Consider the following 50,237-nt stretch of genomic DNA (forward strand, 5'->3'; position numbering starts at 1 on the left):
GACTCCATTCCGAACTCAGACGTGAAACGCTTCAGCGCCGATGGTAGTGTGGGGTCTCCCCATGTGAGAGTAGGACACCGCCAGGCTTCAAATAAACAAACCTCAGCCCAATGGGCTGGGGTTTTTTTATGTGCGCTGCGCGCACACGCTACTAGCTATTAGTTACTCGCAAAGCCAAAACCAAAACCCGAATAACGAATAACGAAGAACGAATAACGAAGAACGCTAACCCGCCGCTAATAGCCAATAGCTAGTAACTAATAGCTAATAACCAGTCGCGCTTTTAGCTTGTTGTTCACTATTTCTCAAAAGTGTAGAAGATATCTCCACCCTGAGCGATGCTGCTTGCTGTCGATTCCAGCAGTAGACTCTCAGTGAGTTTGTAGCGGACAAAGAACGTATTCGTATTCTCGAATAGCCCTACACCATACTTGACGTATAACCGCGGTGATAAGTACTTGCCGATGTAAAACGAGGTTTCAGTTGGGTCGCTGCTGGAATCAAGTCCAAACTCGTCCAAACCGAATACATTTTGAAGTTGTGAGCCAATTGCATCCGTACCTTGTGAACCCAAGAGTAAGAGCGCTTGTAGTTGCATGTTTTCGTTGCCGCTACCCGCGCCTGGACCACGTCCTAAGACTAAGTAGGAAAGGATTGAGCTTTCTGGCATCGTTGGGTTCGAAAAGAGACGAAAATCAGGTTGAATTAAGGTTCCGCCCACTTGTGCGCCAACGGTTACCTCTTCTCCAGGTGTCATGCTGGCTGAAGTGCGTACTACGCGTAGGTCGAGCCCCGGATTATCAATAGGTCCACCGTTATAGATGAGACGACCTCGCTGTATATCGAGTTCCTGCCCATAGAGGACATATTGTCCTTGTGGCACTTGAATAGTGCCTGAGGCTGTCAATGCTCGTCCGGGCTCTTCGATGAGTCGAAGATTTCCATCCAGTCGGCCTTCAAAGCCAAATGCGCTGACTTTTACATCTTCACCGAGTGTCACTCGGACATCGGCAAAAACGTCGTAGAGTTGCTCTTCGGTACTTTCGACACGTTCACCATCTTGATACACCACCACATCACGCGATGGCGAGACCGAAGTGCTAATATCGGTCTCTTCTAAATATGCATATGGAATATTGACACTACCACTGATTCGAATACTGGAGTCAGCCGCTTGAATCGTCAAATCTGGATCGATATCTACCGTGGCGTGCGGTAGCTGGACGATTCTAAAATCATCGCCTTTAATCGTCATATTCAAGACTTTTTCTAACGGATTCATTGTGCCACCGATAGCAATCCAGCCTTGCCCGGACTCCGCTTGTCCGTCTAGTTCCAGAGTACTTTGATCTGCGCCGTCATCAGCGACAAGCACTTTAACATTGGTTAAGACAAGCCCACTCTCTGCGAAACCGATCTCTTTGGCAGCAACCTCCAGTGAACCCTCAACTTTGGGTGCCGTTGCGGAGCCCGTAATTGAGATACTGCCAAGCGCGAAGGGCTCACGATAACGTAAATCAGGGAGCCACCATTGTAGTAGTGACAGATCTCGAAGTGACATATCAACGGAACCCGAGAGTTGTGGGTCATCGACGATGTCGCGAATGGATAAGTCACCAATCAGCTGACCGAGATCGTCTTCCAACTTGATGATGTAGTCTGTCCGAATTTCCGACGCTGAACCTTCCCAATCCAAGTCCCAAATTTCTAAACGAGTGCTAAGTTCATCGTCTAAGGCAACAAAGAAGGTTGAATCACTGTAGATAGACCCTGACGTTTTGATGATCTTAAAGTTTTCGGTTGCCAATTCGAAGTTCGCTTCCACATTTGCACGTCCGACAATTCTCTCACTGACATCTCGCTCGCGAAGCCGATTGAGCAGGAACAGGGGTAAGTCACGAGCATTAATACTAAGCTGGTAGTTACCATCGCTCAACTGCAGTTCGGTGCACAAGCTCGCAGGTTCGCTTTCCGCTCGACGTCGAGGGTTGGTGCGATTCAAACAGATGGGTGCGCTAGTCGATAGTAGGTAGCTATCGAGCTCGACAGCGAACGTAGCCTCTTTGCCGAGTAGCCACTCCCCAATATCTGGATTGGTAAATATCAGTGTCTGAACAGTAATGGGAAGACTGCCATTTTGCGGTTGTTGAACTGCCACGGCAAGCTCCAATGAGCCTTCTATGGGTATTGTCGACTGCGGTTGTAATACGTTTTGAACCCGAGCGAAATCAGCGATACGAAGCTCTAACTTAAGCGGCGAAGTAATTGGCGTGGCCGTTGTGGAGAGTGGGACCTTGCCATTGGCATTAAACTCGATACCAGCCCAAGTTCCCCGAGTGTCACGGATCTCTACAGTGCTACCGTCAAAAAGTAAGTAACCGTTGGCGTCTACATCTTGTTGTTGTAATGACCCCCTCAGTTCAGTGAGTTCAGCCTCAATACGGAGTTCTGGCGACCACACAACTGTACTCGAACCTCGGGCCAAGAGCTGTGGATGTTCGATCGTGAAAGTTTCCAGTTGTGCGCTAACCAAATCACCCTTGCCGCGCAGGACCAGTTGCGCGGCTTCATTATTAACCTCGGTCAGCGTGGATGAAACGTCGAACTGGTAGTGGGTTTCTTCACTGCCGGTCGCAAGATCAAGTTGTCCCTCTAAAGTACCTGCAAGCTCAGCTAGTTTAGGATCAGCAAGCTGCTCATTCGCAATAGTGATGTCGCGGCCAGTCAAGGTGACTGAGAACGGTTTTATTGAAGATGAGGATGAGTCAAAAATCGAATCGATATGAGCATTTAACTGCAATGTGCCTTGAGTTGGAGAAATACCTGTGAGCTCGCCATCTTGTAATCGAATACCATCGGCATAAGTTTCGAGCACACCACTGAGTCGAGACTGACTCAAGTAATAGTCGGCTTGTTCTCGATATGCGTCTGGAACAAATGCGAGGATAGGTGATGTTTGAAACGCAACTAGATTCAAACGTGCTGACCAAGTTAGATCACTGAGAGGATTATTGAGTTCAAGACTAAAATTCTGTTCCGGCTCTTCATTTGCGGTGACAAAGTTTCCAGTTACTTGAGTCTTATTTATAGTGCCTTCAACGTTAACATCGCCGGTTACTTGACCGTAATAAGCGAGCTCGGAGCGCAATTGCTCTGCAGTGAGAGCCCAGCTTAAATCTACTTGGTGTTGGAGTGCTGCTGTGGTAGTTAGTGTGGCTTGTCCAGTCACCCGGCCTTGTGGCACGACCACTTCGAGTTGTCGCAAATCTAAGTCAGTTCCTTGCCAGTTAATTTGCGCAGCCAAGCTCTTCACGGTCATGTCCGGATTGCTAAGGACGATATCATTAACACTAAATTGTCGAACCGAAAGTGTTAGTGGCATGTCGATGGTCGGAATGACAACGGCCTCACTCGTATTCGAATTGTCAGCTGTAGACGTTTGACGATCGATAAACACACCGGTGGCCGTAAATGTATCGACGGTCAATTTATTCTCGAAAAGATCCCACGGTTGCCATGCGAAGGTAACCTCAGCAATCCGTATCTGCTGCGTTTCGGCACTAATTTTGAGATGCGTAAACGACAAACCAGTAGCCAGATTACCGTCGATTGTTTCGAAAGTGACCGGTGCGTTGAGGTAGTCCAATCCTCGTTGAACAAGCCAACGACTACCCGTTTCAGTGTAGATTAAGAATCCTGCAGTGCTGGGCAATAAGATGAATAAGGCGACAATGAGCCATGCGAGCCATTTAATAAGTCTCATAAGTCTGGCCCCAGTGTGAAATGAATGCGCCACGGATTACCGGGCTCATTAATAGCCTGAGCAACATCAAAACGTACAGGTCCTATCGGTGATAACCAGCGAATACCGACGCCCACGCTTTGCTTCAAAGCTGTGTCCCACTCCATCATCGCATTACCGATATCGGTAAAAGCGGCAACACGCCATGCATCATTAATTTGATAATCGACCTCTACGCTCGATGTAATCAGGTAACGACCACCAACAACAACATCCTCTTCATTACGAGGGCCTAGGTCTTGGAATGCATAACCGCGAACACTGTAATCGCCGCCAGCGAAGAATCGCAAAGTCGGCGATAGTAATGCAAAATCGTCGGTTTTTATGGCTCCGATTTCGCCACGTGTCAGAACCCGCCACTTTTCATTGAGACGATGCACCCACTTGGCTGACAGTTTTGCCGATAGAAACGTGGTGTCAGCAAGGATATCTGCACTTGCGCCTTGGAGTGAGAGTGATACCCGGTATCCATCGTCGATGAGGTTGCGGTTGTCACCATTATTAGTACTCCGAATGAGACTAAACTCGGCAGCAGGGATCAAAAATTGGGATGAGCGTCGCGGTTGATCGCCAAAGGCGAAACTTTCCCGCTGCCAACTCAGTTGCCAAGTGCGCTGCCAGTCATCAAAATGCCGGATATCACGTGCTGCTAGTTTGTAGAGCGTTGAGCGTTGTTCCAGATAGGAGCGATCGGTCACTTCACCGGTAATATCATATTGGTCGGTGGGTGGATAAAATCCAGGAATAATGTAACTCACCGAGCCTGTATTCTGAACTTCGGAAAGTCGCAGAATTGAGTTGATTCGATGTCCGCGGTCATTGACCCAACGCCGATCAAACCCAAGCGTGACGCGAGCACCGGTATCGGTACCATAACCAAGCCCCGTCTGATAATAGTCGCGTTGATTAGGAGTCATAGTCACTACAACGGGCACTGTTGCATCTTTGCGTTCAGACCAGTTTGGAGCAATTTCAATCGTTTCAAAATAATTGCTGCTAGAGAGACCTAATTGCAGATTCAGTAGCTCGGTGGTTGAAAACGGATCGCCAGATTCAAATTGAACGTAACGTTGCAGTAGTTCGTCACCAATATGGGCGCAACAAAATTCAATATTACCGTAGTGATAACGTGGTCCAGAATCGAGAACTAACTCAATGTGAGCGGTTCGGTCAGCGAGCTCAACCGCGACTTTATTAGTCAGTAGTTTTGCATCGTAATAGCCGCGCTCGGCAGCGAGGTTTCGTAACAGACCTTTCGAGCGTTCGTAGTTTTGATGACGAAACACTGTTCCCTGACGTATCGGCAGTTTCTGCCGTAACTCGATAAATTTTTCATCGGTTTGCGCTATGCCGGTGATTTTGATATCGACCGTTGCAACCATGACAGGCTGGCCTGCATCGACTGTAAACTGAATAGTCCATGCGGCCGCTGTTTCTTCTAGCGTACTCTCGATAGTGGGTTGATAGTATCCGAATGGCATGAGTGCTTCACGAATTTCGGCTTCGGCTCGACGCTGTAAAAAGCGTAATCTGAAAGATGCCGGCGCAGGTTCACCATCCAAGCTAAACAATGTTGTACGGGCTCGCACATTGCGCGCTAATTCATCACTCAATCCAGTGAGATTAACGCGCACAACTCGTCTGTCGTCATCAGAACCTGACGACTCACTGGATTGAGCAGATGCCGTTGGAATCGCAAGCAGGATCATTAATACGAGCGAAAAGCGGTAAAATGTAGCGGATAATCGTGACAACAATCTCTTCCTTTCTGAGAACAACCGATCTCTTATCAATGTAGAGACTTTGAGTATAACATCGACAGAAAGGTTCAGCGGTGAAAAAAGGAGCAACTGATTGCGCATTCAGCATAATTTGCTTGCCACGCACTTGCGAGCCAGTATAATTCCGTTCTCGTTTGCAGGGGTGTAGTTCCAATTGGTAGAACAGCGGTCTCCAAAACCGACGGTTGGGGGTTCGAATCCCTCCACCCCTGCCACGACCTTTCCGAAGTCCTTTTCTGTTCAGGATGTTTCAAGTAAGCTTGAGCCTATGAACTCGAAACCGCATCATCAATTAACCCACGCACAACGCCAGCTCCTCGGCGCCCTGGGTATTCCCGAATGGCGAGCTCGAACCAGTGAACCAGTGTCTACTAAAACTACAATGAGCTATTTGCGGATTGGGCAATGGCTGATTGCGGCACCTGAGTTCCCGATCCCAAGTCCTGCTTGGTTTACTGATTTTTGTCAAACACTTGCACTCATGCAAACTGAAGAGGTCAGTGCTGCTCCAGTGGAAGTGAGTGCTTCGATTGCCCAGAGGTGGCAGCGAGAAAAACTGATTGAGTTCCAAGAACCGCTCCCAACCGTCCCCTCATACGACCACAAAAGAGCCTGGTGGAAGCATCTGTGCCAGCCGCGTTAATCAAACCCCTCGAGTGGCAGCAAGCAATTGTCGAAATAGAGCAACAAGGTCAGGACTACCCATGGACCGAAGCTGTACTCCGAAGTTGTTTTGATGATGCGCACTATGAGAGTTGGGGAATATACGTACCACAGCTCTGTGGTTTCGTGATCACGCACAGCATTTTGGATGAACGCACTATTATGAATATTGTGGTTCATCCAAATGAGCGTGGCAAAGGATATGGGCGTGAGTTGGTCAGTGTCGTAAAAGCCATTGCTCAAGAGCAGCAGCAAAGTTTGTGGCTAGAGGTTCGTAGCAGCAATACTGTCGCACAATCGCTTTACCAAGCCATGGGGTTCAGCGTAGTTGGGCAGCGCCCCAATTATTATCAAACTGCAGACGGTTCAGAAACGGCAATTATTATGCAATGGATGGCGGGTCATTAACCGAATTCAATTAGAATTGCGGACAGAATTTCGCTTTTAAAAGTTGCATGAAGCGCATCGTATCTGGATCTTGAATCGAATAGTAAATGGTTTGCGCCTCTTTTCTAAACTTTACCAGACCTTGTTGACGCAACACTGATAGGTGTTGTGAGAACGCAGAAGCACTCAGCGGAAAATACTGATTCAAGTCACCCACACTCTTTTCACCAGCGGCCAAATGACAAAGTATTTGTAGGCGGTGCTCGTTGGCAAGTGAACGCAAGAATGTCGCTGCCGCTGCAGCTTCTTCTTGGAGTAATTCCGTAATTTCAGGTGCTTCTGTCATGCTATCGCTCGAACCTACTGTTTAGAGGCTAATTCACATTCTGTTTTCATACCCAGCACTCGTCTCATAAACAAGGTTGCCGGACAAAACCCAGTAAAAGATTGTTGGAATAGATTAGCGCCAACAAACACGGTTAGCCAAATGAAATTTGGATGAACCCAATAGGTTAAGGCTACAGATAATAACACCATAAATCCTGCAAAGGCAGTCAAAGCTCGTTCAACACTCATGATTTTATCCTTTTGAATGACCTAATTTAGAATATTGCGAAATATAGATCGTTTTCATGCTTTCCTCAATCTTTATTTCGTATAAATACGAAATAGGTTTCAGCATGGCATTTGGCCTAAAAAAGCGCTAAGCTGTTCGCCCATAAATTAGGCAGAAAACAACTATGAGTAAGCAGTCCTCCGCGGTATCTCAAGCCGCACTAGAACAGGCTCACGGCCAAGCTAGACAGGCCGCAGCGCGTGCTCACGCGCCATACAGTAAGTTCCCAGTAGGCGCAGTTTTACAATTCTCAACAGGTGACCTGGTACTCGGCTGCAATGTCGAAAATGCGTCCTATGGTTTAACTAATTGTGCGGAACGCACTGCGGTTTATAGCGCACTGGCCCAAGGAAAGTCGCTTGCAGATGTTGAAAATATCGTCATTTATACACCGGGTAAGACGGTTTATTCACCTTGTGGTGCCTGTCGCCAAGTACTGGCAGAATTTTTTAGTCTAGATACCCCATTTATCTCGACTTGTGATGTTGGCGAAAAAACATGGACATTAGGTGAGCTTCTTCCCGCAGCCTTTTCGACATTTGAAGCCACCGCTGATCAGGTCAGTAGCTAGTTTCTATGTACTCACCTCAGGCATCTGCGCTCCTAGCATTACAATGTATGGATCTGACTTCGTTGCAGAACAGCGATACGCCAGCGCAGATCAAAGCGCTATGCGATAAGGCAGCGTCGGAATTTGGCAGTCCCGCAGCATTGTGTGTTTATCCAGAATTGGTCGCTACTGCGCGACAACGTCTTGATTCTCTGAATCTACAGCAGGTTCAAGTCGCGACGGTTGTAAATTTTCCAGTAGGCGAGGATTCGACCGCATCCGTCGTTGCCGCAACCGAACGTGCGCTGGCGGTTGGAGCAAGTGAAATTGATGTGGTGATGCCATACCTGCGCTTTAACGCTGGTGATGTGCAGCATTGTTGGCAATTGCTCTCGGCTGTGCGAACCGCAACGCGCGATCGAGCTGTATTAAAAGTTATTATTGAAAGTGGCGAGTTAGCATCAGCAACGGCAATTCGTGCCGCAAGTAACTTAGTCCTTGAAGTGGGTGCCGACTTTATAAAGACGTCTACTGGAAAAGTTGCGGTCAATGCCACACTTGAAGCTGCTGAGGCAATCTTATCAACCATTCGAGATAGTGGCCGCGACATTGGTTTTAAGGTAGCAGGTGGGGTTCGCACGGTAGCTGAAGCGGAAGATTATTTTAAACTCGCCCGAGCGCTGATGGGGAACGATTGGGTTACTCCGGAACGATTTAGGATCGGTGCGAGTTCGTTGTTACAGGATGTTTTGCGGGTATTGGGCAATGTAAACGATCAAGCTGAGCTCGTAGCAGACGACAAAAAAGGATTGTATTGATGTATTTACCACAAGAAGTGATTCGCGATAAGCGCGATGGGCACGAGTTGAATGAAGAGCAAATTCGCTATTTCGTGAACGGCATTAAAACCGACACGATTTCTGAAAGTCAGATTTCAGCGTTAGCAATGGCTATTTTCTTCCAAGGTATGACAGCTGCAGAGCGAGTCGCGTTAACTCTCGCCATGCGTGACTCAGGAACGGTTCTCGACTGGTCGACATGGGATCTCGATGGGCCAGTGGTCGACAAGCACTCCACTGGCGGCGTCGGTGACGTGGTCAGTTTGATGCTAGGACCTATCATTGCCGCATGCGGTGGCTATGTACCGATGATTTCAGGCCGAGGACTCGGGCATACCGGTGGCACTTTCGATAAATTCGATGCGATACCGGGCTATCAAACCACGCCTGACTTGGCGACACTGCAGAAAGTGGTCAAAGAAGTTGGGGTCGCGATTATTGGTCAAACGGGCGAACTGGCTCCAGCAGACAAACGGTTTTATGCGACGCGTGATATCACCGCAACGGTTGAGTCCATTCCGCTGATTACGGCTTCTATTTTGTCGAAGAAGCTAGCGGCAGGGTTGAATGGCTTAGTGCTTGACGTCAAAACGGGCAACGGCGCCGTGATGAATCAGCATGAGCGCGCGGTTGAGTTAGCACAAAGTTTGGTTACTGTGGCGCAAGGTGCAGGCCTAGCCACCAGTGCTATTATTACCGATATGAATCAGCCATTGGCACGTTCAGCCGGGAATTCGATTGAAGTTCATGAGGCTATTCGTTATCTGCGTGGTGATTACCGAGCTCCACGGCTGCATGAAGTAACGATTGAGCTTGCTGCTGAAATGCTTCGTATTACTGGACTGGCGACGTCACTCGAGGATGGTCGTGAACAAGCACAACGCTCGCTGGATAGCGGTGCTGCAGCAGAACGGTTTGCTAAAATGGTGCGGACCTTGAACGGACCGGCAACCATTCTTGAAGACTTTGAGTCTTTGTTACCACTGGCGCCTATTGCTAAGCCTTTATTAGCTGAGCAATCTGGTTTTCTTGCAGGCTTAGATACTCGGCAGGTTGGTATGGCCGTAGTGGCATTAGGTGGCGGCCGTCAGCATAGCGATGACAAACTCGATTATGGCGTGGGTTTAGACCAAATTGTGACTGTTGGAACTGCGGTAACCGCGGACACCCCGTTGGCGATGATTTACGCTCGTACCCAGGACGACTGGGACGCAGCAGCTGCGCGCTTGCGTCGCGCAGTGACTATTGCAGATCAGCCGAATCCGGAAACGCCGCTCATCTATCAACGTATTGAATAGGTAAACGCATGGCACGTGCAATTATAGTGGTTCTCGATTCGTTTGGTATTGGCGCCGCAGCCGATGCCGAACGTTTTGGTGATGTTGGCGCGGATACCCTGGGTCATATTGCACAGTGGTGTGCTGAGGGACGCTGTGAAACAGGGCGTAGTGGACCATTACAATTGCCAAACTTGGCCACATTAGGATTGTTTCATGCGGCGCAAGGCGCCACAGGAGCCATCCCTGTTGGTTGCGAGTTACCAGGCCAAATACTTGGTTTGCACGGCTGGGCTCAAGAACTATCGTCAGGTAAGGATACACCTTCCGGACATTGGGAAATGGCTGGCGTGCCGGTGCTTTATGATTGGGGCTATTTTCTCGACAAAGAGCAGTCGTTTCCACAACCGCTCCTTGACGCGCTCATTCAAGAAGCTGGTCTGCCTGGCGTTTTAGGGAACTGTCATGCCTCGGGTACCACCATCATTCAAGAGCTCGGTGACGAGCACTGCCGCTCGGGTAAACCTATCGTTTACACCTCTGCAGATTCCGTTTTGCAAATTGCGGCGCATGAGGAAACCTTTGGTTTAGAGGCCTTATATACCCTGTGTAGAACAGCACGTAAATTAGTGGATCCTTACAATATTGGACGCGTGATCGCGCGTCCATTTACGGGTTCCGAAGCAGCCAACTATCGTCGTACCGGAAATCGTCAAGATTTCGCTGTACCACCGCCGGCTCCAACTATTCTGGATAAGCTGGTGGCGCAAGGTGGTCAGGTCATTAGCATCGGTAAGATTGCAGATATCTTTGCTCATCAAGGTATATCGAAAAAGCTGAAGGCGACCGGTTTACAGGCTTTGGTCGAAACTACACTGCAACAAATTGAAGACGCTCCGGATCAAAGTATTATCTTTACTAATCTTGTCGACTTTGATTCCGACTACGGGCATCGGCGTGATGTGTGTGGTTATGCAAAAGCCCTCGAGCAGTTCGATGGCATGTTACCGAACATCATGGCGGCTTTGCGGCCTGATGATTTGCTCATTCTGACAGCGGACCACGGTTGTGACCCAACTTGGCCTGGTACTGACCACACGCGAGAGTATATTCCTGTGCTGGCCTATGGTCCGAGCGTCGCTGCGGGCTCCATTGGGCGACGCGAGACGTTTGCCGATATTGCGCAGTCAGTTGCTACCTGGCTCGACGTCGACGCCATGGACTATGGGAAGTCGTTTATATAAAAAAGCGCAGCCTAAGGGCCGCGCTTTTGAACTTTTGGGACAATAATTACTGACTGATTCTTGGCAGTAATTGACTCAGTGAGCGAGCCAGTTCGGCGCGAGTAAAAGCTTTAGTCGGTCCAAATGTTGCAACAATGCGAGGTTCGAGATCGAAGGCCGACTGTTCAACTTCCAAGTATGGCTGCATCAATCCTGTATTAAGAGCAAGTTGCACATATCCGCGAAGCTCGGGAGCGATGGAGCTTGTGTCTGCGACATCAACGATTTGTCCAAAAGCTTCTACCTGAATGGTTGTATTTGGATCGAAGTCAAATGCAAGACTTTCCAGACCCAAGCTTTGTACAAGTGAGTAAGCTTGTTCCTCACGCGTCACCTCGTCTCGAACTCCGAAAAAGTCTGAACTCGAAGCGACAAGCACCGGGCGTGAATTTGTGTTGGTGTCTTTCAGAGCACCACCAGTCGCAGCCACTGCATTCAAAAAAGCAGAATTATTGATGTCGGAGTCGCGGAACGTTTCAACGTTACCGTTTTGTGACTGACGTATTGCACCGCTTAAGGTCAGGGCATCTGCAAAGTCTGCCTTCACAACCTTACGATCTGGTTTGAACCCAGTATCGAAAGCGTCCATCAAGCGCTCACTGATCGCCAACTCGATGAATGAGCGTCCAGGATGATTGATGGTATCGTCAATTCCTCTAAAGCCACTGGTTTCCAATAAGCGAATAGACACATCGATCGGACCGGGAAGACCAACGCCATTAGTCACGCCAAGTGGATCAAGAGTCAGTCCACTCACGCTGCCGATTCCTCTAGCATAAACTTTCCATGTGCCGGGCATGCCCGGTGCAGATACCCCGACACTTGATCCAAGAGCCGGGAGACCAATACCAGAACCATAACGATTTCCTGCGGGGTCTTCGAGAACAAAGGCAGTGCCGGTTTCGATCGTCGCACTAGCTAAAACTAAAGAGGTTGTTGGACTTACCTCAAATGTTTCGACACTCGTTTCACCTACTGGCAAGTACTCGACGGTTCGCGAAAAGCTAGCTGCTTCAGAGATTTCAGCATCACCGTTAAATTCTCGACTTAATTTTACAGTATCGCCATAGATGTCAGCGCTCTCAGCGGCAGCTTTGACGGCTGCATGCGCATTAACGTAGCCTGCGCCAGCCTCCCATGAATCGCGTCCTGGCATGTTGGTGGCAGTGTCTTGCAAGATGGTTTTAACTTCTTGCCAACCGAGATTTGGGTTTGCCTCGAGCATTAACGCGACAATTCCTGAAATATGCGGAGCCGCCATCGAGGTCCCGCTAGACACTGTGTAATAGGGCAGTTGGTCAACTGGGATCAGATCTGCATCTTGCTGAGCACTGAGTGCTCCAAGGCTCGATAATGACGCGCGCGCTGAGATAATATCAACCCCAGGAGCAGTAATGGTCGGACGGTCTACCCACTCAAACGTTTCGCCATCAATAGTTACGGTCGCTCCTTTGCCATCGACTCCGCGTGAACTGAAATCGGCCAGATTACCTGCTTTATCACCAGCGGCAACTGTTACTACCCAAGGTGCTTTCTTAAAATTACCCGTGATTGTTGATTCGCCGGGACCAGAATTACCTGCTGAAAAGACTGTGATGATGCCATTATCTGCTAACTTCTTAGTGGCAACGTTAGTTGGGTCATCAGGATTAAAGTCGGTACCAACATCACCAGTATTTCCGAATGAATTTGAGATAACTCGAATATTGTATTGGTACTGGTTTGTGAGAGCGTAATCAAAGCCACCTAATGTATCGAGTATGAATAAGCCTGCACCAGAACCATATCCGACAATGCTTGCACCCGGGGCTACCCCTGCTTGCTCACCTCCACTCATGGCTCCGTTACCGCCAACAGTGCCAGCAACATGGGTTCCGTGACCGCCTGCTATATCGGTATTCGCGACGTTCTCGCGGTAGGTAATGGGAAGCAAGGCACTGAAGCTGTTGAGGTTCGTTTGCGCTAGTACGTTTTGAACAACGTGTTGCGGATATAATAGGTCACTGTGGGTTCCGTCGACGCCTGAATCATTCACGACCACACCGATGCCGCGGCCGGAATAAGGTATCCCTTGATTGCGCAGATTTTGATCGTTGCGCAGTTTTTGCACACCGGTTAATCGGGTTGCTTCGTTATTTTCAAGCGATAATTCTTGATTTAACCAAACTGATCGCACGTCTGGACGCGCGTAAATCTGGTCGATTTGCTCAGCTGTTGCCAAAGCTCCGACAATCGGCAGGTTCTGTAAGTGAACGCCCACAATCCCCATCTGCTCGAGGAAGTTGAGTTGGTCTATAGTTGGAGCCGAGTTGTGGTCAAACGTGATGATCACTTGATGAAGTTCGGAAGCGGCAGATGTTTCGATGACTTGTTTCAAGTTAGCATCAAACGTTTTTGCTGACAGTGAGGAAAATGGTAACGCTAGTGCTACAGCTAGAGAAACCGCTGTTATAGTTTTATAGTGATAAGCCTGCATAGTTGAGTTCCCTTATTGAGATTACAATTAACATGACTAATCTGCACCGATGAAAGGGACAAATCTATGAGGGTTATCCCTCAGTTTGTTGCGGGAGAATGAATCACCCGAGTGGAGTTTTTGTCCGCGATCAGCGACAATGCGCGCGTCTGTAATTAAGGAAGGTTTTCATGTCAGCAACCGCTATCGCTAAAGAAGTCGCTAAGCGTCGAACTTTTGCCATCATTTCACACCCCGACGCGGGTAAAACCACGATCACTGAAAAAGTTTTGCTGCATGGTCAAAAGCTGCAAAAAGCTGGAACTGTGAAAGGGAAAAAATCGGGGCAGCACGCCAAATCCGATTGGATGGAAATGGAAAAGGAGCGTGGGATCTCGGTAACCACCTCGGTGATGCAGTTTCCGTATCGCTCTGCTTTAGTAAACTTGTTAGATACCCCAGGACACGAAGATTTCTCTGAGGATACCTATCGGACGCTGACTGCGGTTGACTCCTGTTTGATGGTGATTGATGGCGCAAAAGGGGTCGAGGATCGAACTATCAAGCTGATGGAAGTCACGCGTCTCCGTGATACTCCAATCATTACCTTCATGAACAAGCTAGATCGCGATATTCGCGACCCACTGGAATTGCTCGACGAAGTTGAGAATGTCCTCAAGATTATGTGTGCACCTATTACCTGGCCAATTGGTTCTGGTAAGAACTTTAAAGGTGTTTATCACCTTATAGAAGACCGAGTCATATTTTATAAAACTGGGCAGGGCCATCGTATTCAAGAGGTCGACTTTATTGAGGGTCTCAATAATCCTGAACTCGACAAGCGCTTGGGCGACTATGCAAAAGAGTTGCGTGAGCAAATTGAGCTGGTGAAGGGCGCTTCGAATGAATTTGACGAAGAATTGTTTTTAGCAGGTGAACTGACACCGGTGTATTTCGGAACCGCATTGGGTAACTTTGGTGTCGATCACATGCTCGATGGTTTGGTGGAATGGGCGCCAACTCCACTGGGGCGTGCAACCGATGACGGTCGTCAAATTACCGCGACCGATCCAGCATTTTCAGGTTTTATCTTTAAGATCCAAGCGAATATGGATCCACGCCATCGTGACCGCGTTGCTTTCATGCGAATTGTTTCTGGTAAATACCAACAGGGAATGAAAATGCATCAAGTGCGGTTGGGCAAAGAAGTTCGAATTGCCGATGCATTGACCTTTTTAGCCGGTGACCGTGAACACGTTGAGGAGGCTTACCCGGGCGATATCATCGGGTTGCATAATCACGGCACGATTCAAATTGGTGATACTTTCACAGGTGGCGAATCGTTCAAGTTTAGCGGAATTCCGAATTTTGCACCTGAGCTATTCCGGCGTATTCGACTCAAAGATCCACTGAAGCAAAAGCAATTGCTGAAAGGCTTGGTACAGCTCTCAGAAGAGGGCGCGGTGCAAGTTTTCCGTCCTCTGAGTAACAATGACTTGATAGTGGGTGCAGTGGGTGTGTTGCAGTTTGATGTAGTCGTGCATCGGTTAAAATCAGAATACAATGTCGACGCCATCTATGAAAATATCAACGTTTCGACGGCGCGCTGGGTGTCCTGCAAAGATGCGAAGAAGTTGGATGAATTCCGCCGTAAAGCGGAGAGCAACTTGGCGTTAGACGGCGGGGATAATCTTACTTATATTGCGCCGACTATGGTGAATTTAAGCCTCGCCACTGAGCGTTACCCAGACATCCAGTTCCAGCACACTCGCGAGCATTAAACCATGACTCCGCTATTCGATACCCATTGTCATCTTGATTTCGATGATTTTGCGGCAGATCGAGTAGCGGTGCTGGAGCGCGCCGAAGCTGCGGGGATTGCCCGGATCATGGTCCCCGGGACACAAGCTCAGACTGAAACTAAAATAGACTCAAATAGCGTGAGAGTGCAGCGAAGTTTTGGTCTTCATCCCTACTTTATCGAAGCCCATCAGCACGCCCATTTAGAGTGGTTAGAGGCGCAATTGGATCAGCATCCAACTGCTCCGGTTGGTGAAATTGGTCTCGATGCAACCTGTCCTGACTACCCACGCCAGTGCGAACTTTTCGAAGCGCAGTTGGTGCTCGCGGCACGTTACCACCGCTGCGTGATTTTGCACCATCGTAAAAGCCAACCAGACTTATTAACGCGTATTAAACAGGTGCGTGATCAACTCCCTGATTGCGGTGGTGTCCTGCATGCGTTCAGTGGTTCCTACGAACAAGCCAAGCAGTGGCAGGAATTGGGTTTCAAACTGGGGGTTGGCGGCACCATTACTTATGCTCGTGCACAGAAAACTCGAACGGCAATCGGCAGCATTGCCTTGCATGCATTGGTATTGGAAACGGATGCTCCAGATATGCCGGTTGCTGGTCAGCAAGGCCAGCGAAACGAGCCTGCACAAGTCGTTAGCGTGTTACAAAGTCTGTTAGAGTTACGGGAGGAAGATGAAGCGACTATTCGTCGGCAGTTGTGGCAGTCGAGTTGTCAGCTTTTCGGTAACGCCAACGATTAAAAGTAGACGTGACAAAAACTCCCGCAAAGATGGCCAGCACCAGCAAGAATTGTCCGTAATAAGTTAAGTAGGCATGGGTTTTTTCTGGCTGCGCCAACAGGGCTTGTCGATCAATCACCGCTTGGACATAGCCCAGGACTTGATTGGCTTCACTAATTTCCTCGACTAGCACCATGGTTTCATTCGCTTGGTCGGACTCCTCTATGCTGGTTGCAAAGGCAAGCTGCTCGCCGAAACGATTATAAATAGCAGCAGAAATGATTAAAGACTGTTGCTGTAACTGCTCAGCAAGGCTTTGCAAACGCTCGGGTTCGGGAGTGACGATCGATTGTGTGGCGGCAAAGGCGGTCTGTTCAACCGCCACTTGCATCAGCTGTTCACTGTGCTTCTGAAAGTCGACCATACTGGTGGCTTGCATGGAGCCCCAAAGTTGCTCAATCAAGATAATAAGCACGATGGCAAAGCCGAAGCGACGCAAGCGTCGATAGACAAGTTGTGTGATGCTGATAACATGTTGTGTGCGCGTCGTCATACTGGCAAATATACGCTGCTGGCGCTCCTGCTGTAAATAAGGAAACTGTAACCATGCTTGATTTTAGTCAGCCAGGGTTGGCTGTATTTGATATGGACTCGACGTTGATTACCATTGAGTGTATCGATGAGATAGCTGCGCTCGTTGGGCGCAAAGCTGAGGTCGCTGCAATCACTGAGGCGGCTATGCGTGGTGAGTTAGATTTCGCAGCGAGTCTACGTGAGCGGGTTGCCGTGTTGGCCGATCTCGAAGAGAGTCAGTTTAACCAGCTTTTTGACCCGATTCCGCTCACTCAGGGTGCGCGCGAGCTCTGCCAATGGTTACAACAGCAAAATTGGCGAATTCTCATCGCTTCGGGCGGCTTTACTTGGTTCGCTGAGCGCCTACAAGATCACTTAAGTGTTGATGCGATTTGCGCGAATGAATTGGAGTGGCGGCAGGGGCGTTTAACCGGTCGAGTGCGCGAGCCCATTGTCGATGCGCAACGCAAAGCCGAGGCATTGGTGGATTACGCAGCCAAATGGCAAATTCCCTTAACAAATACGCTGGCTGTAGGTGATGGTGCAAACGACCGATTGATGTTAGAAGCAGCAGCATGTGGTGTCGCATTTTGCGCAAAATCCAGTTTGAAGGCGGCAGCAGATATTATTGTAGATGAGGCCGATTTAGCGATACTCATTGAGGTTTTACAGACAGGAACAGCTGCACATGGCAAAAACTAAAACCGCGTACGTTTGCAACGATTGCGGCGCAGATTATGCTCGCTGGCTCGGGCAATGCGCGGAATGCAAAGCATGGAATACCATCACAGAAGTTCGTTTGAGTGCACCACAACGCTCTGGAAGCAGTGCTCGCGGGCAAGCCAATCGTTCTGGTTTTGCAGGTGCCATTCAAGCGCAAGTGCAAACCCTGCAAGACGTGAGTTTAGACGACTTACCACGGTTCAGTAGCAGCTACGCTGAGTTTGACCGTGTACTGGGTGGCGGTATCGTGCCGGGTTCTGCCATTCTCATCGGTGGTTCACCTGGCGCTGGTAAAAGTACCTTATTGCTGCAGACCATGTGCAAGCTCGCAGAGAGCATGAAGACATTGTATGTGACAGGCGAGGAGTCATTGCAACAAGTTGCCTTACGAGCGCAACGCTTGGGCTTGCCCACAGATCAACTGCGCATGCTCGCGGAAACATCGGTGGAGACCATTTGTCAGTTAGCCGACGTGGAAAAACCGCGGGTAATGGTGATTGACTCGATTCAAGTGATGCATTTGGATGATGTTGCATCAGCTCCAGGCAGTGTCTCGCAGGTACGAGAATCTGCGGCAGTATTGACTCGGTATGCCAAACAAAATGGCGTTGCCATTTTTATGGTTGGACATGTCACCAAAGACGGCAGCTTAGCGGGCCCGAAAGTTCTGGAACACTGCATCGACTGTTCGATTCTATTGGAAGGCTCGGCGGATTCTCGCTTTCGGACGCTGCGTGGCCACAAAAATCGATTCGGTCCGGCCAATGAGCTTGGTGTTTTTGCGATGACTGGGCAGGGCCTTCGCGAAGTCACAAACCCCTCTGCGATTTTCCTACAACGGGGCGAAGAACACGGCAGCGGCTCTGTTGTAATTGTTATTTGGGAAGGAACACGTCCGTTACTGGTTGAACTGCAAGCATTGGTCGACGGCAGTCAGCTAGCGAACCCACGTCGGGTCGCCGTCGGTCTCGATACGTCACGATTAGCGTTACTGTTGGCAGTGTTACACCGGCATGGTGGGCTCCACATGTCTGATCAAGATGTGTTTGTAAACATTGTTGGCGGCGTCAAAGTTTTAGAAACAGGAGCTGATCTAGCGCTATTGTTAGCGATTGTCAGCAGCTTTAAAGAGCAACCCTTGCCGCGTGATCTCGTGGTCTTCGGTGAGGTCGGTTTGGCCGGCGAGATTCGCCCCGTACAAAACGGACAAGCACGATTAAACGAAGCGGTTAAGCATGGCTTTACTCGAGCTATAGTGCCAGCCGGGAATAAACCGCAAAAAGCTATTCCTGGTATGCGAGTTACTGCGGTGAAAAATCTGCAAGAAGCTCTGGATGCTTTGTAATGACCGCTTGGCTAGTCAGAATTGCGTGGATAGCAGCCGTTCTGTCGTGGCCAGCAAGCACACTCAGTGCAGCCGAGCCACTTCGCGTACTCTCGCTAAACGCCTGTTATGACGATTGGTTGCCGCAACTTTTAGAGACGAAAGATACGGTCATTCCATCGGCTAATCACGGTAATAGATTGGAGTCTATTATTCGGGCTCAACCTGATGTGATTGTTCATAATAATTTTATCTCAGCGGTTTTGCTGCGCGCCTTACAGCGCTCTGCAACGGATTTCGGATTTCGTTTAGTGGCTGTAAAACACCCACAATCTTGGCAGGAATGGCAAGAGCAAGGCGATGCTGTCGGTCTAGCATTGCAGCGTGAAACAACGGTTCAGCGATGGTTTGCTCTGCAGCAAGAACAACTGACTCAAGCAGGAAAGCGACTCCCTCGATCGGTCACTATCTTGATGCCGAATTACTATATGTGGGCGGCAGATAGTTGGGTCGCAGATTTGCTAGCGCAGGTGAATGTTGAACTTGTCACACCCATTCAAACTGGGCAGTTAGGACAAGTCGGGCTCGCCAGTTTGTTGCGTCTCAATACTGAGCATCTCGTATTGGAGGGTTTCTCCGAACATTACGCCCGTGGCCAAGACTGGATGCACCATCGAGCACTGCGGCAGTGGTCGTCAGAGAGACAAACGTCTTCGATTGCGGGCGACATTGCCGGTTGTCCAGCTACCCGAGCCATTCACTATTTAGAGGCCATGCAAAGTGACTAATCCGCGTGTAAACAAGTCGGCCGGTATATCGTGGTGGTGGGTGACACTATTCATTGTGTTAACCAGTTGCTTTGCCGTGCTTCACCTAGGGTCAGGTGATTCTACTTGGTGGCTGTGGCCGAGCACAGCGCTCGACGCACAAATACTGATGGATATTCGCTGGCCGCGATTGCTGTTGGTGTGTTTAAACGGAATTGCATTGGGCCTTGCTGGCGCAGTGATTCAAACAATTTTCCGCAACCCATTAGCTGAGCCCGGAATTATTGGCATTTCCAGTGGCGCGGCACTGGTTGTTGTAAGTGCTCTGTACTTTGGCTGGATTCTTCCCACAGCATGGTCTTTACCGGTGCTCGGGATGGCCGGCGCTTTAGGCGCATTCGGTTTGTTGTGGGTGTTAGCGGGACGGTCCTTGCAAACCATTCGACTGTTGCTGGCAGGTGTTGCTATTGCAGCGTTGGGAAGTGCGTTATTGGCGTTGATCCTCAGTCTGGCGCCAAACCCATTCGCATTCCAAGAATGGACACTTTGGCTGATGGGCTCGGTCGCGAACCGTGGTTGGGAACATGTACTGCTGATGTTGCCCAGTACCTGTATTGCCGTGAGCATTTTATTCTGGCAACGACATTTTATTAGTGCGCATGTGTTTGCCTCGTCACAATTTGCGGTGCTTGGCTTTAATCATCATCGAGCACAAGTTGCAGTTCTGTTTGGTTTAACGCTCTTAGTTGGAGCCTCTGTAGTTAGCGCTGGCATGATAGGATTTATTGGTTTAATTGCGCCACACTTAGTGCGCTTGGTCGGTATCCATCGGCCCCGTGCTTTGCTGTGGTGGAGCGCCGCAGTGGGTGGGAGTTGTCTAGTGGCGGTTGATACTATCGTGATGTGGCTTCCGACTCGTCAGGAACTGCCGTTAGGCGTTATTACGGCGCTCTTTGGTGCTCCAATCCTACTTTATTTACTGCATCGATTCGCGGCACGTGAGGCTGGACATGCTTAGTGTTGACCAAATTACTGTAGCGCAACGACTCGACCCGGTTTCATTCACCGCAGCTGAAGGTGAAGTGATCGGTATCATCGGACCAAATGGCGCTGGTAAAAGTAGCTTGTTAGAAGTATTGGTCGGTAGTGTGCTCCCACAGAGTGGCCAAGTGCTGTGGGGTGGCGAAAATATCATTGGTGCGCGGCCCATGCGGCGGCGCCATCTTGTCTCCTATATTCCACAACAGCCATCGGTATTCGCAGACATAACGGTAACTGAGTTGCTCTATGAAGCAACTGTCAACTTAGGTTGGTCAAGTGTTCAGCAGCACGACAAAATTGCGCAGGTTCTACGAGAGTTCGATTTGCAACCTTTTGCCTCGCGGTCGATTTTACGTTTATCCGGTGGCGAACAGCGTCGCGTTCACTGTGCCTGCTCACTATTGAATCAGGGTGCACTCGTGATTGCAGACGAGCCAACAGCTGGGCTCGACCTGTACCATCAATTGATGTTGCTGGAATTATTGGTGAAGCGTGCACGGGCTGGTGCTTTAGTCATGATTGCCCTGCATGATTTGTCTCATGCAAGTATGTTCTGCGACCGCTTGGCGTTATTGGACCGGGGCCAATTCATACAAATTGGCACTCCCAACGAAGTGCTGACTGCTACCAATTTGGAAAAAATTTACCGCGTCCAAGTCGACTGGTTTTGTGATGAACGCGGTGTGGCTATGCGACCACACCGCATCATCGACACGCCTTAAAACTCTTGTCGCCACTGGTCAATAATACGTGGACCGCGAGCCTCGAGTGCTTGTTGTTGCGCTTGTGCTTGTTGGCTCGAAGCAAGATTGGCCGGGCAAGCGCCATTAGTGATGTGGAAGCTCGCTGTTGCTAACAGCGGGTCAGCAGGATCTCCCCAGTCACCGACTAACGTGTCAGTCGCTGCACAATTCACCGGCAGGCCATCAAAATAGCGACCCTCGTTGTTCGCATTCACCGTCTCAAAATTCACGACGAAAGTGCGCTTATCGCAAATTTGCTCTGGAATTTGACCCACAGGCTTACCGCACGTTCTCGAACCAATCACCACCACATCCACAAACGGTTTTAGAGAGTTGATGATGAGCTCAGATGACGAGCAACTCGCTGCTGTGGTCAGCACATAGACACGATCTAAATTGAGCTGCCGAACCCCATCATAGAGTTGAAACAATTCGGTATTGTTTTGATTTTGATTCTGGCTGTTGAAGAGGTAGCGAACAAACGTCTCGCCAATCACGTTATTACCCGCCGCTTGTGCGCCCGCCTGATTTGCGTAACGGGTTAAACCGCCACCGTTATAGCGGACATCAATCACCAGTTCATCGACGCCGGTGAATTGATTGTAAGCTGAATTGAGGTCGTTTCCGGTTCGATTAATAAAGCTATTGAGGACGTAATACCCCACTTGCTTGTTGTCGACGGTTAGCACGTCACTCGCGAGTACGGTATTGGTTTCCACTTCTACTTTGGTCAAAACATCGGTGAACTCATCACCATTGGGTTTCCGCCAGGTCAACTCGCGTGCGATACCGACTTCAGGACCGCCCAAAGCATCATTGTACGTGCCATTTGCGAGCAATGTGGCGACACTGACGCCATCAATAGCCGTGATCTCATCCGCCCGACTAATGCCTGCATTCGCTGCTGGAGAGTCGTCAAATGTGTAATTCACAAACACGCGCGAATTATTGACGACCCGAGTACTAAAACCGAAGCCAGCGTACTGAGCATTTACATAGCGATCTTGATATTCTTGCTCGGTCAAAACGAAACTAAAACGATCGTCGCTACTGCGAATTCCCTCGAGGACTGCGTAGATATCGGCATAGTTCGCCAAATTGACATTAGATGGAATAGCCTCAACCCAAAAATAGTCGTCGCGCATGTAATCTAAGAAACGTTGTTTTTGATCGTTGACGGAACATTGTGCACCGAAGCCGCCATCGCCGCCCGAGTTCCCATTGTCATTGCTACTACTTCCGCCGCCGCAGCTTGCTACCAGCAGCGCCGATGCGCAGACAGTCATTAATTTGTTCATCACAACACCTCATACCTGCTTTGAGTACTATTTATATATACGATTTCAATTTATAAATAGATGCATTTTAGAAGTCTAGGTGATTTTCACTAGTGACGCTCACCGACATTTTTGGCACACTGCGCTCTCGTTGTAACGAAGGATTCATGTATGACTGCTGTAATGATTGATTTTGACGGGTACGAGCTAACAGCTGAAGACCGTGAGCTTCTCCAGCATCCTGCGGTGGGTGGTGTCATTTATTTTACGCGTAATTTTCACGACCAAGAGCAGTTACAAGAACTGGTTCGGCAAACTCGTGCTGCGGCTCGCAATCCATTGGTATTAGCTGTCGATCATGAAGGTGGGCGGGTCCAGCGTTTTCGTCAAGGCTTTTCTGCGATTCCGCCAATGGCGAGCTTGCTAGAGCGCGCAACGACGCTCGCACAAGCACAGCAAGCAGCACAAGAATTGGCTTGGCTAATGGCCGCAGAAGTGTTGGCCATGGATATCGATTTAAGCTTTGCCCCAGTATTAGATGTTCGTGGTATCAGCGAGGTTATTGGTGATCGCGCTTTCGCTGAGCAGGCCGATGCCATTATTCCGGTTGCTCGATCGTTTATCAAAGGTATGCACCAAGCTGGGATGAAAGCCACAGGGAAACACTTTCCTGGACACGGCTCGGTCGCAGCTGATTCGCATATTGCGATTCCTATTGATGAACGTCCATGGGATGAAATCGTCGCAGTCGATTTACCGCCATTCATCGAACTAGCCACATGTTTGGATGCGATTATGCCAGCTCATGTCATTTATCCTGATGTGTGCGAACATCCGGCCGGCTTTTCTCAGCGCTGGTTGAAGGAAATTCTGCGCGCTCAGCTTCATTTTACCGGTGTCATTTTCAGTGATGATCTGGCTATGGCTGGCGCCACGGTCGCTGGTTCGATGGCCGATCGTGCTCATGCTGCATTAGACGCAGGATGTGATATGGTGCTGGCGTGTAATGATCGGGCTGGCGCCATTGCAGTCATTGAAGCGGTTGCGGGTCGAATCAGTGAAAAAGGCCGACAATCAGCTCGGTGCTACGAATTACTCGCGAAGCCAGCATCGTTAAGTATGCAAACGTTACAAAACCATCCGCGTTGGCATCAAGCGCAGCAGTTACTAAAACAATTCAGTTAATGCTTATGACTGATAGGGTATCGGGTCGGCGACTTGGTTTTTGGTAAAAGCTTCCAGTCGCTCGACACAAGCACCACATTTTCCACAGGCTAACTCACGGCCTTCGTAGCAGGTCCAAGTGTCGGCATAATCCAGTCCCATACGGAGTCCATCGGCAAGGATCTCAATTTTATCGTTGTCTAAATAAGGGACCTCGATACGAACAGGTTCGTAGTTTGCAATCAAACTCACATCATTCATTTTGCGAACAAATTCTGGGCGACAGTCTGGATAGATTGCGTGGTCACCGGAGTGAGCGCCGTAATAGACAGCCTCGGCTTCGATAGAAACCGCATAACCTATGGCTAGCGATAAAAGAATCATATTCCGATTGGGCACGACCGTAGACTTCATCGACGCTTCTTCGTAATGACCTTGCGGAATGTCGATATCATCGGTTAATGAACTGCCAGCAAGGAGTTGATTAATCGCTCGAATATCGACCACTTTGTGAGGAATCGAGAGTTTGGTGCAGACCCTTGCTGCATAATCCAACTCTTTCGCATGCTTTTGCCCGTAGTGGAAAGACAACGCGTAAACATCGTGCCCGTCTCGCAGCGCGCGGTGGAGAACGGTATACGAATCCATTCCACCCGAATAGATAACGACTACTTTTGCCACGAAACATCCTCAATACGGCTAAATTAAGGTACAATTTTACCTAATTATTCTAGTGGCTGAAAGAACCGATAACGGTGACGCATTTGATGTACCCGATTAATGAAATATTTGAAACCATTCAAGGTGAAGGGATGTTCACCGGAGTTCCCGCTATTTTTGTGCGGTTACAAGGGTGCCCGGTCGGTTGTCCATGGTGCGATACGCAGCATACCTGGGATATGAAACCTGAGTTAAAAGTCAGCGCCGAGCAGTTGGCCAGTAAAACCGGTCCGACTGCAGAGTGGGCTGAATTATCTGCGAACGTTATTCTACAGCTGTTTCGAGAACGCAAATTTACTGCTCGCCATGTGGTCATTACCGGCGGTGAACCAGCGATGTATGATCTGCGTCCGTTAGCAGAGGTACTCGAGCAAGCAGGGTATCGCTTACAAATTGAAACCAGTGGTACGTTTGCGTTGCAAGTGTCAGCGCAGATGTGGGTCACGGTGTCGCCAAAACTGGATATGCCCGGTGGTTATTTAGTGCGCCCTGACTGTATGAAACGCGCCGACGAAATCAAGTATCCAGTGGCAATGCAAAAGCATATTGATGCACTCGATCTTCTCTTACAGCAATGTCCGCCGCGCTCGGATGCGGTGATTTCCCTGCAGCCTATTTCTCAGCGTCCACGCGCTACTGAGCTCGCTATTCAAACCTGCATTGAACGCAACTGGCGTTTATCCGTGCAGCTTCATAAGTATCTTCATATCGAGTAATCCATTCGAGGCTATTCATTAAGAGCCTCTGCAAGGCACCTATACTGAGTCCTGTTTCAGCTCAGGGAGGTGCGTCATGCCATATCATTCAGGTAACCGTCGAGTACAGCTTGGTCAGGGAATGACCGAATACATTATCATTGTGGCACTGATTGCCGTGGCCGCCATTGGTGTTTATTCACTACTCGGTAAGACCGTTCGCAGCCAGGTTTCTGGTATCGCACAAGAAATTTCAGGGCAAAGTGCGGGCAGCACCATCAATACTGCTCGAGCCGCAGCTCGGCGTTCGGAGACCGTCGCCAAACAAGATATTTCGCTCGGTAATTATGATGAAAGCACCGAAAGCGATAGTGCTAACTGATGTCGTTTCGATACGCTCAACGCGGATCTCTCAGCATCTGGTTAGTACCGCTGATGTTAGCGTTGTTGATCATGTTGGTTGGTGTTTTACAGCATGGCCAGACTCAACGCCAATCATGGACTCGTCAGATCACCGTTGATCACTTGGCGCTGTCAGCAGGTGTTCTACTCGCGCGCGAAATGAATATTCTGGCCATGACCAACCGTGCATTACTGGCCAATCAACTCGTGGTGAGTCAGCTGATCGGCATCGCCAGTTGGTTCGAAATGTTGCGAACCAGCACAACGCGCACAGCAACCATCAGTGCTTAGGTACCAGGATTGAATGCCGTCACTCGTCAAATAGCTCTTATCGTGCGCCAATCTCAGCAACCCGTTGAGCATCTAGTTCGGGCTGGCATTATCATGCAAAAGGCCATCACCACTGCATTGAGTTCCATGCAAACCCTAGTCCGCGCCTCCTTTGCTGTCATGATTCCAGCAACACTCACCGACATTGCCAAATTACATACGTCAGAATCATTCGAATTCGACATCTTACACAGTCCGACACTGATACCTTTCCCGCTATTGTGGTGGAGCTTTATTCGACCGCGCCACACGGGCAATGATGAGGATGCACTCAGGACTCGAATGCAAGCAAGTTTGGATCCATTCAGTCAGCACCGAACTTATTCCTGGTTTGACTTCTTTGCATTGAAAATAATCAAAACGGGTGGAACTGAGATTAGGGTAGATCAGCGAGGACGTTGGCATTGGCAGGGCTTGGATACCTTATCTTTGCATCTGCGAGCATTCTGGTCTTGGCAGGAGTTGCCTTGGGGCGAAGGTGCGCGACAACAGCAGCGAATCAATGATATTTCCCGCGCTGCATTTGGGAAAAGTCAGCAGTTCAATCCGCGTGCGGTGAGCTGGGCGCTGAACACGCAACGGACGATTCAATCGGGACAGCGAATTTACTACTTTGATCGGCCCCAACTGGCGACCGAGAAATCACCGAGTGTGTTTGTTCGCAGTGGCAGTGCGGTAGCAAAAGCAGGCGTACGATTCTATCGACCACAGTCTCTTTTTGCTCGCGCTGATAATCGAGTTGAAAAGGCCAACTTATTTAACCCGTTCTGGGAGGGGCAACTGCAAGCATTAACGCAGTTGGACCGACAACTGTTGTTGCGGCAGGATGCGTTGGAGGACAACGAGTGATGAATTACGAGCAGAGTAGTCGAGCTCAGTGTGGCGCTGGATTGATGGAAACGATGCTGTTCCTAACCGTTTTTACTTGGTTGCTCAGTTCCGGGGTGGTCTGGCTTTGGGATACCGGTGAGCAGGAACTCACAAAAATCAACCACAGTCGTTCGGAGCTGTTGCAGCCACTGTGGGAGTCCCGCCACGGCAAGCTCAGTAACGAAGACCACTTTGCGAAAACCGTTAGCCCCATACTCAATCCATTGCGGCAATGGGGTGATATCAACCTGCCGTTGGCAACTTTGCGTGTTTTACCTGCAAGTAATGAGTCGATTGCGGTCGCTGTTCTTGAGAATAGTTGGTCGCCAACCTCATTCCATCAGTTATCTAAACGCCAACGAAATCTCACCAGCTTCGGACAATTACAACGGTCTGGATTGCATCGTATCGTGCATGGTTTTGGAATCTTACCGATTGCGCGAGAGTTCGCTCAGCAATCTTTTCGCTTCGGCTGGAGCAATCCTGACGCAACGCTATACGAGTTAAAGTGTGTTGAGGTGTCCTGTGATGACTGATCTGCCGTTGGATGACTGGCAAGCGATTCAAGTGAGTTCCGATCCCCGTTCTATCTGGCAACTCGAGTCCGCCCCGAGTCGTCAGGAGTGGGCTAGTCAAGAGTGCGCACAACAGCATATTCAACAGTATCTTTGGTTATGTTTAGACACTGACTATTTGTGGGTATACCAATACGTGTTGCAGCGCCATTGGTTAACGCGGCTGAGTCTGCACCACCCAACGCAACCGACCCAGCATTGGCTCGGTGATGCACTACTTACCGAGAATATAGCACCTTTGCGGTTAGAGCTGTTCCATACGCATTGGAGCGCGAGACAAATACTCTCGCAGATTCAATTTCGGTATCGACAGCGCATGCTCAGTCAGCCTTTTACTGGGTACCAACAGATGACTGTTGAGCTGCACCAGCCGAGTGAATACTGGTTTATTCAAGAGCAATCAATGGGATCTCATGTGCTTCGGGTGACCTATGCGAACTAAGGGCCATGCCTTAACGGAAATGCTCATTGTTGCCGTGACACTTGGCTTCGCCTTATCTGTGCCTGTCAACGACCATCATCAAACAATAGGTGAGTTGGTGGTTCAGCTTTGGCAACAGTGGCAGCAAGTCGCTCATTGGACTTGGTCGTATTTGTTACTTATGGGATGGGCGGCAGGATGACCGCGACTGACCAGGGTGTTCTTGCAGGCCTTTCTTGGCAGGTTCGATTTGTTCTCTTGCTAATCACAACCTGTGTACTGGGAAGCGCCGCTTATTTTTCAATTAATGCCTATGTGACTGCCACTAGTGCAGCTCAGCAAGCAGAGTTACGGGAACAAATGGTGGGAATCATTGTAATGGCTCGTGATTTAGATGCAGAGCAAGTGATAACCGCCAATGACCTGCAACAACGCATGTATCCGCCGGAATACGTGAATGATAGTTGGTTAGTCCCCGCTGATGCCGAAGCTATCATCGGACGGAGTCTGACAACATTCGTTGAACGCGGGCAACCACTCACGCTCGCTGATCTGGAACTGGATTATTCACAGTTCTTTAGTCAACAGCTCGCTGAAGATGAGATTGCCGTGACTGTGACGCTTGGACTTGAGCAAAGTCATCATGGCATGCTGAGCATCGGCGACCGAGTCACCCTAGTATTGCGAGATAGTCGCGATCAATTGCAACTTATTCAAAGGGTGCGGATTGCTGCCTTAGATCATTTTCAAAGCCATAACAATCATCATTTAACCTTGCCGACTACAGCGACGATAGCCATGAGTGCTGCACAAGCGAGCATGTTTGAGCAGTATCGTTTTCAATCGGTGAGTGTCTGGCTGCGGCATCCGCAAGCCTTACCCATTCGATCCATCTCACAGCAGTCGAGACTTCACTTCTTTCAGCAGGAGCGTGTGCAGTGATTAGCCCAACTCAGATACTCATGAGCCTCATATTCATTGGCGTCGCTGTATTGCCAATGAACGTCAGCGCCGACGGTCAATTGAACTCTGCAGCACAGGCTAAAGATTACGAAATTGAGATAGGGCAAACGTTCCTGATCCATGTTGAGGAAGGGAGTGACGTTGTGGTGGGCAGTGAACAACTGCTACAAGCTCAACTGATTCAGAATAATCAGCTCGTCATCAGTGGGCTGGCGCCTGGACACAGTGAAATTCTGATGCTAGCCCCCAATCGTGATCCGCAAACCATAAGGGTTCACATTAAAGCCCCCATAAATCGGCGTTTACATGCAGATCTAAAACAACTTCAAGCGATTTTACCGGAACTGATTGTTGATCAGGATGGCGATGTGATTCTATTGCGTGGCGTTCTAGATAGCGCTGCGCAGGAACATTTCGCGCATTTGGAAGAAGACTACCCCGAAGTGATGAATCGTATTCGTTGGCGCCAAGCAAAGCAGGTTCCTATGATTGAACTCGCAGTCCAAATTGCTGAGGTGAAGCGTCAGTATACGAGTCAGCTAGGTGTGCGCTGGCCACAACAAGTGATGGGACCTTTGGTGTCGAGCGACGCTGCACAAATCATTAGTATGCCGGTGGATATCCAAGCGGCTATCGATCTCTTAGAACGCGAAGGGCATGCTCGATTACTCGCCGAACCGCTACTATCCGCACGCAGCGGTGGTAGCGCCGAATTTCTTGTCGGTGGTGAGTTTCCGATACCTCAGGTGCTCGCGCAGGGACAACAGGATGTGACGTTTCGTGAGTATGGCATAGCACTCTCTATGGCTCCGGAATTACTCGGTGATGGCTCGATTAAAACGCTGGTAGGGGCTGAAATCAGTTCCATCGATCCTGCTACTACAGTCAATGGCATTCCTGGAATTCTCAGTCGCAAAGTTTCTTCGGTTATTGCGGGTCGCTCAGGTGAGTCGATTGTGTTGTCAGGATTAATCAGTCACGAGCAGTCGCTGCAGACCGATCAATTTCCTGGACTGCACCGAGTGCCGCTATTAGGGCGTCTATTCTTGTCGGAACAATTCCGTTCAGCTGCCACCGAGCTTATCGTGATTGTGACTCCGCAAGTTCGTGATGATTCGCAGATCGATCAAACCGCCGCCAAACGCGCGCAACGACAACGTGAGTTTTATCAAACAGCTGGGTGCACTGGGTTACGGGAGATTCACCATGCTCAGTAATCAACAGCGGCAACAGCTCGCAGGTGAGTTGAAACAGCGCCTACAACGTCTCCCTCAGTCAGCAAGCCCGTTGCACTCGGCACAGTTAAACACATCTGCGCTGTCTATCTTGGAGTCCGTAGTCAACGAATCCCGAGGTAGTCTGATAGCGAATGCAGAGGAGCTAACCGATATCGTTGAGGATTGTATTGGTTTTGGCTGCATTGCCAGATTATTGAATGATCCGACGATAACCGAGGTGATGGTGAATGACTATCGTTCTATTTTCATCGAACGTGATGGGAGACTGGAAAAGTCGTTGGTGAGCTTTGCGCAAGAGTCCGATCTTTTGCGTGTCATCGATCGAATAGTGATTCCATTGGGACGTCGCTTAGATAGCTCGCAGCCGATGGTTGATGCGCGCTTACCCGATGGTTCACGCGTGAACGCTGTGCTAGCGCCGCTGGCGATTCGAGGAGCCTGTCTCACCATTCGTAAGTTCAGTCCCAGTTTGTTAACTCTGAGTGATTTGATTAAGCAGGGTGCGCTGTCAAAATCCGCTGCCGACTATTTGCAAGCCGCGATATCGCAACGTAAGAACATGCTCATCTCGGGAGGGACGGGGAGCGGCAAGACGACACTGCTCAATATTCTCTCGGCAGAAATACCCTCGGAACAACGCATCGTCTCTATTGAGGATGCAGCAGAATTGAAGCTGCCGCACGATAATTTAGTCGCACTGGAAGCTCGGCCGAATAATAGCGAGGGTGTTGGCAGTATAAGTATTCGTGAGCTACTGATGAATGCACTCCGAATGCGGCCTGATCGCATTATTATTGGTGAGTGCCGCGGAGCAGAGGCTCTAGATATGCTGCAGGCCATGAATACCGGACATGATGGTTCGTTGACGACCTTACACGCCAATTCCCCGAGAGATGCTCTGCAGCGTTTAGAAGTGATGGTGTTGATGGCCGGATTAGATCTGCCACTGGCGGCAATTCGTCAGCAAATGAGCAGCGCGGTAGACGTCGTCATCCAAATAGCGCGCAGTGGTGGCGGTGCTCGGCAAGTTACTGCAATTACTGAATTAAGTGGTTTGGAGGGACAACAATTTCAGCTTACCCCAATTTTTCACCGCATCGATAAGGACTTGGTGACAACAGGCATTGGCTCTGAGTGGTATCGCTCATGTCCATGAATCAGTGGGGAATCATCAGCACTCTGGTTGCTCTTGCAGCAAGTGTAAGTATGGCACTGACACTTGCCTTGCTGCAAAAATCGCGATTGCATGCTTTGCAACAACAAGTCTTTGCCAGAACTGAGGCTAGCCTTGCTGAGTTTTTGATCTTTCTTCCGGCACTCCAGTTCTGGAGTTTGATTGGCATTGTTATTGGACCGACAGCGGTGCTCATACTGATTCAGTTTGGTTTGTTGTGGGCGTTTGCTGCGACGTTGGCTGCTTTTTTAATCCTCCCTTGGTTACGACGTTATTGGCACGGTCGTCGATGTACGAAGATATCTCGACAGTTGCCTGATGTCGTCCAAGCGCTCGCCAATGCACTTGCGGCTGGGTTGGCGTTAGCCCCCGCTTTTGAGGCGGTACATCCGCGGCTTCCCGAGCCGATCAAACAGGAATTTATTCTCCTTAACAGACGCTTGCAATTTGGTGATTCATTATCGTCGGGCTTGCAGGACTTCTATCGCAGGGTTCCGCGTGGCGGTGTCTATCAATTGTATTTAGCGCTGACGTTAGGCAGTCAGCACGGCTCGCAACAAGTGACAATCCTTCAGCGTTTGGCGAAATCGCTACGACAAAAAATCTACGCGGAAGAGCGATTGCGAAGTCTGTCTGCACAAGCTCGGCTGCAGGGGCGGGTGATGCTGTTCTTGCCAGTGGGTTTATATATCGTTTTGAACTGGGTACAGCCCACAGGTAATGAGCTACTGACGAATACCCGAATGGGGCAAATGATGTTGTTTGGGGCGGCATTATTGATGTTGCTTGGTCATCTGGTTGTGCGCCAACTGGTTCGGACGACGCCTGATGACTGAGGCTTTGTTACTGCTAGTGGCAGGGAGTTGTCTCATGGTGTCACTCTTCATTGTCTGGCGACTCATCGAACAGTGCATGGCGAGCGGATTTGCGGATCGCCTGATGACTAAGGTGCAGTCAGCGCTTCCACATTCGATAGCCAGTTATCTCGAGCAGCTTTGGTTGCGCTCTCAACAAAATGACTCAACCGGCAGTAACACGGTCAAGACACAGTCCCAGTGGTTACTGCAGCGAGTTCTCGTTGTCGTCGCTGTGTCCGTACTGGTGGTGATTCCACAACCCAATAATCAGCGTCTACTGGTGATCTTGGTGTTTGGTGTTTGGCTGCTGAAGCGACAGCAACAACGTCGGTTCTGGGCGGATCAAATTGAACGGCAGTGGCCAGCGACTCTGGATATCTATGCCATGCTGTTGCTCTCGGGACTTTCGCAGCGCGCTGCAATTTATTCTATGGCAGCTCTCCCAAACCCATCCAGAGCGACGTGGCTGTTGCAACGAGTGCAACGAGACATTCAAACGGGAACCGACTTGGAAGCGGCGCTGAAGCAGCTTAGCGAGTCGCAGCAAAGTGTGTGGATCCAGCATTTTGTAACGGCATCGATTCAGTCGTTGCGCTACGGCAGTCAGCTCGCTGAAACCCTATTTAATCAAGCTGACGAGGCTCGACAGAAGCAAATTATCGATGCTGAAAAACGTGCTCAAGAAGTCGGCGTAAAGCTCTTATTTCCGCTTTTATTTTGCTTTTTTCCAGTGACTTTTTTGATCATTCTCGGCCCACTAGTTTTGCGATTTCTACACGGAGGTTAGTCATGGCAACGGAAACTCTCGAGTTTGGACGGTTTTATGTTCACTCGTACAACTTGTGTCTATGGAAGCGCGTGAAGGTAATGCGCTATTTTCCGCAACGTTTGATGGGCATGCTGAAGCTGCGTGGATGTAACCGTCAGACTGCGTATTGGTTTCCATGCTGTCGCTCAATCCATACTTGGGGCATGCGTTTTGCAATCGATGTCGTTGCATTGGACCGCCAACAGAAAATTGTTGGTATTTATCGGAACATTCAGCCGGGTCAATTTCTGCGGTGTCCAGAAGCCTATTCAATTGTGGAATGCGAAGCAGGCTGTCAGCTGCCGCTCGAGATTTGGTTCGGCGAACAATTAAGGTTTGAACTGATGACTGAAACCGAGGGGGAGTTGTATGAATAGGTTAAGTCTACTCTGGGTGCTGATGTGTGTAGGTTGTGCGAGCACTAGTCAGCAAGAAGAACCTTTCGTTCAGCAACTACAAAAGACTGCGGCAGCGGCATATCACATCGGTGATTTACATCAAGCAGAGGGGCTTTGGCAGCAGGCGGTGGCAGCCAACCCTGGGGCTTATTCAAACTGGTGTTCATTAGGTCAAGTAAGGTTCCGATTGCATCAATACGATGCCTCCGCAGTTGGCTATCAACGTTGTTTAGAGGGAGATTCGGCACAACCATTGGTTTGGCATAACTTGGCGGCAGTGCGCCTGCGGCAGGCAACAGAAGCGCTACTGGAGGGGTCTATACATCTCGATGATAGACCCGAAAATGAGCACATTAAGCGCCAATATCAAGCGTTGCTTAATCAACTGTTAAAGCTCCAAAGAGCGACAGTTAAACCTTAGGGGTTCGGTATGAAGGTTAGACATAGCCGAGGCTATTTTCTGCCGCTCGCAGTTCTTATTGCGGGCATTTTAACCGCTACCTGGGTTAATCAGTTTAGACCCAGTGATGATGTGACGGATTGGCATGAGGCGAGTAGGGTTCTTGACGACATCTTATTTTGGCAGCAAGCAGCAGTTTATTTTCGAATTGATTCCGGAACCTGGCCAAGGTCACTGACTGATGTGGAGTCTCTTTATACGATTCCGTGGGCGCCAAGTTATTTATCTGGATTTCAACGATTGGGGACTTTTGTGATTCAGTTTCAATCTGCTAACGCGTCAGTCATCCAGAAGTTGCCTGAAGATCATTCTTTAGGTTTGCGGAAGGTGGGAGACCAAGTTTTTGAACTGGTCATGTCTGATTCGAAAATATTGCTACCGAGTCCGGATATTCTGCTGCGGGATGGAACGGAGCAACGAGTGGAGACGACAATTGATGCCGATCAACACAATCTCATCTCAATAGGGCAGTTAGATGGTGTGTTATTGACTACGTTGGATGGGAGTAGTTTAGCGGGGAGTTTTGTGACAGCAAACGCTACCACACTGCATTCAAATCGAATCACTGCAGACAATATCATTATTGCCGGCAGAGGTGTGAACGTGGACTTTCAGCAACTTGTCGCATTAAACACGGCTATCCGGAATTGTATCGAGGTTACTCGTTATTGTTTATGAGCGCGGCAGCGCGTCAGTCGGCACGCTCACTATCGCGCTCTTTCGCAGTATGTTGGCTCTTGTCACTGTAGTCTTCAGGATGTTCGCGCAAATCACGCGTGGAGCTAATCATTTTGTACTCTAAATGGAGACCCGCTTTCGCTAATAAATGGGCGCTAATGGGCGCTGTCATAAACAGGAAAATGGCAATAAGTAACTCATGCAGACTCAACGAATCAGACACCGAAAAGTACACGATAGAACCAAGAATAATGCCCCCCACACCCAAGGTGGTGTTTTTGGTTGGAGCATGAAGACGAGTCATAAAGTCTGGTAGTCGCAGCAGGCCATATGAACCGACCGCAGCAAAACTTGCACCAATAATGATGAAGAAGCTGGCTAAGTAATCGGCCCAAGTTGGAAGTTCTAACATGACAGGTTCCCTTATTCGATGATGTCGCCGCGCAACAAAAATTTCGTTGCGGCAATGGTGCCAATAAAACCTAGCATGGCGATCAGCACAGCGGCCTCAAAATAGGCAGTCGAGTTATGCCAGATGCCGAGTAAGATCAGCAACGCCAACGAATTAATATAAATGGTATCGAGTGCCAAGATGCGATCTGCCGCATCGGGGCCAAGAAACAACCGATAGATGTTCATCAGCAGTGCTATTGAGAACATCACGAAGGCAAATGGCACAGCAAAAGCTAACATTGGAATATCTCCTTCAATCGACGCTCATAGCGTTGTTTGATAGTCGCAATGAGAGCATCAACATCTTCAACATTCAACGCATGGATCAGCAAGGTGTTGCCATCTCGACTGAGTTCCGCAGAGACCGTCCCCGGTGTCAGCGTTATCGTACAAGCTAGTATAGTAATAGGTACCTGATTGGTTAAATCAAGAGGATACTCTATCAACGCTGGTTTAATTTTTTTGCGCGGTAATAAGATAATCTTCGCAATGTCGATATTCGAAACCACAATGTCGACCAGCAGCACAAGGAAATAAACAACAGCCGTACCCGGACGATGGATCGTAAGCGGGAAGTCGCGCGCGCGAAATGTATACAATGGAATGGCTGTGGCTAAGATAGCTCCTAATACAATTAACCCAACCGATACACTGTTTTGCAGCAGTAACCAGACGATTAGCAGAAATAGACTTAACCATGGAGCCGGTAGAATTCTACTCATGACTACCTCCGGGTTGTCCTAAGACAGCATCAATGTAGTAACTTGGGTTCATCAGGTCATAAGCAATTTGCTCGGTCAACTCCGCGAGCGGTTGCGCGAACAAGGTAAGAGCGATACTGCACCCCACCAGAAACACAATGGCGCTCAGTTGCGTCCACGGATGCTTCACGTCACCTGGCTTGCCTTCAAGTACATGCCAGAACATGCGACTACCCGCTCGTGACAGAGCAATCATAACGAGGAAGGTCGTCCCCAACACTATCGGCCAAAGCAATGCGACCTGTGCACCGGTTCTTGCTGCCTCTAATATAAACAGCTTACCGATAAAACCTGATAAGGGTGGCATTCCAATAACAGCGATAGCAGCTGCAAAGAATAAAATACCGAGCGTACTATGCTGCGCAAGCTGTCGGCCTTTGACGATACGCGTTGCGGTTTTACCCCGTTGTTCAGCAATCACATCGGCTAATAGGAATAGACACGCAGTAATAAACGTCGAATGCATCAAATAGTACATCACTGCACTAATTGCTCGTTCTGTATTCATGCTAAAGGTGGTTAGCATGGTTCCTACCGACATGACTACAAGGTAAGCAATGAGTAAGCGCAAATCGCGGCTACCCAGCACACCTATGCCACCAGCGGCCAGGGTCAGTAGTCCCAACCACCACAACCAATCATAGCCCAGCAACGCAACGGCACCGCCATCTTCACCAAACACTATAGTGAACACTCGCAAAATGGCATAAACACCGACTTTGGTCATGATTGCAAAGAGAGCGGCGACCGAACCAGTCGTATTGGCGTAGGCTTGCGGCAGCCAGAAATAGAGTGGCAACAGTGCGGCCTTCAAACCAAACACAATCAGTAATAGCATGCCGCCACCACGCAATATAAACGCGTCATCACCGGATAATAAGGCGACCTTTTGTGCCAGATCGGCAATGTTGAGCGTTCCGGTAATCCCGTAGATAACGCCAAGGCTGATCAAGAATAGGGCAGAGCCAGCTAGATTTAAAATTACATAATGCAGCGTGGCGCGTAGCTTCAGTTTACCGCCACCATGCATCAATAGTGCGTAGCTGGAGATCAACAGTACTTCAAAAAAGACGAATAAGTTAAAAAGGTCGCCAGTCAGAAACGCGCCAATGATGCCGAGGAGTTGGAATTGATACAGAGACTGGAAATGCGATCCCAGATTGTCCTCACCGTGGCTTGCAAAAATAAGTACCGGTAGAGCCAGCACTGTAGTCAGCAAGACCATAGTCGCCGCTAAGCGGTCAGCCACCAACACAATACCAAAAGGAGCTTGCCAACTGCCAAGAGCATAAACACTCGGGCCCGCAAAAGTTGAAACGAGCATTGCAATGGCAACGACAATCAACAATACACAAGACGTTAAGCCAATAATCCGGCGCGCTCGTTGTGGGTGTTCACCCCACGGGAGCAACTGCAGCAACGCTGCAAACAACGGAATAACGATGGGCAGGATAATCAAATGTTGAGACAGCATTAACGTTGCCCCTCATTTTCTTCATAGTTTGGATCGTTCACTTCATCTGATCCTAACTCACCGCGGACACGCACTGCTAAGATGATCGAGTAAGCGGTCATGGCAAACCCAATCACTATGGCAGTTAGCACGAGTGCTTGCGGCAATGGATCAGTAGGGTTCGAGCTGGCACCAATAATCGGCACTTCATTAATGACCAAGCGACCGGTCGAAAAGAGGAACAAATTCACCGCGTAAGACAACATGGTGATGCCAATGACAATGGGGAACGAACGTCCTCTGAGAATCAAAAACACGCTACTGGCAGTCAGCATACCCACGGTAATTGCATAGAGTAATTCCATTAGTATCCCTCCTGTCTTGGTCTATGGCGCGTCGTCATTTGGCCAAAATTCGCCAGTATCATTAGTGTGGCTCCAACAACGGTGAGGTAGACACCTAAATCAAATAAAATGGCTGTAGCAACTTCAAATTTACCCACTAATGGCCAATCCAAATAGGTGAATGAAGAGGTCAAGAAATTGGCCCCGAAGAACCAACTTCCAATACCAGTGAAGAGCGCAATCATGACGCCAACGGCAGTAAGTGACTGATAATTGTAATCAAACCGTTCTTTCAGCCATTCCACACCGTTAGAGATATACTGCAGAATCATTGCGGCAGCGGTGATGAGTCCAGCAATAAAACCGCCGCCCGGCAAATTGTGACCGCGCAGGAAAATGTAGGCAGAGACCATTAGTGCAAGGGGCAGCAACGCTTGCGATACCACTTGAACCAATAGCGGGTGCTTGATGGTATGCCAAGCGCGTCCGTCTACATCACTGGATGGCATAAATGGTCTTAAGTTATTCAGTAACTTGTGAATACCCGCGGCGGCAATTGCCAAGACTGTGATTTCACCCAAGGTATCAAAACCACGGAAGTCGACCAGAATGACATTCACCACATTGGTGCCACCGCCACCTGGTTTGGAGTTCAATAAGAAGAACTCTGAGATACTCGTGAATTCGCGGGTTAATAGAGCATAATTGAGCGTCCCGACGATCCCGCCAATCAAGCCTGCGAGCAAAACGTCACGTGCCACTCGGCGACCACTGGATGCTCTAGGAATGCGCTGTGGCATAAAGAATAGTGCCAGTATCATCAAAATAATACTGACCACTTCAACGACCAACTGCGTCATCGCCAGATCGGGCGCTGAAAAGTGAATAAATGCCATGGAAACCATCAAGCCAACCACTGAGAGCATCATCAATGAGGTCAGTCGTTGACGGTGTAAAATAGCGGTACCTAATGACGCCAGGATTAACACTATGGCACCAACCACACTGACTACGTCAATCGGCAATAATTCGCGTTCGCCCCTTAACGCCTCAATTTGTGCCAGTTCTGGGATAACGAAAATAAGCACCAGAACTAAAACCGCAGCGATGTAGCGTTGTAATGATCCGGTTTCGATTTTCTGCATGGTTTCATCGGACCAAGCAGTAATACCACTGACGATCGAGGCGAAGGTTTCTTTGGCGTCGCGATGGTCAAACTTGCGATTAAAAGTAAATAACTCATTACGACTCAGGTAAATGACGATACCACCAGCTACAGCGAGAGCGCTCATCAGTAATGGAATATTAAAACCATGCCAGAGGTAGATGGAAAACGGCTGAACGACACCTGCCACCACGTTGATTGCTGGCGTTAACAATGACTCCGTAAAGAACATTGGAGCTAGGCCCACGGCAATACAAAGCATCGCTAATAAAATGACCGGTGCGCGCATACCCAGTGGCGCTTCATGGGGTGTTCGGGGCAGATCTTTGCTGGGAGCACCAAAGAATACATCTTGAACAAATCGAATTGAGTACGCGACGGATAACATGGCACCTAAGGTTGCCAACACCGGCACCAACCAAGACAATCCACCAAACAAGTCTTGTTCATATGCTTCCGCAAAAAACATTTCTTTGGACAGGAAGCCGTTTAAGAAGGGTAGCCCGGCCATCGCTGCTGAAGCAATCAACGCCAGTATCATGGTATAGGGCATCGCTTTGCGCAAACCACTGAGTTTGCGGATGTCGCGGCTTCCAGTTTCGTGGTCGACAATACCCGCAACCATAAACAAGCCAGCTTTGAAGGTCGCGTGATTCAAAATATGGAACAAAGCAGCGAGTTGTGCGCCATGTGTACCGATGCCAAGCAGCATCGTAATCAAGCCGAGATGACTAATAGTAGAAAATGCTAGAAGCCCTTTTAAATCGGTTTTGAGCAACGCGAAATAAGCTCCGAATAGCATGGTTGCTAATCCAGTCAGGGTGACCAAGACGAACCATTCATTCGTTCCACCGAGCACGGGTGAGAAGCGGGCGAGCAGGAAAATGCCGGCTTTCACCATGGTGGCCGAGTGTAAGTAAGCACTGACGGGCGTTGGTGCAGACATAGCATGAGGAAGCCAGAACTGAAATGGGAACTGAGCTGACTTGGTAAAAGCACCGAGCAATACTAATAACAGTGCTGGAATATACCATGCGTGTTCGCGAATGGTATCCGCGGCCGCAAACACCGCGTCAATCTCGTAGCTTCCCGCAATATTACCGATTAAGAGCAAGCCAGCTAACAACGCGAGTCCACCAGCGCCCGTAACCGCTAATGCCATACGCGCACCGCGTCTTGCTTCGCTTTTGTGGAACCAATAACCAATTAATAAGAACGAAGAAATGCTGGTTAATTCCCAAAACAGCCACATGAGAATCATATTGTTCGCTGTGACGATACCCAGCATCGAGCCCATGAACAGCAATAGGCACGCATAAAAGCGACCGGCATCATCTTTCGCGCTTAAGTAATAATGTGCATAAAAAATAATGAGTAACCCGATTCCACTGATCAAAGTCACGAACAGTAAGGACAGTCCGTCTAGGCGGAATGATAGATTGAGACCCAGGTCGGGCAACCATGCATAGGTTGATAGCGGCACTTCTCCCGCCACGGTTTGTGGCAGCAAGGTCAGCATGAGAATGAAGCTGACTGCCGCAATCGCCAGAGTGATGCCGGTAAGCACCACCCGACTGTGCTGCCGCATCAGTAAAGGTAATATCGCTCCAGCGAATGGCAAAAGCACGAGCGTTGCAAGTGTCATGAGAACCCTTTTTGTGATTCAAAAACGATGTTCGATGGACTGATATTTCTCGTTAAGTACGATGGAATTTACCATTTTGCTCAAGCGCTTGCCAACTTATTCGACGTTGTCGTGCGGCGCTTGAACGCAGATTAAATCTATCGCTGACTTATAAATAAGTGGCGTTTTTCAGTCTATTTCGGGTATACTATCCACTCGTTTTCGAAGTCGGCAGGACCTGCCGTGAACGTCCTCAGAAAACAATCGAAATAATCTGCTCTCGCACTACCATCTGAATTTTTTATCTGTTACAATTCGCCGCCCTTTTTATAAGGGGAAGTCTCTTATTCTCTTTTTTCTGAGTTGAGAGAAACTCGACCCGAGAGGGTCTGTTTTATTACTTAAGCGGAGCACTGCAATGATCCAAATGCAAACTACACTGGACGTGGCCGATAACTCGGGCGCTCGCAGCGTACAATGTATTAAGGTTCTGGGTGGCTCGCACCGCCGGTACGCAAACATTGGCGATATCATCAAAGTTTCTATTAAAGAAGCGATTCCTCGCGGCAAAGTGAAGAAAGGTGATGTTGTTAATGCGGTGGTCGTTCGCACCAGAAAAGGCGTCCGTCGTCAAGACGGGTCAGTCATCCGTTTTGACCGCAACGCGGCTGTCTTGTTAAACAACAATATGCAGCCGATTGGCACGCGTATCTTTGGCCCAGTGACTCGTGAATTGCGTTCAGAGCAGTTCATGAAGATTGTCTCACTGGCACCAGAAGTACTGTAAGGAGTCAGACATGGCGGCAAAAATTAAACGTGATGACGAAGTAGTAGTCCTGGCGGGTAAAGACAAAGGTAAGCGCGGTAAAGTGCTGAAAGTCGATACCACGAAGAACCGAGTGTTCGTTGAAGGCGTGAACATCGTGAAGAAACATCAGAAGCCAAATCCGGCTTTAGGCGTTGCTGGCGGTGTGATTGAGCAAGAAGCTTCAATCGACGTTTCTAACGTTGCGGTTTATAACCCAGAGACTGGTAAAGCAGATCGTGTTGGTTTTCGAATTGAAGATGGCAAGAAAGTTCGCTTCTTCAAATCAAACGACGCAATCATTTAATTTAAATTTGGAGTTTTACGATGGCGAAACTGCATGATTTTTACAAAGAATCAGTAGTTCCTGAACTTGTTAAACAGTTCGGCTACAACAGCGTCATGCAAGTCCCTCGGATTGAAAAAATCACACTCAATATGGGTGTGGGTGAAGCTCTGGCAGACAAAAAGATTCTCGACAACGCGGCAGCAGACCTGGAAGCAATTTCTGGTCAGCGTCCAATCCGCACTGTTGCTCGTAAATCTGTCGCTGGCTTCAAAATCCGTGAAGGCTACCCGATTGGCTGTAAGGTGACTCTGCGTGGCGAACGTATGTGGGACTTTTTGCAACGCTTAATTGTGATTGCAATTCCACGTATTCGCGACTTCCGTGGTTTGAATCCGAAATCTTTCGACGGACGTGGAAATTACAGTATGGGTGTGCGTGAGCAAATCATTTTCCCTGAAATCGACTTTGATAAAGTCGACAAGGTGCGTGGTTTGGATATCACTATCACTACTACTGCAGGCACTGATGACGAAGCTCGCGCTTTGCTCGCTGCCTTCAACTTCCCGTTCAAGAAGTAAGGTGTAGAGTTATGGCAAAAGAGTCAATGAAAATGCGTGAAGTCAAGCGTGCAAAGCTTGTCGAAAAATACGCAGAGAAACGCATCGCATTAAAAGCTGTGATCAGCGATCCGAAAACTTCGGATGAGGAGCGTTGGGAAGCAGTGCTTAAATTGCAAAGCCTTCCGCGTGATTCAAGCCCTAGCCGTCAGCGTAACCGCTGTCGCGTAACGGGCCGCCCACACGGTTTCTTACGGAAATTCGGCATGAGCCGTATTAAAGTCCGTGAGAAAGCGATGCGCGGTGAAATTCCTGGCTTGAAAAAAGCTAGCTGGTAAGCCACGAGTCACGGGAGAAAGCAAATATGAGCATGCAAGATCCAATTGCGGATATGTTCACTCGCATCCGCAACGCTCAGGGTGCTAACAAAGTTGCCGTGCGCATGCCTGCTTCTAAACAGAAAGTGGCTATTGCCCAAGTTCTGAAAGAAGAAGGTTATATCGCGGATTTCAGTGTTTCAGGTGATGTGAAAGCAGAACTTGAAGTGACATTGAAATACTTTGAAGGTAGCCCTGTTATCGAATCAATTGAGCGCGTTAGTCGCCCAGGTTTACGTATCTACAAGAAACGTAATGAACTACCTAAAGTAATGGGTGGTTTGGGTGTCGCCGTAGTCTCAACTTCCAAGGGTCTGATGACCGACCGTGCCGCTCGTAAAGCGGGTTTAGGCGGCGAAGTTATCGGCTACGTTGCGTAACGAGGAGTTAGGAAATGTCACGTGTTGCTAAAGCACCTATTGCCATTCCTGCTGGCGTTGAAGTTACGCTGAACGGTCAGGAAGTCACAATTAAAGGTGCCAAAGGCTCATTGAGCCGTGTAGTTAATGACGCTGTAGAACTTGTACAAGAAGACAAAGTTTTACGCACCGTTGCTCGTGAAGGCGTTGCGAATGCAACTGCTCAAGCGGGTACCGCACGCGCGTTACTGCAAAATATGGTGGTTGGTGTTGCGCAAGGGTATGAGCGCAAGTTGCAATTGGTTGGTGTCGGTTACCGGGCAAATACTGCCGGTTCAAAACTGAACCTGACCTTGGGCTTCTCTCACCCTGTTGAGTTCGATATTCCGCAAGGAATTACTATCGAAGTCCCAACACAAACTGAAGTTGTCGTTAAAGGTGTTGACAAGCAATTAGTCGGCCAAGTTGCCGCTAATATTCGTGCTTACCGTAAGCCTGAGCCTTATAAAGGTAAAGGTGTACGTTATGCCGATGAGCAAGTGCGCCGTAAAGAAGCCAAGAAAAAGTAAGGTAAAACGATGGACAAGAAATCAGCTCGCTTACGTCGCGCCACTCGCGCTCGTAAGAAAATGCAAGAGTTGGGTGCTAACCGCCTGGTCGTTCACCGTACACCACGGCACATTTACGCTCAGCTAATTGCACCGAACGGTTCTGAAGTATTGGCAGCAGCTTCAACTGCAGAAAAGTCAGTTCGTGAGCAAGTCAAAGTGACTGGCAACATCGATGCGGCAAAAGCAGTTGGAAAACTGATTGCAGAACGGGCGATGGAAAAAGGCGTGAAAAACGTCGCTTTCGATCGCAGTGGTTTCCGTTATCACGGTCGTGTTGCAGCTTTAGCTGACGCCGCTCGTGAAGCCGGACTTCAGTTCTAGGAGACGAACATGGCAAATGCAAATGTAGAAGCTCAACAAAGTGACCTGCAAGAAAAGCTGATCACAGTAAATCGTGTAGCGAAGGTTGTTAAAGGTGGTCGCATCTTTAGCTTCACTGCACTGACTGTGGTTGGTGATGGTCAGGGTAAAGTGGGTTTCGGTTATGGTAAAGCACGCGAAGTTCCAGCTGCTATTCAAAAAGCAATGGAAAAAGCGCGTCGCAACATGGTAACCGTGCAGCTGAAAGGCGACACCCTACAGCACCCTGTTAAGGGCCGTCACTCAGGTTCACAGGTATTTATGCAGCCAGCTTCTGAAGGTACAGGTATCATCGCCGGTGGTGCGATGCGTGCAGTACTGGAAGTCGCAGGTGTACACAACGTGCTGTCAAAAGCATATGGTTCAACCAATCCAATCAACGTTGTTCGTGCCACTATCAAGGCACTCAATGACATGAAATCGCCGGAGCAAGTTGCGGCGAAGCGTGGATTGCGCGTTGACGAGATTTTGGGGTAGTGAACAATGGCGAATAAGACAATCAAAGTTACACAAACGCGTAGCTCAATCGGTCGCTTGCCGAAACACAAAGCTACCCTTCGTGGTCTTGGTCTACGCCGTATTAATCACACGGTAGAGCTGGAAGATACCCCAGCTGTGCGCGGTATGGTTAACCAAGTCTATTACATGGTAAAGGTGGAGGACTAAGACATGTTTCTAAATACTATCTCCCCTGCACCTGGTGCTAAAGCTAGCAAAAAACGTGTGGGCCGAGGAATCGGTTCAGGATTGGGTAAAACAGGTGGTCGTGGCCATAAAGGTCAAACTTCGCGTTCTGGTGGTACTGTTAAGCCAGGGTTTGAAGGCGGTCAAATGCCAATTCAGCGTCGCTTGCCTAAGTTTGGTTTCACTTCACGCAAGGCTATGACCACTGCTGAAGTAAACCTAGCTGAGATCGCAAAGCTTGCTGGTGACACCGTAACGTTGGCTGCATTGAAAGATGCAGGCTTGGTTCGCAAAGACGTGTTGAATGTAAAAGTCATCAAGTCTGGCGAAATCAAGCGTGCCGTTACTGTTCAAGGCATCAAGGTCACTAAAGGCGCCAAAGAAGCTATTGAAGCTGCTGGCGGCAAAATCGAAGGATAGGGCAAATGGCTAAACCAGGATTGGAATCTAACAGAGCTCAAGGCGGCACCTCGGAACTAAGACGTCGACTGCTGTTTGTACTCGGCGCGTTAATCGTGTTCCGTGCGGGCTCCTTTGTGCCGATTCCTGGTATAGATGCCGCTGTATTGGCGCAATTATTTGATCAGCAGAAAGACACCATCGTTGCCATGTTTAACATGTTCAGCGGCGGTGCTCTGGAACGCGCATCAATTTTTGCACTGGGAATTATGCCGTACATTTCCGCCTCAATCATTATGCAGCTAGCGTCGGTGGTTCACCCACGCTTAGCTGAGTTAAAGAAAGAAGGCGAATCTGGACGACGCAAGATCAGTCAATACACGCGTTGGGGTACATTGATACTCGCAACGTTCCAATCCATTGGTATCGCGACTGGCTTACCAAATATGATGCCGGGCTTGGTCATTGACCCAGGTCCAGCGTTCTATTTCACAGCTATCGTGAGTTTGGTTACCGGCACCATGTTCTTAATGTGGTTAGGTGAGCAAATTACCGAGCGTGGTATTGGTAACGGTATCTCTATTCTCATATTCACCGGTATTGTAGCGGGCCTCCCGTCTGCCATTGGGCAGACAGCAGAGCAAGCTCGTCAGGGTGATTTACATTTGTTGGTGTTGTTATTGATTGGCGTAATCGTCATCGCGGTAACAGCGTTTGTTGTGTTCGTAGAACGCGGCCAACGTCGTATCGTGGTGAACTATGCAAAACGTCAGCAGGGCCGTAAGGTCTTCGCTGCGCAAAGCACTCACTTGCCATTGAAAGTAAATATGGCTGGTGTTATTCCGCCAATCTTTGCATCGAGCATTATTTTGTTCCCAGGCACTATCGCAACTTGGTTCGGCCAAGGCGAAGGTATGGTAGCAAACTTCTTACAAGAGCTGTCGTTGACGTTGTCACCGGGTCAGCCTTTGTATGTCATGCTCTATGCAGCCGCGATCATCTTCTTCTGTTTCTTCTACACCGCGTTGGTATTCAATCCGCGCGAGACAGCGGATAACTTGAAGAAGTCAGGCGCGTTCATTCCGGGTATTCGCCCAGGTGAGCAAACCTCGCGTTACATCGATAAAGTAATGACCCGTTTGACGCTTGCAGGCGCCTTATACATTACTTTAGTCTGTCTGGTTCCTGAGTTCATGATGATTATTTGGAACGTGCAATTCTACTTCGGTGGAACGTCACTCCTGATTATCGTTGTGGTCATCATGGACTTTATGGCACAGGTCCAAACCCATCTGATGTCTCATCAGTATGATTCGGTCCTGAAGAAAGCTAATCTCAAGGGCTTCGGCCGTTAAGATTGGATAATTACGGAGTGTAGCAATGAAAGTTCGTGCTTCCGTGAAGAAAATCTGCCGTAACTGTAAAGTGATCAAGCGCAACGGTGTTGTGCGCGTCATTTGCAGTGATCCAAAGCATAAGCAACGGCAAGGTTAATTCGAAGAAGAAGACCGCGGCCAAGAGTTAGTTTTGGCTGCGGCTCTTGATATGTTTGCAATCTGGCGACCGGTTGAGTATCCTAACGGGCTTTTCAACTGGTCACCCATTAATTATAGGAGACGTGTTAGTGGCCCGTATCGCTGGCATTAACGTTCCTGACAACAAGCATGCAGTCATTGCCTTGACTGCGATCTACGGAATCGGCCGTACTCGCTCTAAGCACATCTTAGAAGCAGTCGGTATCGCCGAGGACACAAAGATCGGCTCATTGTCAGAAGAAAAACTGGACTTGCTTCGTGAAGCAGTAGGTAAATTTGCTGTTGAAGGTGATCTTCGTCGCGAAGTTTCAATGAATATCAAACGTCTGATGGATCTCGGTTGTTTCCGTGGTCTCCGTCATCGTCGTGGCTTGCCTCTACGTGGACAGCGCACTAAAACCAATGCGCGCACCCGTAAAGGTCCGCGTAAACCAATCAAGAAGTAGGGAGTTGAGAAATGGCTAAGCAACCAACTCGTACTCGTAAGCGCGTTAAAAAGCAAGTCGCTGACGGCATGGCTCATATCCATGCATCTTTTAATAACACCATTGTGACTATCACCGATCGTCAGGGTAATGCCCTGTCATGGGCGACAGCAGGTGGGTCTGGTTTCCGTGGTTCACGTAAATCAACCCCGTTCGCAGCACAGGTTGCAGCTGAGCGCGCTGGTGAAATGGCAAAGGAATACGGTTTGAAAAACCTAGAAGTGTTCGTCAAGGGCCCAGGTCCTGGTCGCGAGTCATCGATTCGTGCACTGAACGCGGTAGGTTATCGCATCACGAATATTACCGATGTGACACCGATTCCTCACAACGGATGTCGTCCGCCTAAGAAACGTCGCGTTTAATAGGCGCCATACGATAGTTGGAGAAAGATCATGGCAAGATATTTGGGTCCTAAACTCAAACTGAGTCGTCGCGAAGGAACAGATTTGTTCCTGAAAAGCGGCGTCCGCGCAATCGATACGAAATGTAAACTCGAAAGCGCACCTGGTCAGCATGGCGCCCGTCGTGGCCGTCTGTCTGATTACGGTTTACAGTTACGTGAAAAGCAAAAAGTTCGTCGTATGTACGGCATCTTAGAGCGTCAATTCCGTAACTATTATAAAGAAGCTGCTCGTATAAAAGGCAACACCGGTGAAAACCTGTTGCAACTGCTTGAGTCGCGCTTGGACAACGTGGTGTACCGTATGGGCTTCGCGTCTACTCGTGCGGAAGCGCGTCAGCTGGTGAGCCATAAAGGTGTTGTTGTTAACGGTACTGTTGTTAACATCCCATCGTTCAAGGTTCGTCCAGAAGATGTCGTGTCTGTTCGCGAAAAAGCGAAAAAGCAAGCACGTATCGCAGCTGCATTGGAACTCGCAGACCAGCGTGAAAAACCAGTGTGGTTGGAAGTAGACAACAGCAAATTGGAAGGTCAGTTTAAACGTCTTCCAGAGCGTTCAGATTTGTCTGCGGAAATTAACGAACAGTTGATCGTAGAGCTTTACTCTAAGTAAAGCTTAAGCATAAGAGAGGACACAATGCAGGGTTCTGTTACCGAATTCCTAAAACCGAGGTTAGTCGACATTGAACAAATCAGCCCGACTCACGCAAAGGTGACGTTGGAGCCTCTTGAGCGTGGCTTTGGTCACACGCTGGGCAATGCGTTACGTCGCATTTTGCTATCGTCGATGCCAGGTTGCGCAGTGACGGAAGTCGAAATTACTGGCGTGCAGCATGAGTACAGCAGTAAAGAGGGTGTTCAGGAAGATATCATCGAAATTCTGTTAAACCTGAAAGGGTTAGCAGTGCGCATGGAAGGCAAAGATGCATCTGTTCTGACCTTGAAGAAATCTGGAGCGGGCCCTGTCTTGGCTGGCGACATCACTCATGACGGTGATGTTGAAATCGTTAACCCTGATCACATGATCTGTACCTTAACAGGTGACACGGAAATCGAAATGTCGATTCGTGTAGAACGTGGTCGCGGTTACGTACCAGCCTCGGCGCGTCAGTCCGCTGACGATGAAGAGCGTCCAATCGGTCGGTTATTGGTCGATGCTTCTTTCAGCCCAGTTGAGCGTATCGCTTACAGCGTAGATTCTGCGCGTGTTGAGCAACGTACTGACTTGGATAAGCTGATTATCGACATGGAAACGAATGGCACTTTAGATCCTGAAGAAGCTATTCGCCGCGCAGCAACCATTTTAGCTGAACAGCTAGAAGCGTTTGTTGAGTTACGCGACATGAGCGAGCCAGAAGCAAAAGAAGAGAAGCCGGAGTTTGATCCGATCCTTCTTCGTCCGGTAGACGATTTGGAATTAACTGTGCGTTCTGCAAACTGTTTGAAAGCAGAAGCTATTCAGTACATTGGTGACTTAGTGCAGCGTACCGAAGTTGAGTTGTTGAAGACTCCTAACTTGGGTAAAAAATCGCTCACCGAAATCAAGGACGTTTTGGCGTCTCGTGGCTTGTCATTAGGCATGCGTCTCGAGAACTGGCCACCGTCAAGCTTGGTTGATCGGGACTAAGTTATCTTTTACAGAGAATTACTGAGAAGGGTATAGGTATGCGCCATCGTAAGAGTGGTCGTCAACTCAACCGTAACAGCAGTCACCGTAAAGCGATGTTCAGCAACATGGCTAGCTCGTTGGTTCGTCACGAAGTGATCAAAACCACATTGCCAAAAGCAAAAGAGCTGCGTCGTGTCATCGAGCCGCTCATCACTTTAGCGAAGCAAGATAGCGTAGCAAATCGTCGTTTGGCGTTTGCTCGTACACGTGACCAAGAAGTGGTTGGTAAATTGTTCAGCACCCTAGGTCCACGTTATCAAGAACGTGCCGGTGGTTACACTCGTATTTTGAAGTGTGGCTTCCGTGCAGGTGATAACGCACCTATGGCATACGTTGAATTAGTTGACCGTCCAGAAGTAGAAGCTACTGAAGCTGAAGAAGTAACAGTAGAAGAATAAGTTCTCGCTCGCGAGAATGAAAAAGGCCGGCTATTAGCCGGCCTTTTTTTATGCTTGTTGAGTTATTAGTTAATTAGTCGCTGGGTCTACCGAATTGAGTTCGCTCAATTGAATGCCATAGTTGTCAGCAATAATTTGCAATTGGTCGTTACCTACGCCTGCCCGACGCGCACCACGCAGAACTTGCATTGCACGCTCACGTTGCTGAATTTGCTCAGCGGAAGGTGCCGTATCAGCCGCGTTAGTGGTGTCGGCTAAACCTATTAAGTCCATTAATGATGTTGCCAAGTAGTTACCGAACGCAGGGACTGCTTCCAATGTAGCTGTAACGATAGACTCTAACTTACCAGGCTGTTGATTGCTCGCCGAGCGCATGATGCTGTCTGCCATCTGAGGCTCTATTTGTACGGCAACCCGTACGATATTTTCCAGTTGCTCCGGATGACTCTTGCCGGCGGTCGATACGATATCATCGGCATAACTTGGCTCGGCTTCCACAGCTATTTTCACGATCTCGGCTGGATCAGCCATGTCCATATTCAGAGCCATTGTCATAATGTCACGGGTAAAGCCTGGTTCTGCGTGAATGGCGGCTCGGATAATATGTCGATAGAGATGAGGTTCGCGCTCAAATGCGGCGTAAAGAATGGGTTCAACATGTTGTGGGTAATTACTAAGGAGAACTCTAACACTGCGCGTCGATGAAAAATTTCGTTTAGCGTAATAACCGAGCATCCGATCATAGGTCTTCGCTAACCTTATAATCTCAGGGCTCGGTTGATAGAGCTCAGGATCTGTCGGTTCTATTAGCGTTTGCTGTGCAGCCAGACTAACGGGGCTGATCAACAAGCTAAGAATGATAGCTCGGGATAGTAACTTCATCGGCCTACCTTTTTTGTGTCTTTATTTTCGTTCTAAGTGACTAAGAAATGTACATTAACAACGTTTATAGACAATGGGTAGATAAAGATCGTTCAATCTGAACAAAAAATAGGCAAACGATCGCTTTCGGCGCAAAAAGATCTTGCGCTGAAAGTGAGAGGCTCTATAATTCGCGGCCGTTGTGGTTGAGACCTGATTTCAACTACAGCGGTCGCAAGGTTCACGACGAGAAAAAGTTA

61 protein-coding genes, 1 tRNA gene and 1 rRNA gene are annotated in these 50,237 nt (G+C 49.0%); 48 read left to right on the forward strand and 15 right to left on the reverse strand.

Translation table 11 applies throughout. The annotated features are described in order from the left end of the window. Positions 1-86, forward strand: a 5S ribosomal RNA gene (gene rrf / locus CWE22_RS12225); the annotation flags it as partial. A 212-nt stretch (positions 87-298) separates the two neighbouring features. Here rrf and CWE22_RS11725 read toward each other — a convergent pair. Then, complete coding sequence (locus CWE22_RS11725; RefSeq protein WP_169931688.1) at positions 299-3,763, reverse strand: translocation/assembly module TamB domain-containing protein; 3,465 nt, start codon at positions 3,761-3,763, stop codon at positions 299-301. Next, on the reverse strand, positions 3,760-5,556 hold the full coding sequence (locus CWE22_RS11730) for an autotransporter assembly complex protein TamA (protein ID WP_244596074.1): 1,797 nt from the start codon (positions 5,554-5,556) through the stop codon (positions 3,760-3,762). Before CWE22_RS11730 ends, CWE22_RS11725 begins: the two co-directional genes overlap by 4 nt. Before the next feature lie 165 nt (positions 5,557-5,721). On the opposite strand from CWE22_RS11730, the gene CWE22_RS11735 reads away from it, so the two are divergent. The 3 genes from CWE22_RS11735 (at position 5,722) to rimI (ending at position 6,654) form a co-directional block, all read left to right on the forward strand. Next, positions 5,722-5,798, forward strand: a tRNA-Trp gene (locus CWE22_RS11735). A gap of 53 nt (positions 5,799-5,851) precedes the next feature. After that, the gene (locus CWE22_RS11740) at positions 5,852-6,226 is read left to right on the forward strand and encodes a hypothetical protein (RefSeq protein WP_169931689.1); all 375 of its coding nucleotides are present in this window, start codon (positions 5,852-5,854) and stop codon (positions 6,224-6,226) included. Further along, entirely contained in the window at positions 6,199-6,654 is a 456-nt protein-coding gene (gene rimI, locus CWE22_RS11745) for a ribosomal protein S18-alanine N-acetyltransferase (protein WP_169931690.1), read from the forward strand. The genes CWE22_RS11740 and rimI overlap by 28 nt, the downstream gene beginning before the upstream one ends. Before the next feature lie 10 nt (positions 6,655-6,664). Here the strand turns inward: rimI and CWE22_RS11750 are convergent, their stop codons facing one another. Both CWE22_RS11750 and CWE22_RS11755 read right to left on the reverse strand, forming a co-directional pair. After that, positions 6,665-6,979: an ArsR/SmtB family transcription factor gene (locus CWE22_RS11750; protein ID WP_169931691.1), complete on the reverse strand. Its 315-nt coding sequence runs from the start codon at positions 6,977-6,979 to the stop codon at positions 6,665-6,667. A gap of 14 nt (positions 6,980-6,993) precedes the next feature. Continuing rightward, on the reverse strand, positions 6,994-7,209 hold the full coding sequence (locus CWE22_RS11755; protein ID WP_169931692.1) for a YgaP family membrane protein: 216 nt from the start codon (positions 7,207-7,209) through the stop codon (positions 6,994-6,996). A gap of 164 nt (positions 7,210-7,373) precedes the next feature. On the opposite strand from CWE22_RS11755, the gene CWE22_RS11760 reads away from it, so the two are divergent. Genes CWE22_RS11760 through CWE22_RS11775 form a run of 4 tightly spaced genes read left to right on the forward strand, consistent with a single transcriptional unit; the run spans position 7,374 to position 11,159 of the window. Further along, complete coding sequence (locus CWE22_RS11760) at positions 7,374-7,820, forward strand: cytidine deaminase (RefSeq protein WP_169931693.1); 447 nt, start codon at positions 7,374-7,376, stop codon at positions 7,818-7,820. Between the two features lie 47 nt (positions 7,821-7,867). Next, entirely contained in the window at positions 7,868-8,617 is a 750-nt protein-coding gene (deoC, locus tag CWE22_RS11765) for a deoxyribose-phosphate aldolase (RefSeq protein ID WP_244596075.1), read from the forward strand. Next, complete coding sequence (gene deoA / locus CWE22_RS11770; RefSeq protein WP_169931695.1) at positions 8,617-9,936, forward strand: thymidine phosphorylase; 1,320 nt, start codon at positions 8,617-8,619, stop codon at positions 9,934-9,936. The genes deoC and deoA overlap by 1 nt, the downstream gene beginning before the upstream one ends. Positions 9,937-9,944: 8 nt before the next feature. Then, entirely contained in the window at positions 9,945-11,159 is a 1,215-nt protein-coding gene (locus CWE22_RS11775) for a phosphopentomutase (RefSeq protein ID WP_169931696.1), read from the forward strand. Between the two features lie 46 nt (positions 11,160-11,205). Here the strand turns inward: CWE22_RS11775 and CWE22_RS11780 are convergent, their stop codons facing one another. Beyond that, positions 11,206-13,674, reverse strand: a complete 2,469-nt coding sequence (locus CWE22_RS11780) for a S8 family serine peptidase (RefSeq protein ID WP_169931697.1) — start codon at positions 13,672-13,674, stop codon at positions 11,206-11,208. A 170-nt stretch (positions 13,675-13,844) separates the two neighbouring features. Between CWE22_RS11780 and prfC the strand changes: the two genes are divergently transcribed. Beyond that, positions 13,845-15,434 (forward strand): peptide chain release factor 3, encoded by a 1,590-nt coding sequence (gene prfC, locus CWE22_RS11785; protein WP_169931698.1) that lies wholly within the window; start codon positions 13,845-13,847, stop codon positions 15,432-15,434. A gap of 3 nt (positions 15,435-15,437) precedes the next feature. After that, a complete protein-coding gene (locus CWE22_RS11790) occupies positions 15,438-16,208 on the forward strand; it encodes a TatD family hydrolase (protein WP_169931699.1) in 771 nt (256 codons plus the stop codon). Here CWE22_RS11790 and CWE22_RS11795 read toward each other — a convergent pair. Further along, on the reverse strand, positions 16,150-16,740 hold the full coding sequence (locus CWE22_RS11795) for an AhpA/YtjB family protein (protein ID WP_169931700.1): 591 nt from the start codon (positions 16,738-16,740) through the stop codon (positions 16,150-16,152). The genes CWE22_RS11790 and CWE22_RS11795 overlap by 59 nt on opposite strands. A 53-nt stretch (positions 16,741-16,793) precedes the next feature. Between CWE22_RS11795 and serB the strand changes: the two genes are divergently transcribed. Genes serB through CWE22_RS11820 form a run of 5 tightly spaced genes read left to right on the forward strand, consistent with a single transcriptional unit; the run spans position 16,794 to position 21,337 of the window. Further along, positions 16,794-17,462, forward strand: coding sequence for a phosphoserine phosphatase SerB (gene serB / locus CWE22_RS11800; protein ID WP_169931701.1), 669 nt, complete (start codon positions 16,794-16,796; stop codon positions 17,460-17,462). Then, positions 17,449-18,828: a DNA repair protein RadA gene (gene radA, locus CWE22_RS11805; RefSeq protein WP_169931702.1), complete on the forward strand. Its 1,380-nt coding sequence runs from the start codon at positions 17,449-17,451 to the stop codon at positions 18,826-18,828. Before serB ends, radA begins: the two co-directional genes overlap by 14 nt. Then, the gene (locus CWE22_RS11810) at positions 18,828-19,595 is read left to right on the forward strand and encodes an ABC transporter substrate-binding protein (RefSeq protein WP_169931703.1); all 768 of its coding nucleotides are present in this window, start codon (positions 18,828-18,830) and stop codon (positions 19,593-19,595) included. Before radA ends, CWE22_RS11810 begins: the two co-directional genes overlap by 1 nt. A gap of 40 nt (positions 19,596-19,635) precedes the next feature. After that, positions 19,636-20,592, forward strand: coding sequence for a FecCD family ABC transporter permease (locus CWE22_RS11815; RefSeq protein ID WP_169931704.1), 957 nt, complete (start codon positions 19,636-19,638; stop codon positions 20,590-20,592). Next, the gene (locus CWE22_RS11820; RefSeq protein WP_169931705.1) at positions 20,585-21,337 is read left to right on the forward strand and encodes an ABC transporter ATP-binding protein; all 753 of its coding nucleotides are present in this window, start codon (positions 20,585-20,587) and stop codon (positions 21,335-21,337) included. The genes CWE22_RS11815 and CWE22_RS11820 overlap by 8 nt, the downstream gene beginning before the upstream one ends. Here the strand turns inward: CWE22_RS11820 and CWE22_RS11825 are convergent. Continuing rightward, positions 21,334-22,656, reverse strand: coding sequence for a S41 family peptidase (locus CWE22_RS11825; protein ID WP_169931706.1), 1,323 nt, complete (start codon positions 22,654-22,656; stop codon positions 21,334-21,336). The genes CWE22_RS11820 and CWE22_RS11825 overlap by 4 nt on opposite strands. Positions 22,657-22,806: 150 nt before the next feature. Between CWE22_RS11825 and nagZ the strand changes: the two genes are divergently transcribed. Then, on the forward strand, positions 22,807-23,820 hold the full coding sequence (gene nagZ, locus CWE22_RS11830) for a beta-N-acetylhexosaminidase (RefSeq protein WP_169931707.1): 1,014 nt from the start codon (positions 22,807-22,809) through the stop codon (positions 23,818-23,820). Positions 23,821-23,823: 3 nt separating this feature from the next. Here nagZ and queC read toward each other — a convergent pair whose 3' ends face one another. Further along, the gene (gene queC, locus CWE22_RS11835) at positions 23,824-24,480 is read right to left on the reverse strand and encodes a 7-cyano-7-deazaguanine synthase QueC (protein ID WP_275069073.1); all 657 of its coding nucleotides are present in this window, start codon (positions 24,478-24,480) and stop codon (positions 23,824-23,826) included. An 83-nt stretch (positions 24,481-24,563) separates the two neighbouring features. Here queC and queE point away from each other — a divergent pair, with 83 nt between their 5' ends. From queE to CWE22_RS11910, 15 genes are all read left to right on the forward strand, one after another. Further along, complete coding sequence (gene queE / locus CWE22_RS11840) at positions 24,564-25,235, forward strand: 7-carboxy-7-deazaguanine synthase QueE (protein WP_169931746.1); 672 nt, start codon at positions 24,564-24,566, stop codon at positions 25,233-25,235. Between the two features lie 76 nt (positions 25,236-25,311). Beyond that, entirely contained in the window at positions 25,312-25,596 is a 285-nt protein-coding gene (locus CWE22_RS11845; protein ID WP_169931708.1) for a Flp family type IVb pilin, read from the forward strand. Then, a complete protein-coding gene (locus CWE22_RS11850) occupies positions 25,596-25,907 on the forward strand; it encodes a hypothetical protein (RefSeq protein WP_169931709.1) in 312 nt (103 codons plus the stop codon). The genes CWE22_RS11845 and CWE22_RS11850 overlap by 1 nt, the downstream gene beginning before the upstream one ends. A gap of 42 nt (positions 25,908-25,949) precedes the next feature. Further along, the gene (locus CWE22_RS11855; RefSeq protein ID WP_169931710.1) at positions 25,950-26,795 is read left to right on the forward strand and encodes a hypothetical protein; all 846 of its coding nucleotides are present in this window, start codon (positions 25,950-25,952) and stop codon (positions 26,793-26,795) included. After that, positions 26,795-27,352, forward strand: a complete 558-nt coding sequence (locus CWE22_RS11860) for a hypothetical protein (RefSeq protein ID WP_169931711.1) — start codon at positions 26,795-26,797, stop codon at positions 27,350-27,352. The genes CWE22_RS11855 and CWE22_RS11860 overlap by 1 nt, the downstream gene beginning before the upstream one ends. Further along, positions 27,345-27,833 carry a hypothetical protein gene (locus tag CWE22_RS11865; protein ID WP_169931712.1) on the forward strand — a complete coding sequence of 163 codons (489 nt, stop codon included), beginning with the start codon at positions 27,345-27,347 and terminating at the stop codon, positions 27,831-27,833. Before CWE22_RS11860 ends, CWE22_RS11865 begins: the two co-directional genes overlap by 8 nt. Next, positions 27,823-28,014, forward strand: a complete 192-nt coding sequence (locus CWE22_RS11870) for a hypothetical protein (RefSeq protein ID WP_169931713.1) — start codon at positions 27,823-27,825, stop codon at positions 28,012-28,014. Before CWE22_RS11865 ends, CWE22_RS11870 begins: the two co-directional genes overlap by 11 nt. Further along, the gene (cpaB, locus tag CWE22_RS11875; protein WP_169931714.1) at positions 28,011-28,754 is read left to right on the forward strand and encodes a Flp pilus assembly protein CpaB; all 744 of its coding nucleotides are present in this window, start codon (positions 28,011-28,013) and stop codon (positions 28,752-28,754) included. Before CWE22_RS11870 ends, cpaB begins: the two co-directional genes overlap by 4 nt. After that, positions 28,751-29,992: a type II and III secretion system protein family protein gene (locus tag CWE22_RS11880; protein WP_169931715.1), complete on the forward strand. Its 1,242-nt coding sequence runs from the start codon at positions 28,751-28,753 to the stop codon at positions 29,990-29,992. The genes cpaB and CWE22_RS11880 overlap by 4 nt, the downstream gene beginning before the upstream one ends. Continuing rightward, positions 29,982-31,169: a TadA family conjugal transfer-associated ATPase gene (locus tag CWE22_RS11885; protein ID WP_169931716.1), complete on the forward strand. Its 1,188-nt coding sequence runs from the start codon at positions 29,982-29,984 to the stop codon at positions 31,167-31,169. The genes CWE22_RS11880 and CWE22_RS11885 overlap by 11 nt, the downstream gene beginning before the upstream one ends. Beyond that, positions 31,160-32,023, forward strand: a complete 864-nt coding sequence (locus CWE22_RS11890; protein WP_169931717.1) for a type II secretion system F family protein — start codon at positions 31,160-31,162, stop codon at positions 32,021-32,023. The genes CWE22_RS11885 and CWE22_RS11890 overlap by 10 nt, the downstream gene beginning before the upstream one ends. Positions 32,024-32,057: 34 nt before the next feature. Further along, positions 32,058-32,831 carry a type II secretion system F family protein gene (locus CWE22_RS11895; RefSeq protein ID WP_169931718.1) on the forward strand — a complete coding sequence of 258 codons (774 nt, stop codon included), beginning with the start codon at positions 32,058-32,060 and terminating at the stop codon, positions 32,829-32,831. A gap of 2 nt (positions 32,832-32,833) precedes the next feature. Then, positions 32,834-33,229, forward strand: coding sequence for a DUF192 domain-containing protein (locus CWE22_RS11900; RefSeq protein ID WP_169931719.1), 396 nt, complete (start codon positions 32,834-32,836; stop codon positions 33,227-33,229). After that, the gene (locus tag CWE22_RS11905; RefSeq protein ID WP_169931720.1) at positions 33,222-33,671 is read left to right on the forward strand and encodes a hypothetical protein; all 450 of its coding nucleotides are present in this window, start codon (positions 33,222-33,224) and stop codon (positions 33,669-33,671) included. Before CWE22_RS11900 ends, CWE22_RS11905 begins: the two co-directional genes overlap by 8 nt. A gap of 9 nt (positions 33,672-33,680) precedes the next feature. Beyond that, positions 33,681-34,388 carry a hypothetical protein gene (locus CWE22_RS11910; RefSeq protein ID WP_169931721.1) on the forward strand — a complete coding sequence of 236 codons (708 nt, stop codon included), beginning with the start codon at positions 33,681-33,683 and terminating at the stop codon, positions 34,386-34,388. A 13-nt stretch (positions 34,389-34,401) separates the two neighbouring features. Here CWE22_RS11910 and CWE22_RS11915 read toward each other — a convergent pair whose 3' ends face one another. The 6 genes from CWE22_RS11915 to CWE22_RS11940 are packed head-to-tail and all read right to left on the reverse strand — an operon-like array spanning position 34,402 to position 40,209. Continuing rightward, complete coding sequence (locus tag CWE22_RS11915; protein WP_169931722.1) at positions 34,402-34,800, reverse strand: Na+/H+ antiporter subunit G; 399 nt, start codon at positions 34,798-34,800, stop codon at positions 34,402-34,404. Positions 34,801-34,811: 11 nt separating this feature from the next. Further along, positions 34,812-35,081: a K+/H+ antiporter subunit F gene (locus CWE22_RS11920; RefSeq protein ID WP_169931723.1), complete on the reverse strand. Its 270-nt coding sequence runs from the start codon at positions 35,079-35,081 to the stop codon at positions 34,812-34,814. Then, complete coding sequence (locus CWE22_RS11925) at positions 35,075-35,563, reverse strand: Na+/H+ antiporter subunit E (RefSeq protein WP_169931724.1); 489 nt, start codon at positions 35,561-35,563, stop codon at positions 35,075-35,077. Before CWE22_RS11925 ends, CWE22_RS11920 begins: the two co-directional genes overlap by 7 nt. Further along, positions 35,556-37,076, reverse strand: a complete 1,521-nt coding sequence (locus tag CWE22_RS11930) for a monovalent cation/H+ antiporter subunit D (RefSeq protein ID WP_169931725.1) — start codon at positions 37,074-37,076, stop codon at positions 35,556-35,558. The genes CWE22_RS11925 and CWE22_RS11930 overlap by 8 nt, the downstream gene beginning before the upstream one ends. Then, positions 37,076-37,420 carry a Na+/H+ antiporter subunit C gene (locus CWE22_RS11935; RefSeq protein ID WP_169931726.1) on the reverse strand — a complete coding sequence of 115 codons (345 nt, stop codon included), beginning with the start codon at positions 37,418-37,420 and terminating at the stop codon, positions 37,076-37,078. The genes CWE22_RS11930 and CWE22_RS11935 overlap by 1 nt, the downstream gene beginning before the upstream one ends. After that, a complete protein-coding gene (locus CWE22_RS11940; protein ID WP_169931727.1) occupies positions 37,420-40,209 on the reverse strand; it encodes a monovalent cation/H+ antiporter subunit A in 2,790 nt (929 codons plus the stop codon). The genes CWE22_RS11935 and CWE22_RS11940 overlap by 1 nt, the downstream gene beginning before the upstream one ends. A gap of 397 nt (positions 40,210-40,606) precedes the next feature. Between CWE22_RS11940 and rplN the strand changes: the two genes are divergently transcribed. The 17 genes from rplN to rplQ all read left to right on the forward strand — a co-directional run bounded on the left by rplN (position 40,607) and on the right by rplQ (position 49,116). Beyond that, a complete protein-coding gene (rplN, locus tag CWE22_RS11945; protein WP_169931728.1) occupies positions 40,607-40,975 on the forward strand; it encodes a 50S ribosomal protein L14 in 369 nt (122 codons plus the stop codon). A gap of 10 nt (positions 40,976-40,985) precedes the next feature. Then, positions 40,986-41,300 carry a 50S ribosomal protein L24 gene (gene rplX / locus CWE22_RS11950; RefSeq protein ID WP_169931729.1) on the forward strand — a complete coding sequence of 105 codons (315 nt, stop codon included), beginning with the start codon at positions 40,986-40,988 and terminating at the stop codon, positions 41,298-41,300. A gap of 20 nt (positions 41,301-41,320) precedes the next feature. Then, positions 41,321-41,860: a 50S ribosomal protein L5 gene (gene rplE, locus CWE22_RS11955; protein WP_169931730.1), complete on the forward strand. Its 540-nt coding sequence runs from the start codon at positions 41,321-41,323 to the stop codon at positions 41,858-41,860. An 11-nt stretch (positions 41,861-41,871) separates the two neighbouring features. Beyond that, positions 41,872-42,177 carry a 30S ribosomal protein S14 gene (rpsN, locus tag CWE22_RS11960; protein WP_169931731.1) on the forward strand — a complete coding sequence of 102 codons (306 nt, stop codon included), beginning with the start codon at positions 41,872-41,874 and terminating at the stop codon, positions 42,175-42,177. A gap of 26 nt (positions 42,178-42,203) precedes the next feature. Then, complete coding sequence (rpsH, locus tag CWE22_RS11965; RefSeq protein ID WP_169931732.1) at positions 42,204-42,596, forward strand: 30S ribosomal protein S8; 393 nt, start codon at positions 42,204-42,206, stop codon at positions 42,594-42,596. Between the two features lie 14 nt (positions 42,597-42,610). After that, entirely contained in the window at positions 42,611-43,144 is a 534-nt protein-coding gene (gene rplF / locus CWE22_RS11970) for a 50S ribosomal protein L6 (RefSeq protein WP_169931733.1), read from the forward strand. Positions 43,145-43,153: 9 nt separating this feature from the next. Then, positions 43,154-43,507, forward strand: coding sequence for a 50S ribosomal protein L18 (gene rplR / locus CWE22_RS11975; protein ID WP_169931734.1), 354 nt, complete (start codon positions 43,154-43,156; stop codon positions 43,505-43,507). 9 nt (positions 43,508-43,516) lie between these two features. Next, positions 43,517-44,023 carry a 30S ribosomal protein S5 gene (rpsE, locus tag CWE22_RS11980; protein ID WP_169931735.1) on the forward strand — a complete coding sequence of 169 codons (507 nt, stop codon included), beginning with the start codon at positions 43,517-43,519 and terminating at the stop codon, positions 44,021-44,023. A gap of 6 nt (positions 44,024-44,029) precedes the next feature. Then, positions 44,030-44,212, forward strand: coding sequence for a 50S ribosomal protein L30 (gene rpmD / locus CWE22_RS11985; RefSeq protein ID WP_169931736.1), 183 nt, complete (start codon positions 44,030-44,032; stop codon positions 44,210-44,212). A gap of 3 nt (positions 44,213-44,215) precedes the next feature. Further along, positions 44,216-44,650, forward strand: a complete 435-nt coding sequence (gene rplO, locus CWE22_RS11990; protein WP_169931737.1) for a 50S ribosomal protein L15 — start codon at positions 44,216-44,218, stop codon at positions 44,648-44,650. A 5-nt stretch (positions 44,651-44,655) separates the two neighbouring features. Beyond that, complete coding sequence (gene secY, locus CWE22_RS11995; RefSeq protein WP_169931738.1) at positions 44,656-45,984, forward strand: preprotein translocase subunit SecY; 1,329 nt, start codon at positions 44,656-44,658, stop codon at positions 45,982-45,984. Positions 45,985-46,009: 25 nt separating this feature from the next. Then, complete coding sequence (gene rpmJ / locus CWE22_RS12000) at positions 46,010-46,123, forward strand: 50S ribosomal protein L36 (protein ID WP_055439830.1); 114 nt, start codon at positions 46,010-46,012, stop codon at positions 46,121-46,123. 130 nt (positions 46,124-46,253) lie between these two features. Further along, complete coding sequence (rpsM, locus tag CWE22_RS12005) at positions 46,254-46,610, forward strand: 30S ribosomal protein S13 (RefSeq protein WP_169931739.1); 357 nt, start codon at positions 46,254-46,256, stop codon at positions 46,608-46,610. A gap of 11 nt (positions 46,611-46,621) precedes the next feature. Further along, positions 46,622-47,011, forward strand: a complete 390-nt coding sequence (gene rpsK / locus CWE22_RS12010; protein WP_026861007.1) for a 30S ribosomal protein S11 — start codon at positions 46,622-46,624, stop codon at positions 47,009-47,011. 30 nt (positions 47,012-47,041) lie between these two features. Next, positions 47,042-47,662, forward strand: coding sequence for a 30S ribosomal protein S4 (rpsD, locus tag CWE22_RS12015; protein WP_169931740.1), 621 nt, complete (start codon positions 47,042-47,044; stop codon positions 47,660-47,662). Between the two features lie 24 nt (positions 47,663-47,686). Beyond that, positions 47,687-48,676 carry a DNA-directed RNA polymerase subunit alpha gene (locus tag CWE22_RS12020; RefSeq protein WP_169931741.1) on the forward strand — a complete coding sequence of 330 codons (990 nt, stop codon included), beginning with the start codon at positions 47,687-47,689 and terminating at the stop codon, positions 48,674-48,676. Positions 48,677-48,714: 38 nt separating this feature from the next. Next, entirely contained in the window at positions 48,715-49,116 is a 402-nt protein-coding gene (gene rplQ / locus CWE22_RS12025; RefSeq protein WP_169931742.1) for a 50S ribosomal protein L17, read from the forward strand. A gap of 69 nt (positions 49,117-49,185) precedes the next feature. On the opposite strand, the gene CWE22_RS12030 is transcribed toward rplQ, so the two are convergent. Beyond that, positions 49,186-49,998: a hypothetical protein gene (locus tag CWE22_RS12030; RefSeq protein WP_169931743.1), complete on the reverse strand. Its 813-nt coding sequence runs from the start codon at positions 49,996-49,998 to the stop codon at positions 49,186-49,188. Positions 49,999-50,237 lie beyond the last annotated feature (239 nt).

This window comes from Pseudidiomarina aestuarii, assembly GCF_003987355.1.
In the GTDB taxonomy this organism is placed as follows: Bacteria; Pseudomonadota; Gammaproteobacteria; order Enterobacterales; family Alteromonadaceae; genus Pseudidiomarina; species Pseudidiomarina aestuarii.

Excerpts from the sequence above, each read along its gene's own strand:
- rplN (WP_169931728.1), top strand. The coding sequence starts at position 40,607 with ATGATCCAAATGCAAACTACACTGGACGTGGCCGATAACTCGGGCGCT.
- CWE22_RS11920 (WP_169931723.1), bottom strand. The coding sequence starts at position 35,081 with ATGTTAGCTTTTGCTGTGCCATTTGCCTTCGTGATGTTCTCAATAGCA.
- cpaB (WP_169931714.1), top strand. The coding sequence starts at position 28,011 with ATGACCGCGACTGACCAGGGTGTTCTTGCAGGCCTTTCTTGGCAGGTT.
- prfC (WP_169931698.1), top strand. The coding sequence starts at position 13,845 with ATGTCAGCAACCGCTATCGCTAAAGAAGTCGCTAAGCGTCGAACTTTT.
- CWE22_RS11940 (WP_169931727.1), bottom strand. The coding sequence starts at position 40,209 with ATGACACTTGCAACGCTCGTGCTTTTGCCATTCGCTGGAGCGATATTA.
- rplX (WP_169931729.1), top strand. The coding sequence starts at position 40,986 with ATGGCGGCAAAAATTAAACGTGATGACGAAGTAGTAGTCCTGGCGGGT.
- CWE22_RS11775 (WP_169931696.1), top strand. The coding sequence starts at position 9,945 with ATGGCACGTGCAATTATAGTGGTTCTCGATTCGTTTGGTATTGGCGCC.
- CWE22_RS11905 (WP_169931720.1), top strand. The coding sequence starts at position 33,222 with ATGAATAGGTTAAGTCTACTCTGGGTGCTGATGTGTGTAGGTTGTGCG.
- deoA (WP_169931695.1), top strand. The coding sequence starts at position 8,617 with ATGTATTTACCACAAGAAGTGATTCGCGATAAGCGCGATGGGCACGAG.
- CWE22_RS11895 (WP_169931718.1), top strand. The coding sequence starts at position 32,058 with ATGGTGTCACTCTTCATTGTCTGGCGACTCATCGAACAGTGCATGGCG.
- CWE22_RS11865 (WP_169931712.1), top strand. The coding sequence starts at position 27,345 with ATGACTGATCTGCCGTTGGATGACTGGCAAGCGATTCAAGTGAGTTCC.
- rplR (WP_169931734.1), top strand. The coding sequence starts at position 43,154 with ATGGACAAGAAATCAGCTCGCTTACGTCGCGCCACTCGCGCTCGTAAG.
- CWE22_RS11845 (WP_169931708.1), top strand. The coding sequence starts at position 25,312 with ATGCCATATCATTCAGGTAACCGTCGAGTACAGCTTGGTCAGGGAATG.
- serB (WP_169931701.1), top strand. The coding sequence starts at position 16,794 with ATGCTTGATTTTAGTCAGCCAGGGTTGGCTGTATTTGATATGGACTCG.
- CWE22_RS11760 (WP_169931693.1), top strand. The coding sequence starts at position 7,374 with ATGAGTAAGCAGTCCTCCGCGGTATCTCAAGCCGCACTAGAACAGGCT.
- rpsE (WP_169931735.1), top strand. The coding sequence starts at position 43,517 with ATGGCAAATGCAAATGTAGAAGCTCAACAAAGTGACCTGCAAGAAAAG.
- CWE22_RS11860 (WP_169931711.1), top strand. The coding sequence starts at position 26,795 with ATGAATTACGAGCAGAGTAGTCGAGCTCAGTGTGGCGCTGGATTGATG.
- CWE22_RS11740 (WP_169931689.1), top strand. The coding sequence starts at position 5,852 with ATGAACTCGAAACCGCATCATCAATTAACCCACGCACAACGCCAGCTC.
- CWE22_RS11790 (WP_169931699.1), top strand. The coding sequence starts at position 15,438 with ATGACTCCGCTATTCGATACCCATTGTCATCTTGATTTCGATGATTTT.
- CWE22_RS11825 (WP_169931706.1), bottom strand. The coding sequence starts at position 22,656 with ATGAACAAATTAATGACTGTCTGCGCATCGGCGCTGCTGGTAGCAAGC.
- rplO (WP_169931737.1), top strand. The coding sequence starts at position 44,216 with ATGTTTCTAAATACTATCTCCCCTGCACCTGGTGCTAAAGCTAGCAAA.
- rpsD (WP_169931740.1), top strand. The coding sequence starts at position 47,042 with ATGGCAAGATATTTGGGTCCTAAACTCAAACTGAGTCGTCGCGAAGGA.
- CWE22_RS11750 (WP_169931691.1), bottom strand. The coding sequence starts at position 6,979 with ATGACAGAAGCACCTGAAATTACGGAATTACTCCAAGAAGAAGCTGCA.
- radA (WP_169931702.1), top strand. The coding sequence starts at position 17,449 with ATGGCAAAAACTAAAACCGCGTACGTTTGCAACGATTGCGGCGCAGAT.
- CWE22_RS12030 (WP_169931743.1), bottom strand. The coding sequence starts at position 49,998 with ATGAAGTTACTATCCCGAGCTATCATTCTTAGCTTGTTGATCAGCCCC.
- rpsH (WP_169931732.1), top strand. The coding sequence starts at position 42,204 with ATGAGCATGCAAGATCCAATTGCGGATATGTTCACTCGCATCCGCAAC.
- rpmD (WP_169931736.1), top strand. The coding sequence starts at position 44,030 with ATGGCGAATAAGACAATCAAAGTTACACAAACGCGTAGCTCAATCGGT.
- rplE (WP_169931730.1), top strand. The coding sequence starts at position 41,321 with ATGGCGAAACTGCATGATTTTTACAAAGAATCAGTAGTTCCTGAACTT.
- CWE22_RS11725 (WP_169931688.1), bottom strand. The coding sequence starts at position 3,763 with ATGAGACTTATTAAATGGCTCGCATGGCTCATTGTCGCCTTATTCATC.
- CWE22_RS11820 (WP_169931705.1), top strand. The coding sequence starts at position 20,585 with ATGCTTAGTGTTGACCAAATTACTGTAGCGCAACGACTCGACCCGGTT.
- rplQ (WP_169931742.1), top strand. The coding sequence starts at position 48,715 with ATGCGCCATCGTAAGAGTGGTCGTCAACTCAACCGTAACAGCAGTCAC.
- rpmJ (WP_055439830.1), top strand. The coding sequence starts at position 46,010 with ATGAAAGTTCGTGCTTCCGTGAAGAAAATCTGCCGTAACTGTAAAGTG.
- CWE22_RS11795 (WP_169931700.1), bottom strand. The coding sequence starts at position 16,740 with ATGACGACGCGCACACAACATGTTATCAGCATCACACAACTTGTCTAT.
- CWE22_RS11780 (WP_169931697.1), bottom strand. The coding sequence starts at position 13,674 with ATGCAGGCTTATCACTATAAAACTATAACAGCGGTTTCTCTAGCTGTA.
- CWE22_RS12020 (WP_169931741.1), top strand. The coding sequence starts at position 47,687 with ATGCAGGGTTCTGTTACCGAATTCCTAAAACCGAGGTTAGTCGACATT.
- CWE22_RS11885 (WP_169931716.1), top strand. The coding sequence starts at position 29,982 with ATGCTCAGTAATCAACAGCGGCAACAGCTCGCAGGTGAGTTGAAACAG.
- CWE22_RS11900 (WP_169931719.1), top strand. The coding sequence starts at position 32,834 with ATGGCAACGGAAACTCTCGAGTTTGGACGGTTTTATGTTCACTCGTAC.
- deoC (WP_244596075.1), top strand. The coding sequence starts at position 7,868 with ATGGATCTGACTTCGTTGCAGAACAGCGATACGCCAGCGCAGATCAAA.
- nagZ (WP_169931707.1), top strand. The coding sequence starts at position 22,807 with ATGACTGCTGTAATGATTGATTTTGACGGGTACGAGCTAACAGCTGAA.
- CWE22_RS11850 (WP_169931709.1), top strand. The coding sequence starts at position 25,596 with ATGTCGTTTCGATACGCTCAACGCGGATCTCTCAGCATCTGGTTAGTA.
- rpsN (WP_169931731.1), top strand. The coding sequence starts at position 41,872 with ATGGCAAAAGAGTCAATGAAAATGCGTGAAGTCAAGCGTGCAAAGCTT.
- CWE22_RS11890 (WP_169931717.1), top strand. The coding sequence starts at position 31,160 with ATGTCCATGAATCAGTGGGGAATCATCAGCACTCTGGTTGCTCTTGCA.
- rplF (WP_169931733.1), top strand. The coding sequence starts at position 42,611 with ATGTCACGTGTTGCTAAAGCACCTATTGCCATTCCTGCTGGCGTTGAA.
- CWE22_RS11910 (WP_169931721.1), top strand. The coding sequence starts at position 33,681 with ATGAAGGTTAGACATAGCCGAGGCTATTTTCTGCCGCTCGCAGTTCTT.
- CWE22_RS11810 (WP_169931703.1), top strand. The coding sequence starts at position 18,828 with ATGACCGCTTGGCTAGTCAGAATTGCGTGGATAGCAGCCGTTCTGTCG.
- rpsK (WP_026861007.1), top strand. The coding sequence starts at position 46,622 with ATGGCTAAGCAACCAACTCGTACTCGTAAGCGCGTTAAAAAGCAAGTC.
- CWE22_RS11755 (WP_169931692.1), bottom strand. The coding sequence starts at position 7,209 with ATGAGTGTTGAACGAGCTTTGACTGCCTTTGCAGGATTTATGGTGTTA.
- CWE22_RS11925 (WP_169931724.1), bottom strand. The coding sequence starts at position 35,563 with ATGAGTAGAATTCTACCGGCTCCATGGTTAAGTCTATTTCTGCTAATC.
- secY (WP_169931738.1), top strand. The coding sequence starts at position 44,656 with ATGGCTAAACCAGGATTGGAATCTAACAGAGCTCAAGGCGGCACCTCG.
- CWE22_RS11915 (WP_169931722.1), bottom strand. The coding sequence starts at position 34,800 with ATGTTAGAACTTCCAACTTGGGCCGATTACTTAGCCAGCTTCTTCATC.
- CWE22_RS11870 (WP_169931713.1), top strand. The coding sequence starts at position 27,823 with ATGCGAACTAAGGGCCATGCCTTAACGGAAATGCTCATTGTTGCCGTG.
- CWE22_RS11930 (WP_169931725.1), bottom strand. The coding sequence starts at position 37,076 with ATGCTGTCTCAACATTTGATTATCCTGCCCATCGTTATTCCGTTGTTT.
- CWE22_RS11935 (WP_169931726.1), bottom strand. The coding sequence starts at position 37,420 with ATGGAATTACTCTATGCAATTACCGTGGGTATGCTGACTGCCAGTAGC.